The sequence below is a fragment of the Streptomyces sp. WZ.A104 genome (assembly GCF_002382885.1).
GTDB lineage: Bacteria > Actinomycetota > Actinomycetes > Streptomycetales > Streptomycetaceae > Streptomyces.
This window is the reverse complement of record NZ_NWVL01000006.1, coordinates 114,860-169,728: the sequence shown is the minus strand read 5'-3', so window position 1 is coordinate 169,728 and position 54,869 is coordinate 114,860. Positions and strand designations below refer to the sequence as shown.

Here is a 54,869-nt window from a genome sequence, read left to right as displayed (position 1 = left end):
TTCTCCTCGGCTTCGGCTTCGGCTTCGGCGCGGGCGGCCTCTTCGGCCTTGCGCTTCTCCTCGGCTTCGGCTTCGGCTTCGGCGCGGGCGGCCTCTTCGGCCTTGCGCTTCTCCTCGGCCTCCGGATCGATGGAGGGGACAGGGGCCGGGGCAGTAGGAGGAGGAACCGCTGCGCCACCCCCTGCGAAGGTGGCCGGTACGGCGCCTGCAGGCGCCGTACCGGCAGACTGGCTTCCGGCCGCAGCCACGCGGGATCCGCGGCGCCGTCCCAGCCCGGCAACCTGGGGCTTCGGCGGGGTCACCGGACCGTTCGTGTAGGTCTCGGTCATGCGGCCAGGGCCTCCTCCTGCTCTACCTGAACCACGCGCTCAACGATCTCGACGACCAGATCTTCGTAGTCGCGGCCCACCTCTTCAGCACGTTCCGTGGGGAGCACGGTTCCGTTCTGGCCGCGCTTCTTCTCCCACCACTTGATGCCGTCGGACGCTTCGGCGACCTCGTACGCCAACTGGCCCCTGTCCCGGCAGTTGACCGCGACCCCCTCTGCGTCTCGGATGACCGCCTGGAAGACGGGAGCATCCGAGCCGGCCTCAGCCAGCAGCGTCTGGATCCGCTCCCGTGCTTGGACCCACAGGCCGACCGGTCGCTTCTCCTTCGTCTTCTTGTCGGTGTAGTACCGGTGGGCGAACCCGAAGAGAACCGCGCCCAAGAGCTCCAGATCGGGGTTGAGATGGGCGGTCTCTTCGAAGCGGTGTGATACGCCACCGAGTCCGTCGATTGACGAGGTGTCGCCCGTCGAGACCGGGGCCAGCACCCACCTGGCCGCGCACAGTGCAAGGAGCTGGGGCTCTTTGGTGACCGGCGGGCAGTCGATCACGATCCAGGCGTACTCGCGGGACAGCTTGGCGAGCATCACGGCCAGGCTCAGGTTGGCTGCCTGGCCGTGCTTGCTCTGCATGGTGACCATCTGGAACGGGATCTGCTCCAGCTGCTTGCCGCTCGGGACCACGTCGAGGTGGGGGCGTACATCGCGAATGATCTTGGGCAGGTCGCCGAACTGGAGGGCGATGGCGAGGGACTTGCCGTCGTCGTTCAGCGCGTGGCCCTTGATGCCGAGGTCGTGAAGCGTGTTGCCCTGGGCATCGACTTCGATGAGCAGGACACGGCCGGCCTCCTGGCCCTCCGCCGCCTTCGCGGCCTCTCCTTCGGCGAGAAGGCCGGCCGTGTGCGACGCGATGCTCGTCTTGCCCTGGCCGCCCTTGCCGTTGAACACGGCGATGACCCGTGTCAGGAAGGGGCGGAGCGACTCCACGAACCGATTCAGCACGTCGGGTGACGTCGAGGGCGTGAACGGCTCAAGTGAGAAGTCGGGAAGCGTGAGTTCATCGACGGTCATCAGTGCGGGTTCCCCTCCGAGCGATCGACGGGCGCCGTGTGGCGTCCGATGGTGGACTCCGACCTGGGTCAACGAGCAGTTCGCGCCCCTGGTGTAGAGACGGGACGGCAGCTTACCCGAGGGTCTGGCTGCTGAGCGGCTCCCACCCCGTGGCCTACCTGGGTTCGTTCAGGCATCCATGTGTCAGACCGCATGGACGATTGCCAGGTGGTTCTTTCGCTGAGTCTCGTGATGGGTCTGTCGTTGATTCCCACGGTTGGCTGGTCACCTGTTGGTTCAGCAGGTCTACAGGCGAGTCTCTGGGGCGTCCGTCAGATCGATCCAATAGTGAACCTTTCGACTGCCCGGTGATTCGGACTATGCCTAGTTTGATCGGGTGTTCGTAATTGGGGCCGTCAGAGGGGCTGCTAGTCGGGTCTCCAGTGGGTTCTGATGGTTGGGTGCACCTGAGGTCGAACTATCGGACCCGGTATAGGCCGGGAGCTAGATCGTGAGTGCAGTCGTATCACTGGCCGAAGGCAAAGGCTATGTGCAGCCTGTTTCTACAGTCGTATCGCTGGTCAAGGGAAGGAGCTTTGTACGGCCTGTTTCATGGACCTGATGAAGGTGCTATCTGAAGGCGCGTTGAAGGGGTGTTGCATAGGTCGAAGGGGAGTCGTACTGGTCGACCTGTACATAGACCTATGTAGGAAGCGTGCTTCACCCTGGGGTGAAGGCCGGCCTAAGGACTGCAAGAGCACTGCTAGTGAGGCTGGGTGAGAGACTTGAAGAGGTCTGCGATAGCGACTAGGCAAGAGACTTATCTAGCTCTGTGACCTGCATAGATGCTCTTAGTGTGGTTGCTTCAATCTTCGTGAGATTGGAGATCAATCACTCTTGGTAGTGGTCGATGATGCAGGAGGTCAGTCCGTGCTTGTGGGCAAAAATACCCCAAGTGGCGTGTTGGAAATTGGCGACCTCTTGCTGGAACCAAGGGAGGTGTTGAGGGGTGAATCGGTCGGTTGGCTGAGCGTTCCGATGTGCTTCTGGGGCGCCTTCTAGTTCGGCAACAGTTGCTCATCAGGATCGCGAAACCTGTGGTGGTCAGATCTTCTGGTGGGGGTGTGACAGTGGAGAAGGCTGTCTTGTGGAGGCTTGATACTCAAAGGTTCCGCGCGTCATTGAGTGCCGATTCGGCTTCCTTGGTGCGGGCAGCAGGCACGCCTTGTGTGGCTGCGAACAGCTTGATTTCGGTTGCCGCGAGGCTGATGTAGGCGATCAGTCCTTGCTGTGCTGTAGGAGTTGGAGACTCCTCTTCGAGGATCTCTTGCGCAGCAGCGAGCCATTCCTCGGCATCCTCGTTCAATGTGAGGTCGTCAATCTGCCGAAGAAGGTTCGATGCGACACCACATACCTCGTTGAATCGCCTCGCGACGGCGAGTTGGGCGCGGCGCTCACGATCGGCTGCCGCGGCCTCCTCGGCAACGGCCTTCCGTCCAGCAGCAGGGGTGCGCCGGCCATCGGGTGCTGCTGCCGATGCGCGAAGCCGATCGAGACGGTTGGATGCGCTGCCCGGGTACTCGACTCCGATCAGGTCGGCGACAGCCTGCCAGGTGAGCCCGCCGCTACGGGCGTCTTCCAGGGCCGCGAGTTCCTCGCGGTCCAGGGCTTCGCGTAGGTGACGGATCAGTGTCAGTCGGAGGCCGGCCTGCTCGCCCCGGCGCTTGTTCTCGAAGGTGGCCGACGGGAGAGCGCGGTGGTGAGTCCGCGTGTAGCTGAGGATTCCGATGGAATCCCGGTCATCTGGCCACAGGGCGAGGCTCTGATCGTCTGCATCGACGTGCATCTGGTAGAGCTGCTGGCGGAGTTTCCGCAGGTCAGCGCTCTGTGGGCGAAGGGGGCGTCCTTTGGGCACGGGGTGATGATGCCACCCGACCTGCCTCTTTGTCAGTCTGACAAAGAGGGGATGCTTCCCCTCAAAAGGGTCTGATCCGAAGAGAGGGAGCCGGTCGCAGGGATGCCCGTGGAAAACACGACAGGATAGAGAGAGGTTGTACACGGACCGTACCGGAGACTTGCCTGGTCGCGTCCTGTGGATCGACTGGGGCGAGGGGCACCGCACCCCTCAGCCCGCGGTGCCCGCACGTACTGCTTGGGGTCAGAGGATGCTCCAGCCGAGGAGCTGGTCTTGGCGGCGAAGCCCATCCACCCGTCGTTGGACCTCTTCAAGACTGCTCGGGGCGTGGTGGACCTTTCGCGCGTTCGTCGTGATCATGCGCAGCTCGCGGATCGCCGCCAGGGTGCGGTATCCGGGCCAGCGCGTGACGTCCCACCCGTACGCGTCGGCGAAGGCCCCGTAGTGCTGTTCTCCGTGACCGAAACGTCGGCAGTGAACCTCTACGGTGATCAGGTCCCACTCCGGCTGTCCGAGCGCCACCGTGTCCCAGTCGCACAGCACCGCCTTGCCGTCGCCCACATGCAGGGCATTGCGGTGCTGAGGGTCTCCCTGGATCACTCCCTGCGGGAGTTCGAACTCAACGGCGTTCAGATCGGACTCGAGTTGCGCGGCGTGCTCGCCCAAGAACGACAGCGTCTCCGAGGGCAGACAGGTGATCGCGGAGAGAGACCGGCGGATCGCTGCGAGGTTGTCGTGGACGGGCAGGGAAACGGGTGGAGTCGGCAGCGTGTGGAGTGCGTACAGAGGCTTCGCCAGCTGGGCTGCGGCAAGGGGTTGAGCTGGCTGGGGCAGGTACTGCCAGAAGGTGATGGCGTGCTGGTCGATGACGACGGGCTGGTCGACGGGGTGCAGGGGAACCGTGGGGAAGCTGGCGGCCATGAGCCACCGAACGAACTGGACGGTGCGTGCCACGTCATCGACGCGTGACCCGCGTCGGGCGATCTTGACGACGACCTGCTCCTTCTCCAGGAGAATGACCGCGTTCGTGTGCCCGCGGAGCAGGCGGGCGTCGGAGGAGTCGAGGCCGACGGCCGTACACCCTCGCTCCAGGACCTGGTACATCTCGGACTCGTCGTACCCGCCGGGGGCCGGCGCAGCTTGTGTCATGGGGTCCAGGCTCGCCGACGTGTACGGCCGCTGTCACATCTGTCCGGGAGGAAGCGCGAGGATCTCGCGCAACTCGCGCGCTGCGCGACCTGACTCCGCGCCCGGCGGCAGCGCCCCGATGACCTCTCGTGCCCGCTCTTCCACGATTGGCGTGCGGTGCTCTGGAACGATCCGTAGGAACGTACTGGCTGCCAACTGGCATGCCTCGGTCGGGCTGCCGTCGTGCGCAAGGCAGAGGGCCGACTCGAGACTGAGCAGGGCCGGATCGATGCCGGTCTTCGAGGGGTAGAGGCGGAGGGCCGCCTCCTGGACGCGACGCGCCTGGCTCGTTTTGCCGAGGGCCGTCAGGGTGCCGCTTTCGTAGAGCCTGAATCGCCGTTCGGGGAAGCCGAAGGCATCGTTGTCGGCCGGGCCTCCGGCTCCGCTCTGCTCGAACACGGCGGTGGCGATCCGGAGTGCTGCCTCGGCTCCTTCTGTATCTCCCAGCTTGGCGAGTGCGCGTGCTTCGGCCGCCGAGGCGAAGGCGGCCGTCGCGCTGGCACGTCCGCGGCTGATGATCCGGGCCTGCCGGGTCAGGGCGACCGCCTCCTCCAAGGGGCCGTAGTAGAACGGGAGCATCGCAGCTTGCGCCCGCACCCGGGCGCGGAGTTCCGTGTTGCCGCTGTCGTCCGCGGCGTTCCGCGCCGTGGCGTACCAGGACCGGGACCGGTACAGGTGCCCGAGCTTCATGAGGGCGTCGGCGATCAAGGTGGCAAGCATGGCGGTCAGCTCGGACAGCCGGACCTGGACGGCGGCCGGCTGCCGTTGCGCCGCGAGGTCCTCGACCTCCGCGAGCTGGTCCAGGAGTACCTTGATCATGGGCGCCGGAGCTGTGTATACGTACTGCTCTCGCGTCCAGAGCACCTGCTCATCGAGCATGTCGAGCTGGGTCGAGCTGACTGTTCCGGCCGCCAGGGTCCGGTCCACTGAGCGTCGGGCGGCGTCGACTTGCTGTTCCAACGCGTCGACGGTGAAGGGCGCCCGCACAGCGTTGGGCGAGGGCAGTAGGCGCCCCGTCATGGCCAGGGCGGATGACCGCGACGGCACGGCAGCCTCCGCGCTCGTGAACCCCAGATCCTCGGGTGCGCAGTGGCCGTAGAACTCGCACAGGAGCCCGAGCGTTGCCGGGCGCGGTTGGCGGCCCTTCTCCCAGTGCCCTAGCTGGTCGCCGTCCACCCGCGGGGCGTCGACACGTCCGGCGCTGACTTCGTTCAAGCCCTGGGCTGCCTCCTGCAGCGTCAGCCCGCGGGCGAGGCGCTGGGCTCGTAGGAGAGATACCGCGCAGTGGGTATGGATGACGTGGGCGATCTCGCCGGGTGACGCACCCCGCCGAGTGGCCTCTTGTCGTAACCGCTTGGCACAGGACGGGCCGTGCGGCGTGCGGTCCATCAGCACCTCCTCAGCCCGGATCGATTCTCGAAATCGTAGTGACGAGCCATCGACTCTGCGTCAAGAACAGTGACTTCTTCACAGATCAGTGACCAGATCAGTTACTTCAGGTAGCCGGGGTCACTGATCAGTCAACCGTCGCGGTTGCCCGGCGCCAGCCTCAGGCGAATCCTGCTGATCTCGGAAGCCCGACAAGCCGTCCGCTGGCCGGAGGACCTGACGCCCCGGCAGGCGGACTCACGGCGGGTGCCACCTCGTCATGCGGCCTCGGAGCCGATGGCGGGTGGCGCCCGCCTACCAGAACCGGGAGGTGGGCGCGTTGACATCCTTGAAGAGCGGGGAATTCCTGGCGGTGCTGGCATACGGCGATGGGATTGAGCGAGTCGCCGTCGAGATCGAGAGCCGGGAAAGCAACGTGGGTCAGGCCCGCCGCTTCGTTCGGCGCCAGCTCGTGCTCTGGGGTCTGCCCGAGGATGACGACCTCGTCGATCGAGTGCTGCTGGTCATCAGCGAGTTGGTCACCAACGCAGTCGTGCACGGCCGAACTCGACCGCCGGAGGAGATCGAGTCCGTGGGGGTCACGCTCGTCTTCAAGCGGGGCTTCGCGCTCGGGGTCATGGTGACGGACAACTCCGGCGACATCCCGAAGGTGAAGATCCGCCCGTCCCCCTTTGCCGACTGCGGGCGCGGTCTGGTCCTCGTCAACGCAGAGTCCGACGGCTGGACCGCGGCCCCTCGCAGCGGCCAGCAGGGTGTCAGCGGGAAGGCGGTGTGGGCCTTCTTCCAGTGCCCGCAGCCGGCTGCCCTGCCCGAGCTGTTGCCCCAGCCGGCGTGACCGGGAGCGGACATGGATTCGAGTGCTCACAGGAGAGTGCATGATCGTCGCCTTAGGCGGCCGACCCTTCACCGGCAAGTCCACCCTCGCCCGCGCCTTGGCGGAAGCCTTGCCGGGGATCTTGCTCGACACGGCTGCGCTGCGGAAGGTCCTCTTCCCCAACCTGGTCGCGGCTCCTCCGGAACTGAACGACTGGTTGTACGAAGGAGTGCTGAAGGCGGCGTCGTGGAACCTCGACACGGCACCAGGGACGGTCATCGTGCTCGACGGACGCCCCCTCACCCGGAACCGGGACGTTCTGTCTCTGCGCCGATTCGCTTCGAGCCTTGGCCACGTGCTGCACATCGTCGAGTGCGTGTGTCCCGACGAGGTGGCGTCGGCGAGGGCCAGGTCGGCAGCAGCCGGTGTTCCGGATCCGCTGCCCAGACCGAAGGATGCCGGCACGGATCCCATCCCGGAGCCGAAGGTCGTGGTGGATACCTGCCAGCCGCTGGAACGGTGCGTGTCGACCGCGCTCGGCGCTGTGTCCAGCCCGTCGAGGAGCGGGGTGGAGTCCACTTTCTCGGAGTCCACGCACCCGACATGACCAGGCCTTTGACAGCTGCTCACAGCTGTGAGCAAACGTCCATTTCGAACCGCTTACAGTCGTCGTCCTCTCAGGGCGCCGCTGGTATGGACGGCCGGCGATGTTCCGCACGAAATAGGGCGAGGCGATGGGACTGACGGCGGACGTAGCGATTCTGCTGGTGGTCGTCGTGGGCGGGATGGGCGTTCTGGTGATCGTCGGGCCGCGGTGGGAGCGAACACGGCCCGACGAACCAGAGCACGACGCAGAGGCAGGCGAGAAATGATCAACGAGCACCCTCCGGCCCGACAGGCGGACGATCCCCGGCTCCAACACGCGGAGCGGGCAACCAACGACGGGCGCGAGACCGATTCGCTTCTCCGGCGGATCGAAGTCTGTGACGCGGTCGTACCCGACACGGCCGACGCGCTCGACAGGTTCTTCCTCACCGGCCGCAGGTCGGCCGTTTGAGAAGCGGGCCGGACGCGGGCCCAGCAGCCAGAGTTCACGACCAAGGGAGAGGCATGAGCACCGCCAGCAGCAGAGTGCGCTTCGTGAGCGTAAAGCCCGCCTTGCTCCGGGCCGTCTGCCACCCGAGCGCGCGCCTTGCCCTGCCGCCGGTCCCCTCCGCGAGCGGCACACCGGATGAGGCCCACGCTTGGATCCAGCAGGCATGGGCGCTGCCGGAGGTCCGGGACATGGTCCAGCACGCCAGCCCCGACTTGGCCCGGAGCCTCGACGCTCTCACCGCACAGGGTGAGGTCGATCCGGGTCGGATCCGCGGCATGCTGCTGTCGCTGGCGGCCTACTGCCAGCGCGCTGTGACCCGCCCGGTGCCGTTCGGGCTGTTCGCCGGAGTGCTGGAGGCCAGTTTCGGCACCGCGACGGTGGTCCAGTGGGGCGAGGAGCACCAGGCCGTGGCACGGGCGGGCTCGCAGTGGCTCACGGACATCGTTAGCCAGTTGGAAGCGATGCCGCGCGTTCGCGAGCGGCTGTGGCTGATGGCGTCGAATGTGGCTGCGCCCCGCGGCGGCCGGCTCGTCGTCCCCTGGCAGCAGCGGCGTTTGGACGCGAAGGGGACCGAGGTGCACGAGGTCTCGCTGCGTCTGGAGCCGGAAGTGCGGGTGCTGACCGACCTCGCTGCTTCCCCCGTCCCCTACAACGAGCTGCTTCACAAGATCTGGGCCGACTTCCCCGAGCACTTCGAACCGGCCGTGAGGGCACTGCTGGACGAGCTGGTCGCCCAGCGCGTGCTGATCACCTCTCTGCAGCCACCGGCTACGGACGTCGACGGACTGGGCTACGTGATCCGCGAGCTCGCCCGCGTGGGTGCTGACCGCCTCCCCGAGGCCGCCGAACTTGTGAGCGCGCTGGGCGACATCCACCGGCTCATGGCCACCCACAACCGGGCAGCCGGCCGGGCTCAGGCTTCCCTCCGAGCCCAGGTCCGGGAACGGATGGTCTCGTACGTGCCGGGAGACGACCAGCCTGTCGCGCTCGACGTCCTGGTGGACGGAACGGTCGTACTGCCTCGCGAGGTGGCGCGGGAGGCGGAGACGGCCGCCGAGATGCTCGCCCGGATCAGCCCGGAACCCGACGGGTACGAGGCCTGGACGGGTTACCGCCAGCGGTTCCTGGACCACTACGGCCCCCACGTGCTGGTGCCGCTGCTCGAGCTGACCAGCCCCACCGGGTTAGGGCTGCCCGACGGCTACCACACCACTCCCACGGCCGGCACCGCCTGGCACCGCATGTCCCCTCGCGATTCCGTCCTCTTGGCCACCGCCCAGCACGCGACGCTCACCGGGGAGGACGTCGTCCTCGACGACGAGCTGGTGGAACGGATCGAGGTCGGCGCTCCGGACGCCATGGAACTGCCTCCGCACCTGGAACTCCTCTTCGAGGTCCACAGTCCCTCCCTGAACGCCCTCGCCTCCGGCACCTTCGAGCTCGCCGTCCGCGCCGCCTCGCGGGGGTGGGGCTATCTGAGCGGGGGACGATTCGCCGCGCTACTCGCGACTCGACCCTCCAGCCCCCTGCTGGACGAATTGGCCAACCGGCCGACCAGCACAGCCAGCGCGCTGACTGCCCAGCTGTCCTTCCCGGCCCTTTCCCCCTCCGGGGTGCACATCACCCGCACCCCGCAGCTGATGCCCGCCGTCATCCCGCTATCCGAGTACCGGGAACCGGCCGACGACCTGATCGAGCTGTCCGACCTGGCGGTCATGTGCGACGGACAGGCTCTCCACCTCGTCTCCCGCTCCCGCCGGCAGGTCATCGAGGCAGGCACCCCGCACCCGCTCCAGATCGAGTGCCAGACCCCGCCCCTCGTCCGCTTCCTGGACGAACTCGTCCGCGGCCAGGCCGTACGGATGACCGGCCCGGTCGGAACGCTGCGTCCCATGCACTGGGGGGCCGCCCGACACCTGCCGGTCCTGCCCCGGGTCGTCACAGGGCGGAGCGTGCTGAGCCCGGCGATGTGGCGGCTCAACTCCTGGGACCTGCCCGGCCCCCGGGCCTCAACGGCACGGTGGGAGGACACCCTGGCGACCCTCCGTGACCAGCGCCGGATCCCCGACCGGGTGCTCGCGGAGCGCTTCGACCAGCGTTTGTCCCTCGACCTCACCCGTCCCGGCGACCTCGCGCTGCTCCGCGAGCAGACATCCGATCACCGCTTCGGCCCCCTCCACCTCGTCGAGGCTCCGTCGTTCGATGCCCACGGCTGGGCCGGGCGCCCGGTCGAGGTGGTCACGCTCCTGCGCGCGGTCGGCCCGGCCCGGCCCGCGCCGGACCTGAGCACGGTCGCCGAGCCCGCCCTTAGGGCGCACACCATCGGCGGCTCGCGGTACGTCGAGGCACGGCTTCACGGACCGGTCCAGGGGCGGAGGGATCTGCTCGCCGACCACCTGCCGGGGCTCTTGGCGGACCTCGGCGACGTGGCGTGGTGGATCCGCTGCCAGGACGGGCTCGCCCCGTACCTGGAGCTGACCGTGCGCGTTGACGACCCGGAGACGACCGGGGCAGCCGCAGGCCACATCGGCGCCTGGGCCGACCCGCTCATGGAGTCTGGTGCGCTGCGCGACCTTATCCTCGTGCCCTACCGCCCGCACCCCGGCCGGTGGGGCGACGGACCGCTGCTGAAGGCTGCGGAGACAGTGATGGCGGCGGACTCCGCCGGCATCGCCCACCAGGCGGCGTCCCGTGGGGCCGGAGCCGACCTCCGAGCGGAGGTGGTCGTCGGGCTTCTCGACATCGTCGAGGGATTCCTCGGAGGCCGGGAAGCCGGACACACCTGGTGGGTCGGCCAGCCGAAGGACAGCACGGGCGGGCGCCTTCCGCGGGACGTCCAGCAGGACATCGGCCGCCTGGTGGAAACCGGGCCCGACAGCGCGGCGGCACCGTACTGGGCCGCACGGCGGGACGCGCTCGCCGCCTACGCCGAGCTCGTCCGCGCCGACGACAGCATCGACGCCGACCGCGTCCTGGACGAACTCCTCCACGAACACTGCCTGCGGACGTCCAGGCCGGACCCCCGCTTCGAGGTCATCGCCCGGCGCCTGGCCCGCGCGCACGCCATGACCGCCCTGGCGACGAAGTCGCGTCCCACCAAGGCCCCGCCGCCCTAGGCCCTCTCAAGCTGCTCTCTGCCGATGAACGCGGCGAAGCCGCCCCTCCACCATGCCCACCCGCAACCGCCCGGTCTCTTCCGGGCCCGTAGAGATCGGACACCATGGAAAGCCGCCTCATGTCTCCGCACCAATCCCTGCCTCTCGGGGCAGCGGTTGCCGGTGCGCTGATCCCGACCCCCAGGAACGCTCTGGTGCGGCCCCGGCGAGTGGGACGGATCGAGGACCACGGCTTCATCGGGAACATGCGGACGGCCGCCTTGGTCGACCGGGACGGCGCCATCGACTGGATGGGCCTGCCCCGCTTCGACTCCCCGGCCCACTTCACGAGCCTGCTCGGGACCGAGACGCACGGGTTGTGGCGCATCGGCCCGGTTGGTGCGGACGGTGCCGCGCCCGCAGCTGCGGACCGGCGGCGCTACCTCGACGGCACGCTGATCCTGGAGTCCACCTGGATCACCCCGACCGGAACGGTCCAGGTTCTCGACTTCATGCCGGCCACCGGTGGGGCGCCGCAACTGGTCCGCATCGTGCGCGGCGTCAGCGGCAGGGTGCCGATGCGGTCCCTGATGCGGGCGCGCCCCGGGTACGGGATCCGCGTGCCGCGGATCGAGGTCGACGGCCGCCGGGCGAGCGCCGACCTCGGTGACGGCCGGCTATGGCTCGACACCTCCGCGCCCACTCGTGAGGCCGACGGTGACTTGTCGTCGGAGTTCACCGTGTCCGCGGACGAGCGCGTCGCCTTCGCCCTGTCCTGGGAGCAGGGCCACGATGCCCCGCCGCCGAGGCCGGACGCGACCGGGCTGATGAAGGCGACTGCGGACTTCTGGAGGGACTGGATCTCCCAGTCCACCTACACCGGGCCCCACCGGGGAGTCGTCGAGCGGTCCCTCATCACGGTCAAGGCCCTCACCTACGCGCTGACCGGCGCCATCGTGGCTGCGCCGACGACATCGCTGCCCGAAGAGATCGGCGGCGTGCGGAACTGGGACTACACATTCTGCTGGCTGCGCGACTCCGCCCTCATCGTGGAGATGCTCCTGGCCTGCGGCTTCGTGCAGGAGGCCAGGGAATGGATCGCCTGGCTCCGGATGGTCATCGGCGGCCACCCCGAGAACTTGCAGGTCATGTACGGGGTCGGCGGCGAGCGAGACCTGCCCGAGACCGTACTGCACTGGCTGCCGGGCTTCGAGAACTCGGCCCCGGTCCGGATCGGGAACGGCGCCGTCAAGCAGCTGCAGCTGGACATCTACGGCGAGGTCATCAACACCCTGCACGCGGCGCAGCAGCGCGACCCGAGCCTGACGGCGGTTGTCGCGCCACTGATCACGGACCTGGTGGGCTGCCTGGAGACGTGTTGGGAGGAGCCGGACGAGGGGGTGTGGGAGGTCCGCGGCCCGCGCCGGCAGTTCGTCCACTCCAAGGTCATGGCCTGGACCGGCTTCGACCGGGCGGTGCGGCTCGTCGAATCCGGGGCCTGCCAGGGTCCGGTGGAGCGGTGGCGGGAGATCCGGGACACGATCCACGAGCAGGTCTGCCGCGACGGGTACGACGAGCAGCGGAACACCTTCACGCAGTCGTACGGCTCGTCGGCACTGGACGCCTCCCTGCTGCAGCTGGCCATCACCGGCTTCCTGGCCCCGGACGACAAGCGGCTCATCGGCACGATCGAGGCGATCCAGCAGGAGCTGTCCATCAAGGGCGGGTTCCTGCTGCGCTACCACACCGAGGGCGCGGCGCCGGGTGTCGACGGCCTGCCCGGTGACGAGGGCGCCTTCCTCATCTGCTCGGGGTGGCTGGTCACCGCTCTCGCTCTCATCGGGCGCGTCGACGAGGCCGAGATCCTCCAGGACGGCCTGCTGCGGGCCCGCAACGACCTCGGCCTGCTCGCCGAGGAGTGGGACCCCGTCAACGAGCGGCAGCTGGGGAACTTCCCGCAGGGCTTCTCGCACGTGGCGATCATCCAGTCCGAGCTTGCCCTGGAGACCGCGCGGTGTGGCCGGGAGCTGGTCGGGGCAGGGGCCGGGCGATGAGGGCGGCCTCCCTCCGCCCGGCGGGGTTTGCGGCTGCTGGCCCCGGAGCCGCGTCGCCCTCGTACGGAGGCTGCCCCGGACCGCAGGAGATCACCATCGGCGACCTGTTCCCCCTGAGAGTGGCGGACGAGCCCTTCGCCGCGGTGATCGGGGAACACTTCGACACCCTGACGATTCCCCGTCGCGCCGCGCTGGAAGTCATCAGCCGCTTCGAGGGGTTCCGGCCTCATCCGGTGGGCGCCGCCGTGGCCCGTGCGTGCACCGACGAGTGGGTCCTTATCCTCCCGCCCGGCTCCGGCTACGGCATGCAGTGGAGCTGGCCGGCCGAGCACCGTGACGAGGGCCTCCTCGAGGTCCCGCCGCGCGCGGCCGGACCGGGCGACGACCTGCGCTGGGCCCGCTTCGGCAACGCGCAGGGACGGGTCTTCAGCGCCCCGTTCCTGCTGATGGCCGCCCTGTGTCCGCCGCCCGCGACCCGCCCTCCGTACTTCGTACCTGCCCGAGACGATCGCACGCCCGTGGGGATCTGATGAGCACTCTGATAGAAGCCGCAGCGGTTGCCGTGCCGTCGGCGCTGGCCCTGGCGGGCGGAGGCGCGGTCTGGCACTTGCGGGGGTCCCTGCGGGCGGAGCGCCGCCGGTCCGACAGGTTGCAGCGGCATGCCGAGAACCTGACCCGGCAGTTGCGGGCCGCCGAGCTGATCCTCGGGCAGGTGGCCGACGAGGTGGTGCCCGCGATCCAGGCGGCCGTCGTCCGGCCCGGCGCCGGACAAGGCGTCGACTTCACGCTGCCGGACGCCCTGACGGGCACCGTGATCGCCGACCGGGTGCGTGCCGTCGTCGCTTCGGTGGCCGCGGCGATGCGGCAGGTGCAGTACGACGCGGAGACCGCCACCAGTGTTCAGGTGTCCCAGGTCAAGCAGGACGCCGACGCAGCGGCCGCCGAAGCCCAGCGGGCTGCCGAGGAGGCCGCCCAGGCGGCGGTGCGCAGCTTCGCCGCGTCCTTGGTGGTGATCGCATCGAAGGTGAGCCGGCAGATCAGCGAGGGGGTGCGCCGGCACGCGGGCGGGGAGGCATACGAGACGCTCGTCACCATCGACCGTCTCGTCCAGCAGCTGCTGCTGGTGGCGCAGAACTACGTGATTCTCGGCGGGGGAAAGCTGTCGAGGCGCTGGCCGGCCACCACCTTCACCGACGTGGTCCAGGCGGCGATGGGCCACCTGGAGGGGTTCGAGCGGATCAAGCACGAGGAATCCGATGTCGCCCTGACCAGCCGGGCAGTCGGGCCGGCCGTCCACACGATCGCGGTGCTCCTCGACAACGCGCTGAAGTACTCGCCCTCCTCGGCCTCCGTAGACGTGCGCCTGCTCAACGGGCACCACGGCCTGACGGTCCGGATCGACGACGCCGGCCTGCAGATGAACCGCGAGGCCGTGATGGCCGCCCGCCAGACCCTGAACGGTCAGAAGACCGCGCCGGTCACCCAGCACGGGGCGCACCCGCGCACCGGGTTCGCGGTGGCCGCGGTCCTGGCCCGCGAGTACGGCTTCAGCGTGGACCTGGAGGCCCCCAACTCCTACCGGGGCACGAGCGTCCAGCTCTTCTTCCCCAGCCACCTGCTCACCCATGTCCCCGAAGAGCCGGCCGCCAGCACGCAGCCCGCGCCAGCGGTGCCCGCGCCGCAGACCACTTCCACTGGCCTGACCGTCCGCCGGCGCGGCGCGGCCCTCGCACCGCGGCAGCCCACCGGTGACGAGCACGCCCAGCCGGGCCGACCGAGCGTGGTCGCCGCCTGGGCCGCCGGCACCAGCCGCGCGCGCCCCACCACCCCCGAAGGAGCCTGATGTTCACCGACACGCACGCCAACAAGCTCGGCTGGCTGCTCGACGAGCGGTTCGCCACCCTCGACGGAGTCCAGTGCGCGGTCCTGCTCAGCACCGACGGCATGCTGCACTCCCGGACGTCCTCCATCGGTCACGACCAGGCCGAGCGGCACGCGGCCATCGCCGCCAGCCTGCGCGGCGCCGCCCGCACCTACAGCGAGGAGTTCCGCGGCGGCGGGCTGCGTCAGCTCCTGCTGGAGCTGCACGAGTACGTCTGCCTGATCACACAGGCCGGCCCGAACGCGCTCCTGCTCGTGCAGACCACCGGCCCGGACGTCGACCTCGCCGCGATCGCCCATCAGATGGGCGAGCTCGCGGTGAGTGTCGGCGACCGGATGGCCGTGGAGGCCCGGACGCCGGTACGGGACGCGCAGGCCGCGGGGTGAGCGGGCCGCGGCGGGACCCGGACATGGTGCGGCCCTTCGTACGGACCGGAGGGCGTGACCGCCCCAGCCGGCCGGACGTGCGCCTGGAGTCCCTGGTCCTCGCCGCGACCGGCCCGGCCGACGGGCTACGCCTGAACCACCGCCGGGTCCTAGCCCTGGCCCAAGGCGTACGGGGCGGCCTGGCGGTGGCCGACATCGCCGCCGTCCTTCAGCTCCCGCCGTCCACCGTCCTCATCCTCGTCTGCGACCTGATGGACAGCGGCCACCTGATCAGCCCTGTCAACGCCCGCGACGACCAGCCCGACATCGACATCCTCAAGGAGGTGCTCCGTGGTCTACGAACCAAGGTCTGAAGTCCGCCCCACCACCGCGGTGCACTCCGCGAAGATCGTCGTCGCGGGCGGCTTCGGCGTGGGCAAGACCACCTTCGTCGGGTCCGTGTCCGAAGTGCCGCCCCTGCACATGGACGAGCCGATCACCCAGGCCAGCACAGGGGTGGACGACCTCGCCGACGCCCCGCAGAAGCAGACCACCACCGTCGGCGTCGACTTCGGCCGCATCCACATCAGCGCGACCCGGGTGCTGTACCTGTTCGGGACTCCCGGCCAGACCCGGTTCCGGCCGCTGTGGCAGAGCCTGATCGAGGGCGCTCTGGGCGCCCTGGTCCTCGTCGACACGCGCAACCTCGACGCCTCCCATGAGCACCTGGCCCTCCTGGAAGAGCACGCCGTCCCGTACGCCGTGGCGATCAACCGGTTCGACGACGCACCCGCGTATCCGAGCGAGGAGATACGCCAGGCCCTCGCTCTGGACGTGGACACCCCGCTGACCGCCTGCGACGCGCGCGTGGGCCGCTCCGGCTACCTGGCCCTGATCGAGCTCGTCACCTACCTGACCGCCCGCCACCTCCGCCTCCTGGAGCGCCGCCCGTGACCACCGCCCCACCGCCGTCCCGTATCGCGCTCTACGAGGCCGAGTTCGCCGCCGACCCGCACGCCGCCTACGCGGCGATGCGCCTCGCGTACGGGCCGCTCGTGCCCGTCGACCTGGCGCCCGGCGTGCCCGCGACCCTGGTCATCGGCTACGACCAAGCCCGCCGCATCCTCAACGACGAGGTGCGCTTCCCCGCCGACCCGCGGGTGTGGGAGCAGGCGGTCCCCGACACCTGTCCCGTGCGGCCGATGATGGAGTACCGCCCCAACGCGCTGCGTTCGGCCGGCCCCGCGCACTCCCGCTACCGGGCGGCGAACGCCTCCGCCCTCGACGCCGTACACCAGCACCGCCTGCACGCCCTCGTCCAACGGGTCGTCGCCGAGACGATCGCCGACTTCCGCGCTGCGGGCCGTGCCGATCTGCTGGCGCAGTTCGCGTGGCCGCTCAGCTTCCGGATCCTGAGCGCGCTGCTGGGCTGCCCGGACGAGCTCGGCCTGCGCATCGCGGACGGCATGGCCAAGATCTTCGACGGGGTGAACGCGGCGGCCGGCAACCAGATGCTGGCCCAGGCGGTGTCCGAGCTCGTCGCCCTGCGCCGCAGCCGGCCCGCCGAGGACATCACCTCCCGGCTCATCGCCGACCCGGCCCGGCTCGACGACACCGAGATGGCGCACCAGCTCGTCACCCTGTACGGCGCCGGCATCGAACCGCTGACCAACCTGATCACCAACACCCTGTTGAAGATCCTCACCGACGAGGACTTCTCCGCGACCGTGCACTCCGCCGGCGCCTCCGTGCGCGAAGTGCTGGACACCGTGCTCTACCGCGACCCGCCGCTGGCCAACTACTGCATCACCTACCCGCCCCAGCCCGTCCACCTCGACGGCATCCTGCTGCCCGCTCACCAGCCGGTCGTCATCTCCATGGCCGCGTGCAACAACGACCCCGCCGCCCTGAACGGAGGCGGGTCCGGTGACCGGGCCCACCTGTCGTGGAGCACCGGCCCGCACGCCTGCCCGGCGCGCTCCCTGGCCTACCTCATCGCCGAAACGGCCGTCACCGACCTGCTCGACGCGCTGCCCGAGATGGACCTCGACTGCCCTGCCGACGAGCTGACCTGGCGCCCGGGCCCGTTCCACCGCGCGCTGACCCGCCTCCCGATCCGCTTCCCCGCCCTCGCCGCAGCCTGAAGGAGAAGTCCTCCCATGTCCCAGCCCACCGCCCCGATCGTCCTGGACCCCACCGGCGCCGACCACCACGGCGAGCACGAGCAGCTCCGCGGCCACGGCGCCGCGGTCCGCGTTGACATCCTCGGCGTGACCGCCTGGTCGATCAACGACCCCGTCCTGCTCAAGAGCCTGCTGAAGAACCCCGACGTCTCCAAGGACGCCCGCGCCCACTGGCCCGGCTACGAAGAGGCGATACAGACCTGGCCGCTCGTGCTGTGGGTCGCCGTCGAGAACATGTTCACCGCGTACGGCGATGACCACCGGAGGCTGCGGCGCATGATCGCCCCCGCCTTCTCCGCTCGCCGCATCGACGCCCTGGCCCCCGTCGTCGAGACCATCGTGGAGGCGATCCTCGACGACCTCGACGCCCTGCCCACCGGCCAGAGCATCGACCTGCGCGAGCACCTGGCCTACCCGCTTCCCCTCGCGGTCATCGGCCACCTCATGGGCGTCCCCGCCGACCAGCGTGCCCACTTCCGCGGCGTCGTCGACGGTGTCTTCGACACCACCCTCACCGCCGACGAGGCCGCCACCAACACCACGAACCTGTACGAGGTCCTGGACCAGCTCATCGCCACCAAGCGCGCCGACCCCGGCGACGACATGACCTCCCTGCTCATCGCCGCCCGTGACGACGACGGAGACGGGCACGGCCTGTCCGACGCCGAGCTCCGCGACACCCTCCTGCTGATGATCAGCGCGGGATACGAGACCACCGTCAACGTCCTCGACCAGGCCATCAGCCTCCTGCTGACCCACCCCGACCAGCTCGACCAGCTCCGCGCCGGCCGGTCCGAATGGGCGGACGTCGTCGAGGAGACCCTGCGCCTGGAGCCGGCCGTCAAGCACCTGCCGATGCGCTACGCCGTCAACGACATCGTGCTGCCCGACGGCCAGACCATCGCCAAGGGCGAGCCGATCCTCGCCTCCTACGCCGCGGCCAACCGCCACCCCGACTGGCACGGCGAGACCGCCGACGACTTCGACATCCGCCGTGGCAACAAGGACCACCTCGCCTTCGGGCACGGCGTGCACTTCTGCCTCGGCGCCCCTCTCGCCCGACTGGAGCTTGCCACCAGTCTGCGCAAGCTCTTCACCCGCTTCCCGGACCTCGAACTCGCCGTCCCCGCCGACCAGCTCAAGCCGCTCGGCTCCCTGATCAGCAACGGCCACGAGCAGCTGCCCGTCCGCCTCCGCCCGTCCGCGGCCTGACCAGCACCCGACCAGGAACCCAGATGACCACCACCGTCGCCGCCCCAATCACTCCGCTCACCCGGGCTCAGAAGCGGGTCGCCGCCCACCTCGTGTGCGGGCTCACCAACCCGGAGATCGCGGGCGAGGAACACCTGTCCGGTGACACGGTGAGCTCCCACGTCCGGGTGATGCGCGAGAGCCTGCACTGCCCTCCGCGCTCCTCCCGCGCGGTTCTCGCCCATACCCTGCTCAGCCACCAGCAGGTGCCCCCGCCCCCGCCCCCGCTGCTGCGTCGCGTCTTCGAGCCGGACGCGGACGACCTCCTGCTCATCCGCGCGATCGCCGAGCACTCCCGGCCGGACGACATCGCCCGCGCAGCGCGGATCCCGGTCGGCGAACTCCGTACCCGGACCGACGGCCTCGTGCGCAGGACGGGCGCCAGCAACGCCGCGCACCTCATCGGGCTGGCCCACACCCACGGCATCCTCGGCGGCGAAGCAACCACCACCGCTGAGCAGCCCCCGGTCCAGCCCGCCGGAGCGGTGCGATGAACACCATCACCCCCGGTACCACCGCCCTCGCCGACACGACAGTCGACCGCGACGGCCGGGCGACGTGGGCATACGAGATGCGGCCGATCGTGACGGCCGCCGACCGCGAGGCGGCCGCCGCTCTCGTCCAGGACCGCGGCCTGTGGCTCGCCCGGCGCGGCCTCGACGCGCCCACCGCCCTCCACGTCGCCGCCTTCCGGGACCACCGTACGGAGGCGGTCGGTCTGTATGAGGACGACGGCGGGGACGAAGTCCTCATCGGCTGCCTCCTCCTGCACCAGGAGCCGGATCTGCGGTCGTGGGCCGTCGACGACCCGGCTCCGGCCCTGAAGGTCTCCCTGGCCTACACCGCGCCGGGCCGCACCGACCGGGTCGGATGGCTGATGACGCTGTGGCTCGCCGCCTACGCGGCCCGCACCGGCATCGACTACGTGTACGCCGAGGCCCCGAGCCGAAGCACCGTATCCGGCGGAACCGACGGCCGGCTCCTGGGGCATCTGCGCGACCTCGGCTGGGACATGCTCGGCTCCGGCCGCAACCCGGACGGCCATCGGGTCGCCCGGCTTCGGCTGGCCGCCGCGCCGTCGCCCGGCCTGGCCGCGCTCATCTACTGCACAGTCCCCGCCGCGACACGGCGCGGGCTCGAGGAGGACGCGCGATGAGTACCCTCACGCGGCCCGGCCGGACTCGTGCCGCCCCCGGGCCGGGCTCTGCCCCCCCCCGGCGCGGGCGCTCCACCCGGCCCCGGCCGCGCCGCCGTGGCGAGGGCCCGGCTGTGGGGTCCGGTCCTCCCTCCGACGGTCCGTCCGGCGAGTAGCAGCGCTACGAGGTAGGCGCCTACGGCCTGCCCCTGCGCAGCCGCCCCTCCGCCCCCGGCCCGCCTGCCCAGGTGAGACCGGAAAAGCTTCCCGCCGCGGCTTCGCGTCGGGTTGGCCAGAACCCGGCGGACGGAGCCAGCCCTCCGGCTACGCTCCGGCCTCCCGCCTCTGGCAGCGCCACCAAGTCAGCAACACCCCATCTATCAACGAGGAGTTGACATGACGCGCAACATCGCGCAGAGCACCACCCAGGTCCAGGAGCCCGTGGCTCAGGAGGACGGGTTCACCCTGAACGTCAGCCTGCTGGAGGTCTCCGACGCCGCCGGGCTGACCAACCTGACCGACGACAACTGCGGCACCACCTGCGGCGCCTGCACCACCAACGTCGCCTGACCTGGGCCATCCGGCCTGAACCTGGCCAGGGCCGCCACACCGATGGTGCGGTGGCCCCGGCCGCCCCTCCCGCCCGGCTCAAGGAGGCATTCGTGACTGCACCACCGGCATTCCGGGCCGGCGCGACCGCCCTCGTGCGTGCCGTCGCACGACCGGCCCCGGCCGAGACTCCCTTCCCGGACTTCGACGACCGCCCCCTCCCCAACGCCGGTCAGGAAGACATCACCGCCAGCCGTCTCGCGTGGGTGCGCGCCGTCTGGAGCGAATCCGCCCTGGCCGAGGCCGTGCGGCACGCCAGCCCGGACCTGGGGGCCCAGGTCGAGACTCTGTGCGCGTCCCCGTCTCCCTCCGGGCGCGACGTGCGGCGCGTCGGGCTCTCCCTGGTCCGTTACCTGCTTCGGGCAGGGCACCGGGCCACGCCGTTCGGTCTGTTCGCCGGCGTGACCACCGCCGCCTTCGGCGACCGGACGGCCGCCGTCTGGGGCGAGGATCATGTGGTCGTCGCGCGGGCCGGCGCCGAGTGGCTGTCCCGGCTGGTCGAGCAACTGGAGGAGAGCGGAGAGCTGCTGCCGTGGCTGTCCGTCATGGTGAACAACACGGCCTTCGTACGGGACGGGCGCCTGATCGTCCCGTATCAGGACGACGGGCGGCGGGCGGTGGAGGCGTCGATCGAGCTGTCCGCCCCGGTGCGCAGTGCCCTTGCCGCAGCGGAGGAGCCGGTCCGGTTCGAGGACCTGGCCGAGAAGCTGGGCGCGGAGTTCCCTGGTGTGGTGCCCGAGCGGGTCCACGGGCTGCTGGTAGGGCTGATCCGGCGGCGCGTGCTGATCACGAACCTTCAGGCGCCGGCAACCGAGACCGACGCCCTCGGCTACGTCCTCGCCCAGCTTGACGCGGCCCGGGCCGACGCCCTCGCCCCGCTCGTCGGCAAGGTCAGAGACCTCCGCGCCGTCCACGCGGCGCTGCCGAAGTGCGCCTCGGCGGATGACCGGGAGGAGGTGGCCGTCCGGATGCGGCGGCTGGTGCCGGGCCTTCGCCGCCACCCGCTGGCGCTCGACCTCCGCCTCGACGCACACCTCCGGCTCCCCAAGGAGGTGGCGCGCGAGGTCGAGCGGGCCGCCATCGTCCTCACCCGGCTCAGTGCCCGCCCGTACGGGGGGCGCGGGCTGGGTGAGTACCACCAGCGGTTCTACGAGCGGTACGGCATCGGCACGATGGTGCCCCTCCTCGATGTCGTCGCCGACAGCGGCATCGGCTACCCCGCCGGCTACCCCGGGGCCCCGGCAGGCGCCCGCCGACGGCGGATCTCCCCCCGGGACGACGTGCTGGTCCGCCTCGCCCAGGCCGCCGCGCTCGACGGGCACGACGAGGTGGTGCTCACCGACGAGATGGTGGACGCCCTGGACGTGGGGCCGAAGGAACCGCGGGTGCCGCCGCACCTGGAGATCGGCGTACGGCTGCACGCGGCGAGCGTCGACGAGATACAGCGCGGCCGGTTCACCGTGGAGGTCACAAGCGTGTCCCGTGGCGCCGGGGTGAGCACGGGCCGCTTCGCCAGCGTCCTGGATCCCGCCGCGCGCGAGACGCTGTGCGCGGGGCTGGCCGACCTGCCTGCCGCCGATTTCGGCACTGACCCCGCCCAGCTCTCCTTCCCTCCGCTGCTGCCCGACACCGCGCACGTCACCCGGACCCCCCGCGTCCTGCCGCTGCTGATCAGCCTGCAAGAGCACCGGCCGCCCGCCCCGGACGTGCTCACTCCAGCCGATCTCGCGGTGGCCTGCGACGGCCGTCGGATGTACTTGGCCGCCCCGGGTCTCCGCCGTCGCATCGAGGCCGTGGGCATGCACGCGCTCAACCTCACCGAGCACACCCCGCCGCTGGCCCGGCTGCTTACCGAGCTCTCGCGCGGCCAGTGCGCCCAGGTGACCACCTTCGACTGGGGCGCTGCCGCGACGGCGCCGTTCCTCCCGCGCCTGCGCTACGGCCGCATCGTGCTCTCCCCGGCCCGGTGGCGGCTGGAAGCGGCCGACCTGCCCGGCCGGGACCGTCCCACAGCGGAATGGAACCTCGCGCTCGGCGAGTGGCGCAGCCGCCGACGCCTGCCGCAGCACGTGCAGCTCGTCCAGGGCGACCGGCTCCTCCCCCTTGACCTCGCCCAGGCCGCCCACGGCAGTCTGCTGCGCCGGTACCTCGACCGTGCCTCGGCCGTGGTGCTCACCGAGGCGCCAGGGCCGCAGGCGTACGGCTGGAGCCAGGGCCGGGCCCACGACATCATCGTCCCCCTCAAGGCGACCCGGTCCGCTGCCTGGCCGCCGCTGCCCCAGCCGGCCCCGGCCCGCACCCTCACGCGGGCCCAGTCGCAGATGCCGGGCGCGTCCTCGGTGCTGCTGGCCGCCCTGTATGGGGACCTGCGCCGTCAGGACGCCGTGCTGGCCCGGCACGTCCCCGACCTCATCCGCGAGCTCGGCTCTCCGCCGTGGTGGTTCATTCGCTTCCGCGACCCCGACCAGCACCTTCGCCTGCGCATCGCTCTGGCGGACCCGGATGGCTTCGCGGACGCCGCCCGTACGGTGAGTGCGTGGGCCGACGAGCTGCGCACGGCCGGGCTGCTGGCGGATCTGCGGTACCCCACTTCTTACCGGGAGATGGGCCGTTGGGGCTCCGGGGGCGCGTGGGGCGCCGCCGAGGAGGTGTTCCGGGCGGACTCGCGGGCCGTCGTCACCCAGCTCTCCCAGCTCCGGCGCCCGCAGCAGCGCACGCTGGTGGCCGCCCACACCTTCGCGATCACCTCGGCGTTCCTCGGCAGCCCGCAGGCCGGCGCGCGCTGGCTGATTGACCACATCCCGCACCGGGCGCCGGAGCCGATCCCAAGGCCGCAGTTCACCGAGGCCGTCCGCCTGGCCGACCCACACGACGACTTTGCCGCGCTCCGTGCAGTCCCTGGCGGCGAGGCGATCGTGGAGGGCTGGGCCGACCGTACCGCCGCGCTTGCCGCCTACCGTGAGCACCTGCCGGGCCCGGACACCGAGGGCATCGCCCTGGACGACGTCCTGACCTCCTTGCTGCACACCCACTTCGTGCGGCACGTGGCGGTCAACTTCCCCGAGGAGGAGATCTGCCTCCACCTCGCCCGCGCTGCCGCCTTGGCCTTCAACGCCCGCCCCAGGAGGACCCGGTGAACCACGACACAGTCCTCAGCCTGTCCGCGGGCATCGCCGACCGCCTCGCCCACCCCGGCACCGCACCCGCCACGGTGAGCACGCAGGCCGCCCGACAGCACCTCGCTTTCGGGCCGATCGGCATCGCTCTGCTGCACATCGAGCGGGCCGCGGCCGGTCTCGGGCCCTGGCAGCGCGCCCACGACTGGCTCGCGGCCGCAGCCCGCCAGCCGTTCACCAGCGGCGCCGACAGCCACCCCTTCTACGGCGCCCCCGCGCTCGCGCACGTCCTGGCCTGCGCCGCCGAAGGACTTCCCGGCGCCTACGAACGCGACCTCGCCCTGCTGGACCGGCAGGTCCTCGACGACGTCCAACGCCGCCTGGACGCCGCGCACCGCCGGATCGACGCCGGGCGGCTCCCGGCGCTTGCCGAGTTCGACGCGATCCGCGGGCTGACCGGCTTCGGCGGCTACCTCCTGCGCCGCGACCCGGCGGGCCCGGCCCTGCGATCGGTTCTCGACTACTGCGTACGCCTGACCGAACCGATCATCCATGAAGGGGACACCCTGCCGGGGTGGTGGACGCTCACCGGGCCCTCCGGGCGGCCGGACGACCGTTTCCCCGGCGGCCACGGCAACTCCGGCATGGCCCACGGCATCGGCTCCGTCCTGGCTCTGCTCGCGCTCTGCGTCCGTCGCGGCACCACGGTCAGCGGTCAGCGCCAGGCCCTGCGCACCATCCTGGCCTGGCTCGATCGCTGGGCCACCGCCAGCCCGCAGGACCGGACCTGGCCGTACTGGGTCACCCGCGACGAGCTGCGCACCGGCCGGCTCGCGCCCGCCGGTGCCCGGCGGCCCTCGTGGTGCTACGGAACCGTCGGCATAGCGCGTGCCCAGCAGCTCGCCGCTCTCGCGCTCGGCGATCCCGCCCGCCGAGCGGTCGCCGAGAACGCCGTCCTGGACGCTCTCACCGACCCCGAGCAGCTGTGGGCCACCACGGACTTTGGCCTGTGCCACGGCTTCGCCGGACTCGCTCACCTCACCGTCCGTACCGCCGCCGACGCCGCGCCCGAGACCGCGAACCGGCTCCGCGCCGTTCTGCCCGACCTGCTGGCCAGCCTGCTGCCGCTCGGCTCGAAACCCGAGGACGCGGGCGCGGCACTCGTTGATGGCCCCGCAGGCGCCGGGCTCCTCGACGGCGCCGCCGGTATCGGGCTCGGCCTCCTCGCCGCTTCCGGTACTGCCCCGCCCCACACCCGCTGGGACGCCTTCCTGCTCGTCGCCTGAACCCGAGAGGACCTTGATGCTCGCCGACCACTGGCAGCAGCACCAGATCACCTTCCCCGACCGGCAGACCGCGCGCGCCGCCATCGCCGACCGCCTCGGCCCCGTCCTGCGCGAGGCGGAAGCCGACCGGCAGCTCAGCGGCTGGTGGTTCATGAACAAGCAGCCCTGGCCGCTGCGGTACCTGGCCGACCAGCCTGCCCCGGCCGTAACGGCGCTGCTGGACGACCTGGTCGCGGACGGCATCGCGTCCTCTTGGACGACCGGGATCTACGAGCCGGAGACCGACGCCTTCGGCGGCCCGGCAGCCATGGCGGCCGCGCACGACCTCTTCCACGAGGACAGCCGCCACCTCCTCGCCTACCAGGCAGGCCCCGGACACCTGGACCGCGCGGAGATGGCCGTCCTGCTGATGAGCAGCCTGATGCGCGCCGCGAACCTCGACTGGTTCGAGCAGGGCGACGTGTGGAGCAACGCCGCCGCCCTGCGCCCCGGCACCTCGGCTCCCGGCCTTTCCGAGAGCCTGCTGCCGGCGATGCGGAAGCTGATGACCACCGAGGCGCGCAGCCTGTGCCGGGCGGGCGGGCCGCTGGACGGCCACGCTCAGTGGATCGCCGCCTTCGAACGGGCGGGCACGACCCTCGCCCACCTTGCCGCGCGGGGCGAACTGACCCGCGGTCTGCGCGCCGTCATCACCCACCACGTGATCTTCCACGCCAACCGTGCCGGCCTGCCTGCCGCAGACCAGCACACCCTGTTCCACATCGCACGAGAGGCAGTCATGGGATCGAGTGACAACACCGCGTCCACCCAGGCGAACACCCCCGCCGCCGATAGCGTCAGCGCGGTGAACACCGACACGCTCACCACACCCGAAGCCGACGCCGAGCGCCTGCGCAATGCCCTGGTCGACCAGATCAAGACCGAAGGCCACGCCCGGACCCCCGAGGTCGAGGACGCCCTGCGCGCGGTCCCGAGGCACCGGTTCGTCCCCGACGCGCCGCTCACCGACGCCTACACCAACGCGCCGGTGAACATCAAGTACGACACCGACGGCACGTCGATCTCCTGCGCCTCCCAGCCCAGCGTCGTCGCCCTCATGCTCGACCAGCTCCAGGCCCAGCCCGGCGAGCGCATCCTCGAACTCGGTGCCGGCACCGGCTACAACGCCGCCCTGATCGGCCACCTCGTCGGTCCCGACGGACACGTCACCACCATCGACGTCGACGACGACCTCGTCGAAGGCGCCCGCGCCCACCTCGCCGACACCGGTTTCACCAACGTCCAGGCCCTCACCCGCGACGGCGCCCTCGGCCACGCCGAGGGCGCACCCTACGACCGGATCATCGCCACGGTCGGCGCACACGGCATTCCGCCTGCCTGGCTCGAACAGCTCGCCCCCGGCGGCCGGCTCGTCACCCCCCAGCGTCTCAAGGGCAGCGTCTCGCGCTCCATCGTCTACCAGGAGCGCGACGGCCGCTGGATCTCATCCGGCTCGCAGATGAACACCTTCATGCCGCTGCGGCGCGGCATCGCCGACGACGACCGCCGCGTCATCCCCCTCTCCACGCAGAGCACCGTGCGCCTCCAGGCCCCCGCCGGGCAGCAGATCGACGCCGACGCCCTCGCCGGCGTCCTGGAACAGCCGCGGACCGAGCAGTGGACCGGGATGAAGGTCCGCGCCATGGAGAGCCCGGAGTGGATGGAGCTCTTCGTCTCCTGCTCCCTGCCCTCCGGTCTGATCCGCATGCTGTTCCCGCAGGACGCCAAGGGCACCGTGCTCACCGAGGACCCCTACCCCTCCTCCACGGCCGCCGTGGACAAGGGCGCGCTCACCTACCTCACCCGGCGCCTGCTGGACGAGAAGACACCCGAGGGCGGCAAGCTCTGGGAGTTCGGCGTCGTCGGCCACGGCCCTGGCAGCGAGGAACTCGCCTCCCAGGTCGCCGACGCCATCCGCACCTGGGACCGCGAGTACCGCGGCCGGGAAGCCGCCTTCGAGCTCCTGCCGCTCGACGCGCCCCCCATCGACCAGCGCCCCGGGAAGTTCGTCCTCGACACCCCGCTCAACCGCGTCCTCGTCACCTGGCAGTAGCCCCCCGGCGCGGGCCCGCCGACCGACGGCGGGCCCGCAGCCCCACTCGCCGTTCCCTTCCCTGGGAGTTCCCATGGACCCGTGCGCCTCCATAGCCCGGCGCTTCCCCCTCATCTCCCGCTTCCGCCCTGCCTGCCTGCCGCTCGACCAGCGCGTCCGCGCCCTGGTCGAGCTCTCCGCCACGGCCCAGACGAAGGCGGACCAGGGCCTGGCGTCCGCGGTCTACAACCAGGCTGCCCTCCTCGCCTCCGACCTCGGCCTGCCCGACCTCGCCCGCCAGTGGTGCCACCAGCACGCCGCCGCCTACCTCCACGCCACCCCCCTTCCCGGCATGACCGCGATCCGAGCCCTCGAACCCGTCGTCAACCTCGCCCGCCTCCAGATCCGCGCCGGCAACACCGACGACGGCCGCCACCGCCTCCTCGACCTCTTCGACGCCGTCAGCAACGTCGCCCCCGCAGAGTTCGAAGGCGTCCGCATCCCCGCGAAGCTGACCACCAGCGACACCGACCGCGACGAGGTACGCGCCTGGCTGTGGCGGGTGATCCTCGCCGACGGCACCCGCACCCTGACCACCGCCGGCCGCTGGACCGAGGCCCTGGCCCACATCGAGAAACACCACGGCCTCGGACTGCGGATGCTGGACGGCCGGCAGGTCGCCGTACTCGCCGCCCTCCACGGCGACCCGGACCATGCCACCGGCCTCGTCGCCGAGACGACACCCGGCGAACCCTGGGAGAACGCCGTCACCATTTGCCTGGCCGTGATGTGCCACCGAGCCGCCCACCGCCCCGTCGACGACCTGCTCCCCGAGCTGGTGAACGGCTACGTGCAGCGCGAACCCGATATCGGTACGACCGTCTTCGACACACGCCTCGGGCTGACCGTCCTGGACCTCCTCGACCAGCCCGACAGCCCCGCAGCACACCTCGTCGCCGAGGAACTGCACCGTCGAACCATGGCCGCGACCGACGGCTACGCCGCCCGCGAATGCCTGGCCAACCCCCGCTTCACCAACCTGATCTCCTCCGGGAAAACGAACGCTGCCCGCGACCTGGTCCACGCCTGCGGGCTGGACGACGGAGGGCTCCCTCAGACCTTGGCCGACAGGTTGGTCCATGCGCTTCGGGCCAGCAGCGGAGTGATCCGTGAAAGCGTGGCGTCCTTACGACCCGTTCAGCAGACGCCCCAGAGCGAGGCGTTCCTCGACGAGAAGGGCGCCGCCCGATGAGCGCCCCCGCTGAGCAGCTGTCCCTGATCACCCCGGACGAACCCTCGCACGCTCCGGCCGACGACGCCGTACGGCTGCTGCTGTTCAACGCCCAGCACGCCTCCCCGGACCGCTCCCGCCGCCAGGCCGCCTGGGTCGCCGCCCAGGAGAACGCGGACATCGCCATCTTCACCGAGGTGTCCTCCACTCAGGGCGGTGCCGCTCTCGTCACCACGCTCGGCGAGCGCGGGTACACCACCGTGATCGCCCCGCAGCCGGCGGAAGCCGACTACCGCACGGTCATCGCCTGCCGCACCGCCGACGCCCAACCAGTCCAGAGCCCGGTCGCCGTCACGCCCCACCGGGCCCCGGCCGCCCGCGTCACGACCGGCGGCCACGACATCGGCGTCCTCGGTCTGTACGTCCCCTCCCGCGGCCCCAGAGAGCACCACAACGTCGCCAAGCGCGCCTTCCAGGACTCGGTCAGCGAGGCCCTGCCGAAGCTCTCCGCCGCCTTCCCGGACATGGCTGTCATCGTGGCCGGGGACCTCAACGTCATCGAACGCGGCCACCAGCCCCCGCACAAGGTCTTCGGCGCCTGGGAGTACGCCTTCTACGACTCCTTCCAAGCCGCCGGCCTCACCGACGCCTTCCGCCATCTGCACCCCGACAAGATCGCTCACTCCTGGTACGGGCGCACCGGCGGCGGCTTCCGCTTCGACCACCTCTTCGTCTCCACTCGCCATGCCGACCGCGTACTCGCCTGCGACTGCCACCACCAGGCCCGCGAGGCGGGCCTTACCGACCACGCGGTCATGACGCTGCGCCTCGCGGTTGCCCGGCCCCCGGTCCCGGGGTCCGAGGCCGGCAGCCACGGCCGCCATCAGGAGACGCGCTGACGCTTCGGGCACCGCCCACCGCCCGCACGCTGGCCCGAGAGACACCAGGACCGGTGCGGCCGCCCTCCGGCAGGTCTCCACCGGAGCAGAGAAGTCCCAGCCCCCGCAGGCGCCGGGGCGGCCCGACGACCGGCCGCCCGGGAGCAGAGCAAGGAGTGTCCATGAGCACCCGTACCTTCGGCACCGCCACCATCACCCTGCCCGACCTGGACGAGCCGGGCCTCTACCTCACAGGCATCGACACCCTGGACAACCCGCGGTGTGCCGTCCAGGACTTCGCCTTCGGCGACGCGGACCTCCGCTCCCTCGACCTTTCCGACACGCGGCTCGTCACCGGCCGCATCCACGGCGTCCGCGCCCAGCGCGTCGGCTTCGAGAACCTGAACCTGCACGGCGTGGAGATCGTCGGCAGCGATCTCCGCGCGGTGCGCTGGAAGGAGAGCAAGCTGACCCGTGTCGTCATCCTGGACACCAAGCTGCTTGGTGCCGCGCTGGACGGCCTGGTCCTGGACCACGTCCTTTTCGAGAACTGCCGACTCGACTACGCGACCTTCGCCAAGGTCCGCGCCACCGGCCCCGTCGCGTTCGCCGGCTGCGTCCTCACCGAGGCCACCTTCACCGACTGCGATCTCTCCGATGTCGTCTTCTCCGAGTGCGGGCTCCGCCTCACGGGATTCGGTCCCGGCCGCTACCGGGACACCGACCTACGCGGCAACGACCTCTCCACAGTGCGCGGGATCACCCACCTCACCAGGGTCCGCATCGGCCCGGGCCAGCAGCACGACCTCATCCAGGCCCTGGTGACCGAACTCGGCATCACCGTCGAAGGCGACTGAGTGCATCGATCGCGAGCCTCCGTCACCCACATGCAGCCGCAGCGCCCGACCATCGGCGTTTCGGCCAATCCGCCCCGGCCGCGTGCTCTTACGCGGCAAGGGTCGGTGCACCGTGCAGCTGCGGAGAACCGCTCAACCCCGGGCAAGGAAACCCGTCCGAAAGCGCATGTGTTCGAAATCGCTGCGGCGTCGTTGAACACGCCGACACCACCATCACGTCCACGAGGGGGAACACGTTGACGACAGCCGAACCAGCCAGCGACGAGACCGAGAACCCGCCGAAGGCCCCCGTCCCGGACGGTATCTCGGACGCCGAGCGGGAGCTGTACGGCGGCCGGCTGCGCTACGACCAGTCATACGTCCGGCACGAAGGCCCGCTCACCCGGATGAAGTTCGGCCACATGGCAGCCGCGCTTCCCCGCATGGTGGCCATGGTGCTGCGCACCGGCTGGCAGACGGACCGGCGGGCGCTCGCCGGTCTCGTGGCGGCGCAGCTCGGGCAGGGCGTGACCGCCGGTTGGGGTCTGGTGGCGGTCAACAGCGTGCTCACCCGGTTGTTCGCCGACGGTCCGACCGCGGACAAGCTCCGCGACGCGTTGCCGTCGCTGGTGGTGCTCTCGGTCGCGGCGGTGGCGACCGCGGTGCTGGCGGCGTGGTCGACGGCGATGTCGGGCCGGCTGGAGCCGCAGGTGGAGCGGGCGGTGTCCGCCCAGTACTACACGGCCGTCACCCACGTCGAGGTGGAGGCGACCGAGCGGCCGGAGGTCCAGCGGGTCTTGGAGGCAGGGAAGTTCGGCACGGACTCGGCCCGCAGCATGCTCCGGCTGTCGGTCGGTGTGGGCAGCGTGGTGATCGGTATGGCGGCGGCCGCGGTCGTGCTGGCGTCGCTGCACTGGGCGTTGTTGCCGATGCTGCTGGCGATTGCCCTGCCCAAGGGGTGGGGAGCGGTTCGCTCCGCGCGCCGTGACTACCTGTCCCGCCTGAACTGGGTCGACCACCGGAGGGCGATCGCCTCCCTGCTGGCCTACCTCACCCGCCCGCACGCGGCCGGTGAGCTCCGCGTGCACGCCGCCGGTGCGAAGCTGCTGTCCAGCTACGAGGAGATGTCGAGGCAGACGGAGGCGGAGCAGCGGCGCCTGGCCCGGGCGCAGGCGTCCACGGACCTGGTCGCCGGAGGCCTCGCCGGCCTCGCGTCGCTGGCCTGCTACGGGGTGCTGTGGTGGCTCCTGGCGTCCGGCGGTCTGCCGCTCGCGGTCGGCGGGACCGCGGTGATCGCCATCCGTACCTCGACGGCGCGGCTCACGTCGCTCGTGCAGCAGGTCAACCGGCTCTACGAGGAGCTGCTGTTCCTCACCGACACCGAGGACGCCATCAAGATCGCCGGGGAGAACGCCATCCCGAACTCCGGGACGCCGCTGCCCGCGCCGGTGCGACAGGTGCGGACGGAGGCGGTGTCGTTCACCTACCCGGGCGCCGACGGCCCGTCCCTGAAGGGCGTGAGCGTGCAGGTTCCCCGGGGGAAGGTGACAGCCCTGGTGGGGGCGAACGGCTCGGGGAAGACCACGCTCACCAAGGTGCTGGCCGGACTCCTCCTGCCTACGGAAGGAAGCGTGTGGTGGGAGGGCGAGTCGGGCGAACCGGTTGAGCTCCGCGAGGCGGACCGTGCCCAGGTGTTCGCCGCGGTCGGGGTGCTGGCGCAGGACTTCCCGCGCTGGGAGATGACGGCGGCCGCGAACGTGGCCATCGGCGCAGGCGACCGCCCCCGGGACATGGACCGCGTCCGCCAGGCCGCCAAGGAGGCAGGTGTGCTCGACCTGATCGAGGGCCTGCCGCACGGCTGGGACTCGATCGTCTTCAAGGGATACGAGCGAGGTGTCCAGCTCTCGGGCGGCCAATGGCAGAAGCTGGGGGACGCTCGAACAAGGTACCGGCAGGCGCCGTTCCTGCTGGTCGACGAGCCGACCTCGGCACTGGATCCGCATGCGGAGATCGCCTCGTTCCAGGGGCTGTGGTCCCTTGCCGAGCAGGGGCACGCGGTCGTCCTCGTCACCCACCGGCTCGCCGCGACCATGAACGCCGACCACATCTACGTCCTCGACCAGGGGCGCGTCGTCGAAGACGGTACGCACGACGAGCTCATGGCCCGCCCGGGCGGCCTGTATGAGGGGATGTTCACCGCCCAGGCCGCCCAGTACGGAATCGCGCCCGCGGCCGACATGCTTCCCGGCCCCCGCCGCGTCCAGCCGTCCGACCACGAGACGGCGAGCTGACCCACCCACGCGAGCCCCACCAGCCCGGCCCCGCAGCACCCCGCCCCTACGTCGAAGGCGAGACAACGCTCATGCCCCCCAGCTCCTCCTCGATCCGCAAGACCGTCGAGGCGTACCTCGCCCGCCACCCCGGCGAGCGGGAGGCCCTGTCCGGGCTGCTCGCCGCCCTGGACCAGCCCGCCGACGTGACGGCGCGGACGACGCTGCCCGGGCACGTCACGTGCAGCGCCGTCGTGATCGACCGGCAGGGCCGGGTGCTGCACATCCGGCACCGGGCCACCGGCGGCCTCATGCTCGCCCCGGGCGGCCACATTGAGCCCGCCGACCGGACACTGCTCGCCGCGGCGCTGCGCGAGGTGTCGGAGGAGGCCGGGATCGCGCCGGGCGCCCTGTGCCTGACCCGGCAGCTGCTCGGCTCTCCGATCGACATCGACGTCCACGACATCGACGGCAACCCGGCCAAGGGCGAACCGGCCCACCGCCACTACGACGTCCGCTACGTCTTCTGCCTCGCCGGCGAGGAGCCGCCCGCGATCGCGCTGCAGGACGCGGAGGTGTCCGGCGCCCAGTGGCTCCCGCAGCCGGAGGTCACCTCGCCGACGCTGCGCGCGAAGCTCCTCCAGGCGCGGCTGGACGGCCAGCCGGAACCGGTGAACGCCTCCGCTCTGATCCACGACGGGGCGGGCCGCTACCTGCTCCACTTGCGCGACCACAAGCCCGGCGTCATCTGGGAGTCGGGGGCGTTCGCCCTCCTCGGCGGCGGCCGTACGCACGACGACCAGAGCCTTGAGGCCACGTTGCTGCGGGAGCTGTCCGAGGAGGTACCCGACCTCCGCCTCGAGGACCTCATGCCCTACGCCGTGGAGGACGCCACCAGCATCGACGGCCTCAGCGTCCCCGTCCGGGTCTTCGCCGGCCGATGGCGTGGCAACCCGGACCGGCTCCGGCTACACGAGGGCGTGCTGCTGCACTGGTTCACGCCCGACGAACTGGACCGGCTGCGGCTGAGCCCCGCAACCCGTGCTCTGATTCGCCGGCACGCGGCCGAGAATCCTCCGGACGACGGCCGGGCCGTGGCTCCTCCCGTGTGGGACGGGGGCGACCGGGTGGTGCTGAACGGCGTCGGGGTCCACCTCCACCTCGAAGACGACGAAGGCCGGGTGCTGCTCGGCCTGCGTCACCCCGATTCGAAGTACGCGGGCGACACCTGGCACTACCTCGCCGGGCGGTGCGAGCAGGAGTCCGCCCTCGCGTGCCTGGTCCGCGAGGCGCGCGAAGAGGCGGGACTGGTCATCGACCCCGCTGACGTCGAACTCGCGCACGTCGTCCACGTCGTCGACAGCCCGGACAGCCTGCCCTTGATGCAACTCGTCTTCCGGGCGCACCGATGGGAGGGCACTCCGGAAGTCCGTGAGCCCGACAAGTGCCTGACCTGGAAGTGGTGGCCGACACACGAGCTTCCGGATCGCCTTGTCTCCTACACCCGGACCGCCATCAGCGATATCGCCAAGGGCCGTGCCTTCTCCCAGATGGGCTGGTGAACAGCGTGCGTATGCCGACCTGTCGCAGGCCCGGGCCGGGCGCCCGGCCCGGCGCCGTCCGCAGGGCTGCCCCGGCGCCGGAGATGCCGAGATGAGCGGCGAGGCCGAAACGATGGCCGTGGCCGGGATCCTGGCGCTGCTGTACCGGATCACGCCGACGGCGGTCAGCCAGGGACCGGCGGGAACGGTGACCCGCAACTACCTCGCCGAGGACCACAAGGGCCGGCGGTGGTTCGTGAAGGCGTACCCGCCGGGCACCGATGTGGCCGAGGACCGGCAGGCGCTGGCCCTGGGTGAGACGGCGAGACGGGCCGGGGTGCCCGTGCCGGCCGTGCGGCGGACGGTGAGCGGCGACGTGATCGCCTCAGCCGGCGGGCTGTCGGTGTCCGTGGCGGAGTACGTCGCGGATGCGCAGACGGCCGAGGGCGGGCTTTCCGGCGGCCGGTGGGCGGCAGTGGGTGAGACCGTGGGCCGGCTGCACCGGGTCCTGGTCGGCCACCCGGCCGGACCGCCGCGCCCTGTTGCGGCCCGCGCAGTGTGCGACGTCGCGCGGGCCGGACGGCAGCTGGAGGAACTCCTCGCCCGCTGGGCCGCCGCACCGCCTGCACCGGACGGGTTCGCCGCCTGGTGCGCCCACACCTCGAAACAGCGTCTTGCCGCCCTTCCCGAGGTTGCGGCCCGCCTGGAGAAGCTGCCGGTCACCCTGATGACGCAGGTCGTGCACGGGGACCTGGCCTCGCCCAACCTGCTGCTGCGCGGCGAGAAGGTCGCCGCAGTGATCGACTTCCGGCCCCCGGGGCATCGCAGTGCCGCCTGGGAGCTCGGCCGGATCGTGCTGGACCCGCGCACCGTACTGGCCCGCCCGGACGACTGGATCCCGGGCCTGGCCCGCGCCGTCGGCGCCTACCGGGCGGCGAACCCGGAGCTTCCGGCCGAGGACCTCCTCGCGGTGCCGCGGGTTGCCGCCGGGTACCTGGCCTGCTCGGTCTATCCCCTGTCCGAGCCGCTGAACGACCCCGCTGCGGTCACCCCGGAGCTGGAGGCGTACGGGCGCGCCCGGCACGAGGCCACGGGCGTGCTGTGGGAGCGCCTGGACGAAGCCGAGGAGGCGCTCCGTGACGTCCTGCGCTGAATCCCCCGCTTCTTCCAGCGCCTCGCTGTGGCGGCACCGGGACTTCCGCCGGTACCTGACCGGCCAGACCGCGAGCGTGGCCGGCAGCTCCATCACCCAGATGGCGCTGCCGGTGCTGGCCGTGCTCCACCTGGACGCCACCACCGCCCAGGTCGCATGGCTGGCGTTCCTCGGGCAGCTCCCGCCCGCGCTGCTCGCCCTGCACGCCGGCGCCCTCGCCGACCGGCACTCCAAGCGCCGACAGATGATCACCAGTGACCTGGTCAGCGCCGCAGCGCTCGCCACGGTGCCGGTGGCGGCCGCGCTGGACGCGCTGACCTTTTCGCAGCTCATGATCGTCGCCGTGGTCCAGGGAGCGGCGAGCGTCCTGCACGACGCGGCGGCCATCAGCCTCCTGCCCAGCCTCGTCGACCGGTCCTTGATCCAGCGGAGCAACAGCCGCGTGGGCGCGCTGTTCGCGATCGCCGCGACAGCCGGAAGCCACCTCGGCGCCGCGCTGACCGCGGTGCTCGGCCCCGCCCGGGCCCTGCTCGGCGACGTTGCCTCCTTCCTGATCAGCGCCGGATGCACCGCCCGCATCCAGACCGCCGAACCCGCCCGGGCGGCTCGCCCCAAGGCCCGCCGGCTGGGGGAGGAGATCGGCGAGGGCCTGCGGTACGTGCACGGCGACGAGCGGTTGCGGACCCTAACGCTGGTCAACGCCACCACCTCCTTCGCGCTCGGCCTGCTCAACACCCTGTGGGCCCTGTACCTGCTGCGGACGCTCGCGGTGAGCGCGACCGCGTTCGGCGTGATGCTCGGCTTCGGTGCTCTGGGTGCGGCCGCCGGGGCGCTGACCGCCCCGGCTCTCGCCCGCCGGTGGGGCCCGGGGCCGATGATGCTGACCGCGCTCGCGATCCCCCCGCTGACCCAGATCCCGCTGCTGCTCGCCTCCCCCGGCCTTCGCTGGCAGGTCGCGATCGGTGTCGCCCTGTTCCTTCAGCTGGCCTGCGCCGGTGCCGCGGGGACCACCCAGCGTTCGATTCGTCAGATCATCACCATGGCCGGGATGCAGGCGCGGATGCAGTCTGTGAGTACGTGGCTGACGGCCGGCGCCCGCCCCGTGGCCGCGCTGCTCGCCGGCGGCCTGGGCACCTGGATCGGGGTGCGCCCCACCCTGACCGCCGGGACCTTCCTGCTGCTCGTCCCGCTCGGGGTCCTCGCCCGATCCCCGCTGCGCGCGCTGCGGCACATGCCCGGCTCACCGCCCGCCCCGCCGGGGACGGGCAACGCTGCCGTGCCGTCGCCGCACGCGCCGCGGACGGCGCCTCCGGCCGTGCCCACGCCCGCTCGTACGGAAGACGACCGTACCGACCGCTCGCCCGGAGGAGATGCCACGTGAACAAGGTGCCGCACGCCATGGCGGTGACGTCTGCCGTGCCCGCCCCATCCGGGCCTCTCGGGTGCGACGGTCGCGGTGACACCGCTCTGTCCGCCGCGCCCTTCGTGCCGCCGCAGTTCGCCGGCGACACCTCCGGGGCCGCGGAAGGCCGGGCGGCGATGGTCGCCCGGCTCGAGGAGAGCGGAGAGCTGCGCCCCGGGCCGGTGCGCGAGGCCCTGCTCGCACTGCCGCGCCAGGTCCTGATGCCCCAGGCGTACGTACGGCGCAGCGCCCCGGACGAGACCCCGCCGCGCTGGGACCTGCTCGACTGGTCCCGCCCGGGCGACCGGGAGGAGCTGCTGGAGCGGCTGCACAGCGGGGACAGCGTCGCGATCCAGCACGACGGGGAGCCGATCCTCAGCCGTACTGCCGGACCGCGCCGCGGGGGCGTGATGACCGCGATGTCGAGCACGATGGGCATGACCGCGGACCTGCTCCAGCTCCTGGACCTGCGGCCCGGGCAGCGCGTGCTGGACGTCGGAACCGGCGCCGGGGTGACCGCGGCCGTGGCGTGCTTCCTGTGCGGCGACGCAGGCGTCGTCACCCTCGACATCGACCCGCACGTCACCGCCGCCGCCCGCGAGCGCCTGTCCACACTCGGCTACCAGCCGACCGCGGTGGCCGGGGACGGCACGGCGGGGTGGGCCGAGACGGCGCCGTACGATCGGGTCTTCGTCTCCTTCGCCGTCCCCCGCGTGCCGACAGCCCTGGTGGAGCAGCTGGCGCCGGGCGGACGCGCGCTGATGACGCTCGGGACGTCGTCGCCGTCGTGGCCGGGCCTGGCCGTGATCGACAAACGACCGGACGGGACCGTGGAGGCGGAGCTGCGCGCGGTCGAGTTCGGGCACCGCGCCGGTGCCGGCTTCGACCGGCTGTTCCTGTCCGCCGCCTTCCGGAAGACGATCACCACGGCCGACGGGTGGACGCAGCGCAGCCGGCTCGCGCCGCCGGCGGACACGGCGCGCGGCATGTGGCTGGCCCTGGACGCCCTGTACCCGGGGCTGGTGCGCCACTTCGGCGCCGAGGACCTGACGGTCGGCGCGCCCGAGTGCGGATCGTGGATGCGCGTGCGAGCCGCCGGCCGCCGACGGTGGGACGTGACGACCTGCGGCCCCCGGGACATCTGGGCGGAGATCCAGGACGCCGCCGCCCGCTGGCGGGCGGCCGGTGAACCTGCCGCCTACCAGCTCCACTTCGACACCGACGGCAGCCAGCGGGCCACGAGTCCAAACGGCGCCCTGACCTGGCAGCTTCCCCACACTCCTGGAGATACGCGATGACCCGCCCCGACCAGCCGGCCCCGGCGGCGCTCTCGGACGACGCCCTGTTCGGGCCCGAGGCCGCCGACTACGCCCGCTACCGTCCCGGCCTGCCGGACGCCGCGGTCCACCTCCTGGCCGCCACCCAGCACGGCGTGCCCGACCCCGTCCTGCTGGACCTGGGGACCGGCACAGGCCAGATGCCCCGCGCGCTGCTGCCCGTCCTGCACCGCGTCCTGAAGGAGGACACGGAGTTCACCGTGCTGCTCGCCCGCCGCCGGGGCGGTGACGCGTGACCGGCGTCCAGCGGCACACGGAGCCGCTCGACGTCCACCTGGTCGCCGTGCGCGACGGCGCGGCGGGGCCCGAGGTGCTGCTGTCCCGGCGGGCCGGCGACGTCTACGCGGCCGGCTGCTGGCATCTGGTCAGCGGACATCTGGACGGCCCGTGGGAGGACGTGGTCACCGCCCTGGTGCGCGAGACCCGGGAGGAGGCTGGCATCGTCGTCGATCCGGCCGACGTCCGCGCGGCCGTCACAGTGCACCACCGCTCCCCCGCGGGCGCCGCCCGGCTCGGGGTGTTCTTCGAGGTGAGGCGCTGGGAGGGCATCCCGGAGGTCGTCGAGCACCGGGTGTGCGACGCCATGGGGTGGTTCTCCTTCGACGCCCTGCCGGAGCCGATGGTGGCCTACTGTCGGGCGGGACTGGACGCCTACCGGGCTGGCGCGCGGATGGCCGTCCATTTCCAGGAGCCCGGCGATCCGATCGCCTACGACCCGTCCGTCGACCGGCTGGTCCTGGTCCCCGACCCCGCCGCGCGCGGCGCGGTCCCGGAGCAGGCATTGCGCGTCTTCGCCGAGCAGGCGGTCGGCCGGATCACCGCCTGGACGGACGTGTCCTGGGTCCGGGCGGAAAGCCGCGTTTGGAGGGCGGACGGCGCCGAGGGCGGCACCTGGTACGTGAAGATCCACCAGAACGACCGCTTCCACCGGCGTGAAGTGGCCGCCCTCCGTGGCTGGGTGCCCGGGCTCGGGGCGGCCGCGCCCCGGCTGGTGGCCGCCGACCCCACGCTGCGGGCCGTGGTGCTCACCGCGGTGGGAGGCCGGTCCCTGCACGGCACCGTCTACTCGCCGGAGCAGCAGCGCCTCATCTTCCGCCGCATCGGGCAGCTCGCCGCGGCCATCCACACCAGCGCCCCACCGCGCCCGGCCGCCGGCATGCTGCCGCTGGGGAAGCTGGAGCGGCACCTGGACGGCGCCCGGCCCCATCTCGCGCCCGGGGACGAGGAGTTCATCCGCACCACCGCCCGGAAGGCCGCGGGCCTGCCCGCCCCGGACGTGGTGCCCACCCACGGTGATTTCCAGCTCCGCAATCTGAGGTGGGACGCGGCCGCCGACGCGCTGTACGTGATCGACTTCGAGCGGTCGGAGGAGGGCCCGGCGGTCCGGGACTTCGTACGGTTCTCCGACGCGTGGCACGGCCGCCCCGATCTTCTCCAGGCCGTGATGGATGGGTACGGCCGCCCCTTCACTCCGGAGGAAGAGGCCCAGCTCACGGTCCTGTCCGTCCTGGATTCCGTCTCCGGGATCTCTTACGGCACCGCCCACGGCGAACCCGAGCTCGTTGAGCGCGGCCGGCGCACCCTGGCTCGGCTCCGCGCCGCGCAACGCCCCTGACCCCACCGCACCTACGTACGAGGAGCAGCACGTTGACGTACACCGCCCACGATGAGTGGGAGCAGCACTACAGCGACGGCAAGAACTTCCGGCAGCTCGGCGGGCTCGAGCGGGCACTCCTCGCCGAGCACACCCCCGTCCCCCACGGCGGCGGGCGGGCGCTGGAGGTGGGCTGCGGTACCGGGGAGCTGGCCGTCTACCTCGCCGGTCTCGGCTACTGCGTGGACGCGGTCGACTTCGCGGAGAGTGCGATCGCCCGGGCCCGCGAGGAGCACGCCGATGTCGAGGGCGTGCGCTGGCTGGGCCTGGACATCGAGCGCGACGACCTGGCCCCGCTGCACGAGGGAGGGTACGACCTGGTCGTGATGCGCCTGATGTACCCCTTTCTGAAAGACAGGGGTCGCGTGGTTCACGCGCTGGGTGAGCGGCTGCGCCGCGGTGGCGCGCTCGTCATCATCACCCCGGTGGCGCAGAACACGCCCGAGGAGCGGCGTGGCATCGCTCTCGATGAGGACGAGATCGCCTTGGTCGGCGTCGGTTGGGAGAGGGTGGAGCGGCTGGACGCGGACGGCTTGGCGTTCCTGGTCCTGCGCGGCCCCTGCCACACCGGCACCCGGGCCGTCGAGAAGCGGCCGACCACCACCCACGCTCTGACCGGCGGGCTGGCCGTCGTCACTGACGACGCCGGGCGGGTCCTGCTCGGCCGCTCCCGGCGCGGCATGCTCGAACTGCCCGGCAAGACCCGCGGCCCGGAGGATTTCGCCGCTGCGGCGGTCCGCGAACTTGCCGAGGAGACCGGCCTGATCGCCGACCCGGCCGAAGCGCACGTGGTGTCGATGCTGGTCGACGACAGCCACGGCACTCCGCGGCTCACTGCAGTCGTCCGCATCACCGCGTGGACGGGAACCCTGACCAACCCGGAGGAGGACAAGTTCGCGCGCTGGGAGTTCTTCGACCTTCACGCTCTGGCCTGCGCCGGGGACGTGTTCGTCCCTGCCGCGTCCGCGCTGGATGCCGTATGGCCTGGCGTCATTCCCGATCTGCAGCCCGTGGTCTCCTACCCCTTGGCCGTCGACCGGCCGCCCGTGCCGGGTGAGCCGGCCGAGGCGGTCCGGCTGCGCCGGGCGATGGCCCAGACGGTGATCGACGGCGGCTGGGCCCCGTCCGAGCCGGTCCAGCGGGCGCTGCGGACCGTGCCGCGCCACCGTTTCGCCCCGGAGGTGAACCTTGAGGCCGCGTACGACGGCGGGGACCGGGCCGTCGTCACCCGCCGCGACGAGACGGGGACGGCGATCAGCTCAGTGTCCGCGGCCTGGCTCCAGGCCGACATGATCGAGCACCTGCGTCTTGAGCCGGGTGCGGTCGTGTTCGAGGCGGGCTCCGGCGGCTACAACGCCGAGCTGATCGCCCACGTCGCGAGTGCCGGTCGGGTGGTCACGGTGGACATCGACCCGTGGGTCGTACGCCGTACCCGCGCCTTCCTCACGGAGGCCGGCAGCGGACGGGTCACCGCCGTCGAGGCCGATGCCGCCCTCGGCGCCCCCGCCCGCCTCCTGCCCCGTGGCGGATTCGACGCCGGCATGATCACCTACAACTGCTGGGACATCGCTCCGGCCTGGCGCGAGCAGCTGGCCGAAGGCGGGCGCCTGGTCCTGCCGCTGGAGATGGGCGGCTACACCCGGGCGGTCACGTTCGAGCGGCGCGGCGAGGTGCTCCACGCCCGCCACTTCACCTACTGCGGCTTCGTCCGCGACCAGGGCCAGCAGGCCCGCCCCGCCCCGGTCGTCCCCTTGCTCGACGGCGCGCTGACGCTGCGCTTCGACGACGGCGCCACCGCCGACACGGATGGCCTGGAGAAGGCCTTGCGCGGGCCGCGGCACGAGGTCACCACCGGCGTGACCATGACCGGGGCGAACTCCTACTTCGGCTCCCTACAGCTGTACGCGGCCACCACCCTGCCCGACTTCTGCCGCCTGGTCGCCCACCAGGACCCGACCGAGGGCGTGACCGGCATCGCGAAGGACCGCGACGCACCCGCGATCGTCGGCGACGCCTCGCTCGCCTACCTGATCCACATCCAGACCAAGGACGGTGACCGCCCCGAGGACAAGCAGTGGGAATGGACCGTCCACGCGTTCGGCGAGCAGGGTCCCGAGCTCGCCGAGCAGCTCGCGGCCACGGTACGGGCCTGGGACCGCCACATCCGCGCCGACGACAACGACAAGCACGCCGACCCGATCCTGACCGTCCACCCGGCCGGCACGCCCGACCATCTGCTGCCCACCGGGGACGTCCTGGACAAGGCATCCTCCCGGCTGGTGTTCACGTGGCGGGGCCGCCACGGACACCTCCCGGCCCCCGCGCGGCCCACCGACACGATCACCGCGACCGCGGGGGACGCATGATCGTCTGGCTGAACGGGCCGTTCGGCGGCGGCAAGACCACCCTCGCCGCCGGGCTGCGCCGCGCTCTGCCCGGCGCGACGGTCGCCGATCCGGAGGCCGTGGGCGACCTGCTGCGCAGCACGCTCGCCGAACACGCCCTGCGTCCCCGGGACTACCAGGACCTTCCGCTGTGGCGGCAGCTGACCGGCGCCTTCGTCGCCGGCCTGCTCCGGCACACGGGCGGCCCCGTCATCGTGCCGATGACCGTCCTCAACCCCGACCACGCCGAGGAGATCTTCACCCCACTGCGCCAGGTGGGCGACTTCCACCACCTCGTCGTGCACATCGAACCGGCAGCCCTCCAGAAGCGGATCACGGTCAGCCGGGAGTTCCCCGGTGACGCCGTACGCAGCGAAGCCGTACGCGCCTACCGCCGCCGGCGCGCATCCGACTACGAGCAGGCCGCCACCGGCTGGATGCACGCGGGCGGCCACGTCATCGACACCAGCGCCTTCACCCCCGAGCAGACCCTGCACGCGGCCCTCGAACACCTGCGTCTCCCCGTCCCCGCACGGCCCCGACCACCGGAGGCACCTCAGGCATGACCGTCACCATCCGCACCGTCCCGGCCTCCGTCAGGGGCGACCGAGACCCCTGTCCTTCCCGTCCTCGCCGAGCGCACGGAGTGTGGTCGTGAGCCCGGCAGCCGGCCCCGCGGCCGGCTCCCCGTCCACGGCGGTGTTCGTGCCGCCGCACGAACGCGATGACCAGTTCCGGATGCGCCGCGCCCACGCGGCCGCAGCCCGGACGTTCAAGGTGACGGCCACCGGTCCAAGTGTGTGGGGCTGGCAGGGCCGTACCCTTGGCCGCCGGGCCGGCCAGTGGTGGCTCCGCCTGGTGTGCGCGCCGCAGGACAAGCGCAACCTCCGCCTGTGGGAGGGAACGGCCACGGCCCACCACGCGCTCCCTAAGGCCGTGCCGAGGCCCCGGCTTCATGACGTGCTCGAATGGTCCGCCCACGGCCACGCCTACCGCGCGGAGCTGTCCGAGTACGTGCCGCTGCCCGCCCTCCAGACCGGCGGCCCGGTCCTCACCGCGGACCACGATCTGCCGTCCTCCTGGTGGGCCGACCTCCGCCTGGCGCTGGAGGCGACCGCAACCGTCGTGACCGACCGGCAGGCCGTACGACAGCAGTGGATCGACAAGAACCTCACCAGCTTCCTGGGCATCCCCGCCTTCCAGGTCAGCGCCTGGACCACGGGCCACGGTGACCTGCACTGGGCCAACCTCACCGGCCCGCCGCTGGTCATCCTCGACTGGGAGTCATGGGGCCTGGTTCCCGTCGGGTTCGACGTCGGGCTGCTCCACGCCTACAGCCTCACCCGGCCGGCCACGGCCGCCCGGATCCGCCACGAGTTCGCCCACGTCCTGGACACGTCTTCGGGACGGACCGGGGAGCTGGTGGCGCTCGCCCAGCTCCTCCAGGTCGCCGGGCGCGGCGGCCACCCCGACCTCGCTCCCCACCTCGCCCGCCGGGCCCAGCACCTCACCGGCACGCCCGTCCCCGTACTGTGACCGACCTGGAGATCCCCGTGCTGCCCAGTCTGCTTGCCGTCTTCGGCCATCCGGACGACGAGTCCCTCCTCGCCGGGGGCGTCCTCGCTCAACATCACGCCGCCGGGGCCCGCACGGCCGTCGTCACCGCCACCTGGGCCCCCGACAGCCGAAGAGCTCCCGAACTTGCAGACGCCCTGGCCGTCCTGGGCGCCGGCGCCCCCCGCCTGCTCGGCTACAACGACGCCCGCAACGCCGAGGCCGCGCCCGGTCGGCCCCGGCTCGTCGACGCCCCCGTGGACGAGGTCATCGGCCGGCTCGTCGCCCACATCCGCGACTTCCGCCCCGACATCGTGGTCACCCACGACGCCCTCGGCCAGCTGACCGGCCACCCCGACCACGTACGCACCCATCAGATCACCCTGCTCGCCGTCGAAGCCGCCGGCCTTGCCCACCTGCATCCCGAAGCGGGCCCCCCGTGGCAGCCGGCCGCGCTGTACACGGCCACGCACCCCGAGTCCGGCGTCGGCCTGCTCCGCCCGCTGCTCGAAGGGGTGGGAAAGAAGGTCCTTGCGGTCCCGGACTCGTACGTCACTACCAGCGTCGACGTCACCCCCTGGGCCGACGTGAAGTGGCGGGCGATCCTCGCGCACCGCGGCGAGGTCGCGCGCGAGCGGCCCTTGCCCGGCATCCTCGCCCGCCTCCCCGAAGACGACCGCGCGCAGATCATCCGGACCGAGCACTTCACCCGGCTCTCCCCCGGTCCCACGAAGGGCGACCCGGACCGGCTGACCGTCTGACGCCCGGCCCCGTGCCGGCCAACCACCGCTTCACCGCGCACGAGCAAGCACTCACTGATCGGAGAGAGATGCCTACGACTTCTGCACCCGATGAACGTCCCCGTGCGGCCAGGACCTTGAGGCTGGCGGTCGCGCAGAGCACGGTGCCGGAAGACCCCACTGATCGAGGCACCCTGCGGGCGGCCGGGCAGGAGATCCGGGGTCTGATGGCCGAGGCCGCCGAGGCTGGTGCGCGGTTGGTGCAGTTCTGCGAGGGGGCGCTCACCTACCCGAGCAAGCACGTGATGGCGGCCGGACCGGACGGGACGCTGGTCCCGGCTGACTGGAGCCGTGCCGCTTGGGACGTCCTGCGCGAGGAGGCCGAGGCGATCGCCGCGCTGGCGGGGGAACTGCGGCTGTGGACGGTGTTCGGGTCGCTCCACCCGCTTACACCGCCGAACCGGCCCCACAACAGCCTCTTCGTCGTCTCCGACCGCGGCGAGTTGGTCGCCAGGTACGACAAGCGGTTCCTGTCGCATACCGAGGTCTCCTACCTGTACTCCCCCGGATATCAGCCGCTGGTCATCGAGGTGGACGGCATCCGGTTCGGCTTCGCGCTGTGCATCGAGGCCAACTTCCCGGAGATCTTCGCCGACTACGAACGCCTGAACGTCGACTGCGTCCTGCTGTCGGTGATGGTCGACGACGCACCCCGGGCCCGTGTCGCTCAGGCATACGGAACGCTCTACAACTACTGGCTCGGCTACGCCATCCCGGCCCAGTTCAGCGCAACGGCGCCGTCCGGGATCGTGGCACCCGGCGGCCGGTGGATGGCGCGCTGCCCCGCGAACGGACATCCCGCCCTGGCGATCGCTGACATCGAGCTCGACTCGCAGGACGAAGACATCAGCATGGCCGTCCGCTACGCCCGCCCCTGGAGGCGCTCCGCCCGAGCCGGACTCTACGGCGAACGGATTCCCGTGGGAGACCCCCGCAGCGACGTACGCACAGCGTTCTGAAAACGCCTGACGAATCGTCGGCCCGGACCGGCCGTCCACGAAACCGCGGCGCGCTCGCGGCTTCGCCGACGCCCCTGGCCATCCCCCGTAACAGCCGGCGCCCCACGACATGACCGGAGAAATAAGGACATGACTACGACTTCCGCGCCCGACGAACGCCCCAGCGTCGCGATGAGGGATGAGGCGTACGGGGCACTGCGCGCCTCGGCCGCCCTGTGGGCCGGCACCTCCGTGCTGATCACCAACCAGCGCGGTCAGATCCTGCTCGAGCGCGTGACCTACCGCCCCACCCGCCTGCTGCCCGGCGGCGCCGTCGATCCGGGCGAGTCCCCCGCCAAGGGCGCCGTCCGCGAGCTGGAAGAGGAGCTCGGCGTCACGGCGACCGTCACCCGCGGGCTGGCCGTCGACTGGGTCTCCCCCGCCGGCCGCACAACGCCCCCCGCCATGAAGTTCCCCGGCGAGCTACTGCACGTCTTCGACGGCGGTGTCTGGGACGACGACCAGATCGCGGCGATCCGGCCCCGCCCGGGCGAGATCGACGGCATCGAGTTCGTCGAACCCGCCGACCTGCCCACCCTGATGGCTCAGGACGACGCCCGCCGGGCCCTGTCCGCACGCCGCGCCCGCATCAACGGCGCCGGTCCCGTGTTCCTGGAGGACGGGCTCCCCATCGCCCCCACCGTCCTGGACCGGGTCGGCGTTCTGCGTACCGCCCGAGCCCGCCACCACCTCCGCTTCCACAACCGCCGCGTTCCCGACGGCCTCACGGTCCGCCAGTCCTGGGCCTGGGCCTTCGCCCCGGACGGGCGCGTTCTCGTGCTCCTCGAACCGGACACCGGCGCAGCGTGCCTGCCCGGCGGCACTCCAGAACCCGAGGACCGTGCAGACCCAGAGACCACGTTGATCCGCGAAGCGCGCGAGGAGGCCGCCGCTGAGCTGACTCGTACCCGGTACCTCGGATACCTGTCCGAACCCGGCGAGCCCTGCGCGCGTGTGCGCTACGCCGCCGCCCTCACGAGCCTCGGTCCCACCACCGCTGACCCGGCGACCGGTCGCACCTACGTCCGGATCCTGGCCACTCCGGAGCAGGCCGTGGAGTTCTTCGACTGGGGGCCGCCCGCGGCCGAGCAGCTTCAGGCGGTCCACCAGGCCCGCGGCCTCCTCGGGATCCCCCGGGCCGGTCGCCAGCCTGTCACCGAACTCAGCGGCCCCATCGCCTGGTAGCCACGCACCGCCCGAAGCGAACCAGCCGAATCGAGGAACCCCATGCCCGACGCCCCTCACCCGATCAGGCGTCACCACCGCCCCGCCCGGCGAGGAGACACGCTCGGCGAGGCGCGGGGGTCCGCTCGCTGCCGACGAATCAAGGAGCCCTGTTGAGCACGAACCCACGAGATGCCGCCAGTCCCGTCATCCTGATGAGCGACCCGCGCGTGGCCGCCATCCCCGTCGTGGACTGCGGCGAGCCGCTCGTCGACGTCCGCGGGACCCTGCTGATTGACGAGCGCAGGTCCGACCCGGCGGGCGCCTTCGCTCAACTCCGCCACGGAGTTCTCGACCGGCTTCTTCATGCCCAGTCGCTCCTACCTGCCGACCTGCGCCTGCTGTTCATCGAGGGCTATCGGCCGCCCGACCTTCAGCAGCGCTACTTCGAGGAGTACGCGGACGAGCTGCGCACCGCGAACCCGGCCTGGACACAAGACCAGGTGCACCAGGCCGCCAGCCGGTACGTGTCCCCGCCGGAGATCGCACCGCACAGCGCCGGCGCCGCCGTCGACGTCACCCTCGTGGACGCCGAGGGGAACGAGCTGGACATGGGCACACGCGTGAACGCCAGCCCGGAGGAGTCCGACGGCGCCTGCTACACGCACGCGGACTCGATCAGCAGCCACGCCCAGGCGAACCGGTCCACTCTCGCCACCGCCCTGTCCGCTGCCGGCCTCGTGAACTATCAGACCGAGTGGTGGCACTGGAGCCACGGCGACCGGTACTGGGCGCTCATGACGGGCCAGACATCCGCCCGATACGGGCGTCGTGACCTTCCCTGACCTGGCCAGGAACACCTGGTCGAATATCCGACTCGTCCGAAGAAGGAGACGCACGTTGCCGCGCACCATACGCTTCGCGCCGCCCATCGCCCCTACACGAAGGCTTTGCTTCACCAGCATCCCCGCCCCGGTGTACGAGGCCACGTCCCCGCTCGACAGCTCGGCGTGTCGCCGCGCACAGGACCGGGGGGCCTCATGACCACGGTCCGGATCGTCTCCTTCAACACGCTGTTCGGCGGCCGCGACGACGACGGTCTCGGCGACGACTCCCGCTGGCGCGCTGCCGCTCCGTTCCTCAGGTCCCTTGACGCCGACCTGTACGCCCTGCAGGAATGCAACTTCTGGGACCTGCTCGGTGACCGGCGCCTGCACCAGGCCCGCGAACAGCTGGGCATGACCTCGGCGTATCTGGCCAAGGCGAACGTCACCACCGCCGGCCATCGGTTCCACACCGCCCTGCTGACCGGACCGCGGTGGAGCATCACCGGCCAGGGAGCCGAACAGAACAAGTACCACCACGTACTCGGCTGGGCCAACGCCCGGCTCGACGCGCGCGGGCCCGTCTGGAGCATCCGCCACATCCACCTGGACCCCTTCTCGCCCGGACATCGCCTCGCTGAGGTGGAGCCGCTGCAGACCCTCGCCGCGCCCGGGCGGCTGTCCCTGGTGCTCGGCGACGCCAACATGCTCGGACTGGGACACGCGGAGCCGGACTGGAGTGCGCTGCCAGCGCATCTCCGGGCCACCCAGCTGGAGCTCGGCCGGCACGGTGCCGGAGCGGAGGCGGCGGGGACACGGCGGGCGAACCGTGACGCGGCGGGCCTGCTGGAGAGCGCCGGCTTCGTCGACGCTGCCCAGCTGATGGGCGACGACCAGGCCACGGGCGGCTTCGGGCCCGGTGACGTCGAACGGCGTCACGACCTGTTCCTGCTCAGCCCCGACCTTGCCGCTGGCGTGGTGTCGTACGAGGTCCACAACGAGCCCGTCGAGAGGGGCTTCAGCGACCACCGCGCCGTCTCCCTCACGATCGACTGCAGCCGCCTGCCGGGAAAAACGCCGTGAGCACGCCGCCCCATCACCGCAGGTCGGCCCCGCGCGAGCGAGGCGAGGCGGCGCCGCATGCGAGCAGCGCACGGTGGCCTTCGGAAGGCTCGGTGCCACCGCGCTGCGGCCTCGCCAGGGCGAGCCTCATGACGGTCGGCGATGCGAGGCGACCAGACCAGCACGTCCCAGGGAGGCATTGACATGCGCAGATTCATGAGCCCGCGCCGACTGTGGGGCACACCGGGTGGGCCGGATGAGGACTGGGTCAAGCCCCACGTCCTGTGGCTTCCTCAAGACCAGCCCCAGGTCATGGCCTACTTCGCCCGGATACGGGAGGTCGTGTCCCGCTTCCCGGACGTGATCACGCCGATCGCGGACGAGGACCTGCACATGACGATCCAGTCCGTGCGGCAGCTCAACTCCGACGGCGTCCGGGTGGACGACGCGCAGCTTGCCGCAGCGGCCCGCTCAGTTCAGGCGGAGCTGGACCCGATGGCTCCGTTCGACATCGAGATCGGGCCGGCCCGGGCGTCGGGGTCGGCTGCGGTCGTGGAGATCTGGCCCGAGGAAGGCCCGGCAGAGCTCAACCGCCGGGTGCGCGTGGGGCTGGAGGCGGCTGGGATGGTCCTGCCGCCCGCCGAGGAGCACTTCTGGTGCCACATGTCCGGCGGCTACGGCGCGCGCGACAGCGACACCCCGGAGCTGGCCGCGCGGTCCGATCAGTTCGCCTCGGAGATCGGCAAGAGCATCCGCCCGGGCATCCGCACGTCGGCGACCGTCAGCACGGTGTGGCTGGTGTGGGAGCGGCAGCGGCCTGACCTGAACACTTACACCTTCTCGCGCGAACACGCGTTGTACCTGAGCGGGTGACTCCGACAGCCGCGGTGCCGGTGCCGCCCGCTCCCCGGGGAGCGGGCGGCACCGGCTGCGCGTACCGCATGAGGCGGCGAGGAGGCTGTTCGCCGGGATCCGCAGAGCCCTATGCCTCGGTGCGGTGATGCCATGGGACGCCCGCGGCCACCTGTCCGATGAGGTAGCGGACGCCACTGGTTGTCGTCCGGGTTGGTCCACAGGCTGTTGCTGAACACCGGCTTCGTCTTCTTCGTGTCGCCGAGCCGCCACCACGTCAGTGCCACGCCGTGCAACGCCCGGTGGAAGGGAAGGTTGTCCAGTTCGCCCCAGGCCAGCACGCCGTGGAACGCCGGCGGCGATCGCTCCGCAACGGCGACGGCCGTCTGATGGAAGCCCAGGGTCTTGGGCAACGCGGAGTCGTCTGCCTCAGTGCGCTCGAACGCATGGCCTGGTCAGGTGAGCCCAGTGGTCGACCTACCGTGGGTCCTCGCGCACGGCCGCGAGCAGTGCCTCGCGGTAGGCGGTGGCGTTCCCTGTGTGCTGCCGCAGGTCGAGTGCGCGGTCCACGGACGAGGAGCCTTCCCCGACGTTAGGGGCCGGGCATCCGGTAATGCGGGTGCGGTCCTGCTCCACGCACGGCGCGCCACCAGGCCCAGGACGGTTTACCGCCGAGATCGGCTACGAGGGAAGAGCGAGCGCCCCACCCGTTCTCTGAACGCCGCCAACAGCGCAGCACGGTGGAGGACTTGGCTTGCCTCTACTGGGACTTGGTACGTTCGGACATATGACGCTGCGCTCGGTGGATCTGCGTAAAGAGCCTGTGGAAGGCGTGCTGGACCGTGTCGAGCGGTCGCTCGGGATGAGTCTGGACCGCGAGAGCGTGGTGCGTAAGCGTCGCTCGGTGGGGGCGCGTACGGACCGCGGTACGTGGGTGCGCGTCGAGCGACGCGGGCTGGACCGGATCGGGGTCCAAGGCGGGGACGGTATCGCGTCCGCGGAGGCGCTGTCCGAGGTGGCGAAGCCGGCGTGGTTCGCCGGGATGGCGTGGCGGGACGAGGTGGAGCCGGTGATGTGGCGGGCGGACGAGACGGAGCTGCTGCCTGGGACGCCGGTGGGCAGCGCGGTGCTGACCAAGGAACCGCGGCTGTCCCAGGAGTGGTGGGCCGCGTTGAACGCCTCCCTGGATGCTCTGGGTGGGCAGCGCACCAACCGGATCGCGACGCCGGACACGGAGACCCTGACGCAGGAGCTTGTCACGGGGACGATTCGCGGTGTCTTCCCCGACGTCGATACGTCCCTGGGCGAGTGGCGTCCGGCTCACGCCGATTTCAACTGGGCGAACCTGACCGCGCCGGTCTTCTGCCTGTTCGACTGGGAGGACTGGGGCATGGCGCCGCGCGGTCTGGACGCGGCGATCCTGTGGGGGGCGTCCCTCGCGGTCCCGTCCCTCGCCGACCGAGTCCGCAGCGAGCGGCGTTGCGATCTGGAGACTCGAGATGGCCGGCTGATGACGCTGTTCGTCGCGGCGAAGATCCTCGGCCCTTACGCCGACCCGGACGACCCCCGACTGGGGGCCGCCCGGGAGACGGCGGAGCGAGTGGTGCTGGAACTTCAGCCGCGCTGCTGACGACGGGCCCGGAGGAGCCGCCTGTACTCCCGGACGACCTGGTCATCGACCTCGTACGCCAAGGCGTCGACCAGCTCGCGCAGGTGGTCGGCGTTGTCCGTCCCGACCGCGACCGCGCCGACCGAGGGCAGGTGAAAGGCCGAGCGGTACACCGCCTGGACCGGTGTGGCCGTCGGGGAGTCCCGCAGGAAGATCCGCGGGTCGAACGTTCCCCACACCGCCTCGGTCGTATTGCCACCGAAGGGGCTCATCCCCCACACCCGCACCGGCCGCCACCGCGTCACCAGGGCTTCGGCCGCTTCGAGGACGTCGGCGCCCACCAGCAGTCCCGCCCGGATCATGAGGGCGTCAGGACGGGGTACGTCGAGGTTCACGAGGGGACGCGGGTCCCAGCTCGATACCCCCCACCTGCCGCATAGCCCCGCTCGTGCGGCGTCGGCCAGGACCGTGCACGCCCGCGCCATCGTCTCGGCGTCGGGATGGGAGTGCTCGGGGTTGTGGAGGAACACGACCTCCGGTTCCCGGCCCAGGTCCTTCGTGGCCCGCTCGACCGCAGCGCGCAGCCGGGAGGGGGCGAGGGAGTGTTCCCCGGGGAAGTACCCGACCTTGGTGGAGACCGAGAACTTCGGCAGGAGGTCGCCGGCCACCGTGTTCAGTACCTCGTGGGAGCGGTGGCGGAGGTAGTTCGAGGCGGTGTCGAGGCGCGTTACGCCGAGGTCGGCGGCTGCTTCGAGTACGTCACGGGCGTGACCAGACCGGTATAGCCCGAGGACGACATCTCCGTCAGTGGCTCGCACAGGCCCTCCGTGATCAGCAGGTCGGCCAGGGTGGTGGTGTCCTCGTCGGCGCCGTCGAGGTGAACCGGATGACCCGACAGGAGCGTGCGAAGGCCCGCTTCCGCGCGCTCGTGGAAGGTCAGCCGCTTGCCTCCGCCGACGACCTGGACCGTGTCGCCGGATCGGACGATGCGGGGGGCGAACTCGGTGACGGCCACGACGCCGTCGGGCCGGCCGAAGGCGGTCACGTGGGGCATGTGGCGTGCGGGCGGGGTGCTGGAGCGCAGTTCGTCCAGGTACTGCTCCGGACTGTGGGCGGCGGCCAGCGTGCTGAGCCTGTCCGCCAATGCCTTGGGTCCGGTTTCGCCAGAGCCTTCCAGGTCCCGGCGGAACGCCTCGTCGGCCCGGGCGGCGTCGGAGAGGAAGTTGACCCACGTGACGCCGGTGCGTTTGGTGAAGCCGAACGTCACGTGCAGCGAGTGGCCATCGCTTCCGGAGCCGAGGCGGGTGGCGGTGTGCCAGAAGCCGCGGGGGATGTGCATGACGTCGCCGGCTCGCATCGTGCCCTTCCACAGCACTTCCTCGGAGGACGTACGGTTGCGTTCCGCGTCGCGGTACATCGGTGCCGCCCGGGACGGGCCGCGGACCTCCCATGACTTCTCGCCGGACAACTGCACGGCGATGACCTCGTGGTCGTCCCAATGCAGATGGAATCCGTCCGTGTCGCCGACCGCGAGGTAGGCGTTGGCGGAGGTCAGCTCGCCCGACCACCAGCCCAGGGCCCGGCAGGCGACTTCCAGCGTCGGGTCGAAGAAGTCCACGTGGTCCAGCACCACGGTGCCGCCCTCGTTGAGGATCCGCCCGAGGGCCGCCATGTCGGCCTGGCTCACGGCCTGTCTGCGCCGGTTGACGTTGGTGGACAGGAACGTGGACGGGTGGATCTCCTCGCCCTCGGCGTAGCAGCGCAGTTGCGGGTTGGCCAGGTGACGGCGCTTGATCAGGTCCAGCAGCTTGTGCGGGGTCAGCAGGCGGGCGGGCAGGTCCGGGTCCGTGAGACGGCCGCGCGCGAACGCGGTCCCCACGAAGCCCGGCCCGTCCCAGCCGAGCGCCTTCTCGATGTGGGTGACGAGCCGGTGCTCCATGGATCCCTTACTCCTTCGGGAGGTTCAGGTCACGGTTCTCACCGTCGTCTCCCGCGCTGTTCTGCGAGCTGGTGATGTCGGACCGCTCGGACTCGCTCCGGTCGTGCGCGGTCGCCAGCTCCTCCACCGCGATCAGAAGCGCGGGGCTGGTCCCCGACGTCTGCGTGGACGCTCTGTCGGCCATCGACGCTCTCCTCTCGGTCGCCACCGCCCGGTTCCGGGCGAAGGTCTGAGTTAACCCGCGTCCAGCAGAGGGCAGTAGGGCGAGATTCGGACATATGAGCGAGGCGCGAATTAACGGCGACACCGCATCTGTGTCCGATGAGGGCGCGGCCGCCCTGAACTTCGGGCCTGCGGGAGGGATGTCGATGCCGCCGCCGACGAGCCTCGCTGCCTGGCGGATATGCGTCGGATCATCCGAAGCTGTACGCCGGCGGCGTACCGGACGGGTACGCTGTCGGCGTACCTTCTGTAGGCCTCCGCGGCACACCTCTGGGAGTCGACGATGCGGGACACCGCGAGCCCGTTCGAGTTCGACGGGCCAGTCCCTCCTGACTGCATGATCAACCGGCGGTCGGAAGCAGACGTGATCAGGGAGTGGACTCGCGAGAGCCAGTTGATGACCCTGGTAGCGCCACGGCGTTTCGGCAAGACGAGTCTGATCCGCAAGATCGCGTCCGAGGGCGAGAAGACCGGCCTGATGGTGGTCACCGCTGACCTCTTCGAGGTGGCCAGCCTCTCCGACCTGGTGCTTCGCCTGGAGCGGGCGTGGGCCCAGCACACGCCCGAGGAGCTTCGGCCAGCGGCAGGCAAGATTCTCGGCAGCGCTCAGGCAGGTGTGTCGATCTCCGGGGGCGGATTCGCGCTGGCCATGGCGGACAGGCCCGACACCGACCCGGAGCCGGCGCTGCACGCGCTGCTGGAGTTGCCCGCCCGACTGGCTCAGCACAGGCCCGGGCGGATCTTGATCGTGCTGGACGAGTTCCAGTCCGTCGCCGGGGTTCCGGGTGCGCAGGCCCTGATCTGGCGGCACGCGTGGCAGGAGCGGCACGCCGTCTCCCACCTCTTCGCCGGCGGCGGGCCGGGGATGTTGTCGGCCGCGCCGGACGATGAGGGGCGCCCTGTCGAGCAGGCGCGGACGCTCCGGCTGGGCCGGCTGCCGTCCGCGGAACTCCGCACAGTGATCAAGGACCGGTTCGCCGCGGCAAACCGAGACGTCTCCGGCGTCATCGACGGGCTCGTGGCAGTGGGCGAGGGACACCCTCAAAGGACCATGCTGCTGGCCCACCTGCTGTGGCTGGAAGTCTCTGCGGGCGAGCGGGCCACCGCCGATGATCTCGATGCGGCGATCGCTGTAGCCCTGCGACAGGTCGATGCGGAGGCCCGCGCCACGATGAGCGGGCTCACTGCGGGGCAGCGCAAGGTACTGCGGGCTGTGGCCGAGTACGGCACGCCCATGGCGGCCCGGGCATCGCGGACCCTGGGGCTTCCCAAGACCACGGCGCAGAAGGCGGCCCCGCACCTGGTCGCCACGGGGCTTATCGAGGACACGGACGAGGGGTGGCGCGTGGTCGATCCGCTGTTGGCCCGCTGGATCCGGACGAACTATGGGACCCGCGCATGACCATGCAGCCGGAGCACGAGGTGACGTTCGAACGCGGGCAGCGGGTACGGGTCCGGGCAGCCGGAGTGCCCGAGTTCGCCACGATCCGGTTTGCCCTCCCGGGTGATGAGCCGGGGTCGTGGGACCTCATCCTCGTCGACGACCAGGACCGCCGGCACGAGGTGAACCTGGCGGCCGGTGACACCCAGACGGTACGTCCGCTGGTGAGCGACGGCCGGGCCGACTCGGCTCGCGTGTTGGCCGCCATGTGGACTCAGTGGATGTACGCGGCGGCCACGAACGCAGAGTCGAGTGCCATGGCGGCCACGCCGCTGAAGCCGTACGCGCACCAGACCACGGCCGTGTACGGCGCGATGCTGCCGCAGCCGCTGCTGCGTTTCCTGCTCGCCGACGAACCGGGCACCGGTAAGACGATCATGGCCGGGCTCTACATCCGGGAGATGCAGCGGCTGGGCCTGGTCAAGCGCGCCATCATCGTGTGCCCGGCGAACCTGGCCACGAAGTGGGTGGACGACTTCGAGCGGCTGCTGGGCGGCGGGCTGCGACAGCTCACCTCGGCCACCGTCCGTGAGAACGCGCTGAACTCCAACGACCTGTGGGTGACCTCCCTGGAGCTGGCCGCGGTCAACCCCGCTGTCCAGGACGCGATCCGGCCGGACAAGGCCGGCTGGGACCTGGTGGTCTTCGACGAGGCACACCGGCTGACCCCGACCGCGGCCGGGTTCCATCAAGTTGGCCGGCTGCTGGCCAAGAACACCCCGCGGGCTCTGCTGATGACCGCGACCCCGCATCGGGGCAAGGAGTGGCTCTTCCGGCACCTTCTGCATCTGGTCGACCCGGAGATCTACCCGGACCCGGGCAGCGATCCCAACGTCGAGCTCAGTGCGCTTAGGCCCGGCCCGATCCACTTCCTGCGCCGGATGAAGGAAGACC

At 71.4% G+C, this 54,869-nt stretch carries 46 protein-coding genes and 1 pseudogene (1 of these 47 cut by a window edge); 39 read left to right on the top strand and 8 right to left on the bottom strand.

Annotation, left to right across the window (positions count from 1 at the left end; translation table 11 throughout):
- From CIB93_RS37705 to CIB93_RS05190, 5 genes and pseudogenes are all read right to left on the bottom strand, one after another.
- Positions 1-329: pseudogene (locus CIB93_RS37705) on the bottom strand (hypothetical protein); the annotation flags it as partial.
- Positions 326-1,396 (bottom strand): ParA family protein, encoded by a 1,071-nt coding sequence (locus CIB93_RS05210; RefSeq protein WP_096624510.1) that lies wholly within the window; start codon positions 1,394-1,396, stop codon positions 326-328. The pseudogene CIB93_RS37705 and the gene CIB93_RS05210, both read right to left, overlap by 4 nt.
- A 1,141-nt stretch (positions 1,397-2,537) precedes the next feature.
- A complete protein-coding gene (locus CIB93_RS37385; protein ID WP_143659994.1) occupies positions 2,538-3,290 on the bottom strand; it encodes a hypothetical protein in 753 nt (250 codons plus the stop codon).
- A gap of 243 nt (positions 3,291-3,533) precedes the next feature.
- Positions 3,534-4,439, bottom strand: a complete 906-nt coding sequence (locus CIB93_RS05195; RefSeq protein WP_096624504.1) for a phosphotransferase family protein — start codon at positions 4,437-4,439, stop codon at positions 3,534-3,536.
- 33 nt (positions 4,440-4,472) lie between these two features.
- Positions 4,473-5,867 (bottom strand): helix-turn-helix transcriptional regulator, encoded by a 1,395-nt coding sequence (locus CIB93_RS05190; RefSeq protein WP_096624502.1) that lies wholly within the window; start codon positions 5,865-5,867, stop codon positions 4,473-4,475.
- Positions 5,868-6,150: 283 nt separating this feature from the next.
- Here CIB93_RS05190 and CIB93_RS05185 point away from each other — a divergent pair, with 283 nt between their 5' ends.
- From CIB93_RS05185 to CIB93_RS05000, 37 genes are all read left to right on the top strand, one after another.
- Positions 6,151-6,702, top strand: a complete 552-nt coding sequence (locus CIB93_RS05185) for an anti-sigma regulatory factor (RefSeq protein WP_257002030.1) — start codon at positions 6,151-6,153, stop codon at positions 6,700-6,702.
- A gap of 40 nt (positions 6,703-6,742) precedes the next feature.
- On the top strand, positions 6,743-7,288 hold the full coding sequence (locus CIB93_RS05180) for an AAA family ATPase (protein WP_096624500.1): 546 nt from the start codon (positions 6,743-6,745) through the stop codon (positions 7,286-7,288).
- A 533-nt stretch (positions 7,289-7,821) separates the two neighbouring features.
- A complete protein-coding gene (locus tag CIB93_RS05170; protein WP_179499975.1) occupies positions 7,822-10,893 on the top strand; it encodes a lantibiotic dehydratase in 3,072 nt (1,023 codons plus the stop codon).
- Positions 10,894-11,087: 194 nt separating this feature from the next.
- Positions 11,088-12,926 carry a glycoside hydrolase family 15 protein gene (locus tag CIB93_RS05165; protein ID WP_306454801.1) on the top strand — a complete coding sequence of 613 codons (1,839 nt, stop codon included), beginning with the start codon at positions 11,088-11,090 and terminating at the stop codon, positions 12,924-12,926.
- On the top strand, positions 12,923-13,456 hold the full coding sequence (locus CIB93_RS05160) for a hypothetical protein (RefSeq protein ID WP_143659992.1): 534 nt from the start codon (positions 12,923-12,925) through the stop codon (positions 13,454-13,456). Before CIB93_RS05165 ends, CIB93_RS05160 begins: the two co-directional genes overlap by 4 nt.
- A complete protein-coding gene (locus CIB93_RS05155) occupies positions 13,456-14,769 on the top strand; it encodes an ATP-binding protein (RefSeq protein ID WP_143659991.1) in 1,314 nt (437 codons plus the stop codon). Before CIB93_RS05160 ends, CIB93_RS05155 begins: the two co-directional genes overlap by 1 nt.
- Positions 14,769-15,194, top strand: a complete 426-nt coding sequence (locus tag CIB93_RS05150; RefSeq protein ID WP_096624488.1) for a roadblock/LC7 domain-containing protein — start codon at positions 14,769-14,771, stop codon at positions 15,192-15,194. Before CIB93_RS05155 ends, CIB93_RS05150 begins: the two co-directional genes overlap by 1 nt.
- A 23-nt stretch (positions 15,195-15,217) precedes the next feature.
- Complete coding sequence (locus CIB93_RS05145; protein WP_179499974.1) at positions 15,218-15,547, top strand: DUF742 domain-containing protein; 330 nt, start codon at positions 15,218-15,220, stop codon at positions 15,545-15,547.
- Entirely contained in the window at positions 15,525-16,127 is a 603-nt protein-coding gene (locus CIB93_RS05140) for an ATP/GTP-binding protein (RefSeq protein ID WP_257002029.1), read from the top strand. The genes CIB93_RS05145 and CIB93_RS05140 overlap by 23 nt, the downstream gene beginning before the upstream one ends.
- The gene (locus CIB93_RS05135; protein WP_096624482.1) at positions 16,124-17,317 is read left to right on the top strand and encodes a cytochrome P450; all 1,194 of its coding nucleotides are present in this window, start codon (positions 16,124-16,126) and stop codon (positions 17,315-17,317) included. The genes CIB93_RS05140 and CIB93_RS05135 overlap by 4 nt, the downstream gene beginning before the upstream one ends.
- A 15-nt stretch (positions 17,318-17,332) precedes the next feature.
- The gene (locus tag CIB93_RS05130) at positions 17,333-18,568 is read left to right on the top strand and encodes a cytochrome P450 (protein WP_096624480.1); all 1,236 of its coding nucleotides are present in this window, start codon (positions 17,333-17,335) and stop codon (positions 18,566-18,568) included.
- Between the two features lie 23 nt (positions 18,569-18,591).
- Complete coding sequence (locus tag CIB93_RS05125; protein ID WP_107470940.1) at positions 18,592-19,101, top strand: LuxR C-terminal-related transcriptional regulator; 510 nt, start codon at positions 18,592-18,594, stop codon at positions 19,099-19,101.
- Positions 19,098-19,763: a hypothetical protein gene (locus CIB93_RS05120; protein WP_096624478.1), complete on the top strand. Its 666-nt coding sequence runs from the start codon at positions 19,098-19,100 to the stop codon at positions 19,761-19,763. The genes CIB93_RS05125 and CIB93_RS05120 overlap by 4 nt, the downstream gene beginning before the upstream one ends.
- Positions 19,764-20,138: 375 nt before the next feature.
- A complete protein-coding gene (locus CIB93_RS05115) occupies positions 20,139-20,312 on the top strand; it encodes an FxLD family lanthipeptide (protein ID WP_096624476.1) in 174 nt (57 codons plus the stop codon).
- Between the two features lie 245 nt (positions 20,313-20,557).
- The gene (locus CIB93_RS05110) at positions 20,558-23,488 is read left to right on the top strand and encodes a lantibiotic dehydratase (RefSeq protein WP_257002033.1); all 2,931 of its coding nucleotides are present in this window, start codon (positions 20,558-20,560) and stop codon (positions 23,486-23,488) included.
- The gene (locus CIB93_RS05105; protein ID WP_096624474.1) at positions 23,485-24,753 is read left to right on the top strand and encodes a lanthionine synthetase C family protein; all 1,269 of its coding nucleotides are present in this window, start codon (positions 23,485-23,487) and stop codon (positions 24,751-24,753) included. The genes CIB93_RS05110 and CIB93_RS05105 overlap by 4 nt, the downstream gene beginning before the upstream one ends.
- A gap of 16 nt (positions 24,754-24,769) precedes the next feature.
- Positions 24,770-26,845 carry a methyltransferase, FxLD system gene (fxlM, locus tag CIB93_RS05100; RefSeq protein ID WP_096624472.1) on the top strand — a complete coding sequence of 692 codons (2,076 nt, stop codon included), beginning with the start codon at positions 24,770-24,772 and terminating at the stop codon, positions 26,843-26,845.
- A gap of 73 nt (positions 26,846-26,918) precedes the next feature.
- Positions 26,919-28,076, top strand: coding sequence for a hypothetical protein (locus tag CIB93_RS05095; RefSeq protein ID WP_096624470.1), 1,158 nt, complete (start codon positions 26,919-26,921; stop codon positions 28,074-28,076).
- Complete coding sequence (locus CIB93_RS05090) at positions 28,073-28,954, top strand: endonuclease (protein WP_107470939.1); 882 nt, start codon at positions 28,073-28,075, stop codon at positions 28,952-28,954. Before CIB93_RS05095 ends, CIB93_RS05090 begins: the two co-directional genes overlap by 4 nt.
- A gap of 161 nt (positions 28,955-29,115) precedes the next feature.
- Positions 29,116-29,790: a pentapeptide repeat-containing protein gene (locus CIB93_RS05085; RefSeq protein ID WP_096624468.1), complete on the top strand. Its 675-nt coding sequence runs from the start codon at positions 29,116-29,118 to the stop codon at positions 29,788-29,790.
- 386 nt (positions 29,791-30,176) lie between these two features.
- Positions 30,177-32,060: an ABC transporter ATP-binding protein gene (locus CIB93_RS05080; RefSeq protein ID WP_257002032.1), complete on the top strand. Its 1,884-nt coding sequence runs from the start codon at positions 30,177-30,179 to the stop codon at positions 32,058-32,060.
- 71 nt (positions 32,061-32,131) lie between these two features.
- Positions 32,132-33,601 (top strand): NUDIX domain-containing protein, encoded by a 1,470-nt coding sequence (locus CIB93_RS05075; protein ID WP_096624466.1) that lies wholly within the window; start codon positions 32,132-32,134, stop codon positions 33,599-33,601.
- Between the two features lie 91 nt (positions 33,602-33,692).
- Positions 33,693-34,733 carry a phosphotransferase enzyme family protein gene (locus CIB93_RS05070; RefSeq protein ID WP_257002027.1) on the top strand — a complete coding sequence of 347 codons (1,041 nt, stop codon included), beginning with the start codon at positions 33,693-33,695 and terminating at the stop codon, positions 34,731-34,733.
- Positions 34,717-36,114 (top strand): MFS transporter, encoded by a 1,398-nt coding sequence (locus CIB93_RS05065; RefSeq protein WP_096624464.1) that lies wholly within the window; start codon positions 34,717-34,719, stop codon positions 36,112-36,114. The genes CIB93_RS05070 and CIB93_RS05065 overlap by 17 nt, the downstream gene beginning before the upstream one ends.
- Positions 36,111-37,433 carry a methyltransferase domain-containing protein gene (locus tag CIB93_RS05060; protein WP_257002026.1) on the top strand — a complete coding sequence of 441 codons (1,323 nt, stop codon included), beginning with the start codon at positions 36,111-36,113 and terminating at the stop codon, positions 37,431-37,433. Before CIB93_RS05065 ends, CIB93_RS05060 begins: the two co-directional genes overlap by 4 nt.
- Positions 37,430-37,708, top strand: a complete 279-nt coding sequence (locus CIB93_RS05055; RefSeq protein WP_257002025.1) for a hypothetical protein — start codon at positions 37,430-37,432, stop codon at positions 37,706-37,708. Before CIB93_RS05060 ends, CIB93_RS05055 begins: the two co-directional genes overlap by 4 nt.
- Positions 37,705-39,087, top strand: a complete 1,383-nt coding sequence (locus CIB93_RS05050; protein WP_096624462.1) for a phosphotransferase — start codon at positions 37,705-37,707, stop codon at positions 39,085-39,087. The genes CIB93_RS05055 and CIB93_RS05050 overlap by 4 nt, the downstream gene beginning before the upstream one ends.
- Before the next feature lie 32 nt (positions 39,088-39,119).
- Positions 39,120-41,492: a methyltransferase, FxLD system gene (fxlM, locus tag CIB93_RS05045; protein ID WP_096624461.1), complete on the top strand. Its 2,373-nt coding sequence runs from the start codon at positions 39,120-39,122 to the stop codon at positions 41,490-41,492.
- The gene (locus tag CIB93_RS05040) at positions 41,489-42,076 is read left to right on the top strand and encodes an AAA family ATPase (RefSeq protein WP_096624459.1); all 588 of its coding nucleotides are present in this window, start codon (positions 41,489-41,491) and stop codon (positions 42,074-42,076) included. Before fxlM (CIB93_RS05045) ends, CIB93_RS05040 begins: the two co-directional genes overlap by 4 nt.
- Before the next feature lie 88 nt (positions 42,077-42,164).
- The gene (locus tag CIB93_RS05035; protein WP_096624457.1) at positions 42,165-43,046 is read left to right on the top strand and encodes a hypothetical protein; all 882 of its coding nucleotides are present in this window, start codon (positions 42,165-42,167) and stop codon (positions 43,044-43,046) included.
- Between the two features lie 11 nt (positions 43,047-43,057).
- Positions 43,058-43,825 (top strand): PIG-L deacetylase family protein, encoded by a 768-nt coding sequence (locus tag CIB93_RS05030; RefSeq protein WP_373558712.1) that lies wholly within the window; start codon positions 43,058-43,060, stop codon positions 43,823-43,825.
- A gap of 116 nt (positions 43,826-43,941) precedes the next feature.
- Entirely contained in the window at positions 43,942-44,823 is an 882-nt protein-coding gene (locus tag CIB93_RS05025; protein ID WP_257002023.1) for a carbon-nitrogen hydrolase family protein, read from the top strand.
- A gap of 129 nt (positions 44,824-44,952) precedes the next feature.
- A complete protein-coding gene (locus tag CIB93_RS05020; protein WP_096624453.1) occupies positions 44,953-46,047 on the top strand; it encodes an NUDIX hydrolase in 1,095 nt (364 codons plus the stop codon).
- A 194-nt stretch (positions 46,048-46,241) separates the two neighbouring features.
- Positions 46,242-46,871 carry a M15 family metallopeptidase gene (locus tag CIB93_RS05015; RefSeq protein WP_096624451.1) on the top strand — a complete coding sequence of 210 codons (630 nt, stop codon included), beginning with the start codon at positions 46,242-46,244 and terminating at the stop codon, positions 46,869-46,871.
- 195 nt (positions 46,872-47,066) lie between these two features.
- Positions 47,067-47,933, top strand: coding sequence for an endonuclease/exonuclease/phosphatase family protein (locus tag CIB93_RS05010; RefSeq protein WP_096624449.1), 867 nt, complete (start codon positions 47,067-47,069; stop codon positions 47,931-47,933).
- A gap of 183 nt (positions 47,934-48,116) precedes the next feature.
- The gene (locus CIB93_RS05005; protein ID WP_257002022.1) at positions 48,117-48,785 is read left to right on the top strand and encodes a hypothetical protein; all 669 of its coding nucleotides are present in this window, start codon (positions 48,117-48,119) and stop codon (positions 48,783-48,785) included.
- 766 nt (positions 48,786-49,551) lie between these two features.
- The gene (locus CIB93_RS05000) at positions 49,552-50,394 is read left to right on the top strand and encodes a hypothetical protein (RefSeq protein ID WP_179499973.1); all 843 of its coding nucleotides are present in this window, start codon (positions 49,552-49,554) and stop codon (positions 50,392-50,394) included.
- Here the strand turns inward: CIB93_RS05000 and CIB93_RS04995 are convergent.
- Genes CIB93_RS04995 through CIB93_RS37700 form a run of 3 tightly spaced genes read right to left on the bottom strand, consistent with a single transcriptional unit; the run spans position 50,379 to position 52,496 of the window.
- On the bottom strand, positions 50,379-51,191 hold the full coding sequence (locus CIB93_RS04995; protein ID WP_096624447.1) for an aldo/keto reductase: 813 nt from the start codon (positions 51,189-51,191) through the stop codon (positions 50,379-50,381). The genes CIB93_RS05000 and CIB93_RS04995 overlap by 16 nt on opposite strands.
- Positions 51,101-52,312, bottom strand: coding sequence for a JmjC domain-containing protein (locus tag CIB93_RS04990; RefSeq protein ID WP_096624445.1), 1,212 nt, complete (start codon positions 52,310-52,312; stop codon positions 51,101-51,103). The genes CIB93_RS04995 and CIB93_RS04990 overlap by 91 nt, the downstream gene beginning before the upstream one ends.
- 7 nt (positions 52,313-52,319) lie before the next feature.
- Complete coding sequence (locus tag CIB93_RS37700) at positions 52,320-52,496, bottom strand: hypothetical protein (protein ID WP_179499972.1); 177 nt, start codon at positions 52,494-52,496, stop codon at positions 52,320-52,322.
- A 321-nt stretch (positions 52,497-52,817) separates the two neighbouring features.
- Here CIB93_RS37700 and CIB93_RS04985 point away from each other — a divergent pair, with 321 nt between their 5' ends.
- Positions 52,818-53,936, top strand: coding sequence for a helix-turn-helix domain-containing protein (locus CIB93_RS04985; RefSeq protein WP_096624443.1), 1,119 nt, complete (start codon positions 52,818-52,820; stop codon positions 53,934-53,936).
- Positions 53,933-54,869 carry the 5' portion of a helicase-related protein gene (locus CIB93_RS04980; RefSeq protein ID WP_257002021.1) on the top strand. The gene runs 2,300 nt beyond the window's last position, so the window shows 937 of its 3,237 coding nt (coding positions 1-937); it begins with the start codon at positions 53,933-53,935; its stop codon lies off the right edge, out of view. The genes CIB93_RS04985 and CIB93_RS04980 overlap by 4 nt, the downstream gene beginning before the upstream one ends.

Bases quoted from the DNA above. Each gene is read 5' to 3' on its own strand.
- CIB93_RS05210 (WP_096624510.1), bottom strand. From the start codon at position 1,396: ATGACCGTCGATGAACTCACGCTTCCCGACTTCTCACTTGAGCCGTTC.
- CIB93_RS05195 (WP_096624504.1), bottom strand. From the start codon at position 4,439: ATGACACAAGCTGCGCCGGCCCCCGGCGGGTACGACGAGTCCGAGATG.
- CIB93_RS05190 (WP_096624502.1), bottom strand. From the start codon at position 5,867: ATGGACCGCACGCCGCACGGCCCGTCCTGTGCCAAGCGGTTACGACAA.
- CIB93_RS05180 (WP_096624500.1), top strand. From the start codon at position 6,743: ATGATCGTCGCCTTAGGCGGCCGACCCTTCACCGGCAAGTCCACCCTC.
- CIB93_RS05160 (WP_143659992.1), top strand. From the start codon at position 12,923: ATGAGGGCGGCCTCCCTCCGCCCGGCGGGGTTTGCGGCTGCTGGCCCC.
- CIB93_RS05155 (WP_143659991.1), top strand. From the start codon at position 13,456: ATGAGCACTCTGATAGAAGCCGCAGCGGTTGCCGTGCCGTCGGCGCTG.
- CIB93_RS05150 (WP_096624488.1), top strand. From the start codon at position 14,769: ATGTTCACCGACACGCACGCCAACAAGCTCGGCTGGCTGCTCGACGAG.
- CIB93_RS05145 (WP_179499974.1), top strand. From the start codon at position 15,218: ATGGTGCGGCCCTTCGTACGGACCGGAGGGCGTGACCGCCCCAGCCGG.
- CIB93_RS05130 (WP_096624480.1), top strand. From the start codon at position 17,333: ATGTCCCAGCCCACCGCCCCGATCGTCCTGGACCCCACCGGCGCCGAC.
- CIB93_RS05125 (WP_107470940.1), top strand. From the start codon at position 18,592: ATGACCACCACCGTCGCCGCCCCAATCACTCCGCTCACCCGGGCTCAG.
- CIB93_RS05120 (WP_096624478.1), top strand. From the start codon at position 19,098: ATGAACACCATCACCCCCGGTACCACCGCCCTCGCCGACACGACAGTC.
- CIB93_RS05115 (WP_096624476.1), top strand. From the start codon at position 20,139: ATGACGCGCAACATCGCGCAGAGCACCACCCAGGTCCAGGAGCCCGTG.
- fxlM (WP_096624472.1), top strand. From the start codon at position 24,770: ATGCTCGCCGACCACTGGCAGCAGCACCAGATCACCTTCCCCGACCGG.
- CIB93_RS05095 (WP_096624470.1), top strand. From the start codon at position 26,919: ATGGACCCGTGCGCCTCCATAGCCCGGCGCTTCCCCCTCATCTCCCGC.
- CIB93_RS05090 (WP_107470939.1), top strand. From the start codon at position 28,073: ATGAGCGCCCCCGCTGAGCAGCTGTCCCTGATCACCCCGGACGAACCC.
- CIB93_RS05085 (WP_096624468.1), top strand. From the start codon at position 29,116: ATGAGCACCCGTACCTTCGGCACCGCCACCATCACCCTGCCCGACCTG.
- CIB93_RS05080 (WP_257002032.1), top strand. From the start codon at position 30,177: ATGAAGTTCGGCCACATGGCAGCCGCGCTTCCCCGCATGGTGGCCATG.
- CIB93_RS05075 (WP_096624466.1), top strand. From the start codon at position 32,132: ATGCCCCCCAGCTCCTCCTCGATCCGCAAGACCGTCGAGGCGTACCTC.
- CIB93_RS05070 (WP_257002027.1), top strand. From the start codon at position 33,693: ATGAGCGGCGAGGCCGAAACGATGGCCGTGGCCGGGATCCTGGCGCTG.
- CIB93_RS05055 (WP_257002025.1), top strand. From the start codon at position 37,430: ATGACCCGCCCCGACCAGCCGGCCCCGGCGGCGCTCTCGGACGACGCC.
- CIB93_RS05040 (WP_096624459.1), top strand. From the start codon at position 41,489: ATGATCGTCTGGCTGAACGGGCCGTTCGGCGGCGGCAAGACCACCCTC.
- CIB93_RS05020 (WP_096624453.1), top strand. From the start codon at position 44,953: ATGACTACGACTTCCGCGCCCGACGAACGCCCCAGCGTCGCGATGAGG.
- CIB93_RS05015 (WP_096624451.1), top strand. From the start codon at position 46,242: ATGAGCGACCCGCGCGTGGCCGCCATCCCCGTCGTGGACTGCGGCGAG.
- CIB93_RS05010 (WP_096624449.1), top strand. From the start codon at position 47,067: ATGACCACGGTCCGGATCGTCTCCTTCAACACGCTGTTCGGCGGCCGC.
- CIB93_RS05005 (WP_257002022.1), top strand. From the start codon at position 48,117: ATGCGCAGATTCATGAGCCCGCGCCGACTGTGGGGCACACCGGGTGGG.
- CIB93_RS05000 (WP_179499973.1), top strand. From the start codon at position 49,552: ATGACGCTGCGCTCGGTGGATCTGCGTAAAGAGCCTGTGGAAGGCGTG.
- CIB93_RS04990 (WP_096624445.1), bottom strand. From the start codon at position 52,312: ATGGAGCACCGGCTCGTCACCCACATCGAGAAGGCGCTCGGCTGGGAC.
- CIB93_RS37700 (WP_179499972.1), bottom strand. From the start codon at position 52,496: ATGGCCGACAGAGCGTCCACGCAGACGTCGGGGACCAGCCCCGCGCTT.
- CIB93_RS04985 (WP_096624443.1), top strand. From the start codon at position 52,818: ATGCGGGACACCGCGAGCCCGTTCGAGTTCGACGGGCCAGTCCCTCCT.